Genomic DNA, 56317 nt, shown 5'->3' on the forward strand with positions numbered 1-56317 from the left:
TGGAGGACCGCGACCCTCTCCCCCCCCGCCGGAGGGTGGGGGAGCGCCCCCCCCCCCCCCCCCTCCCCCCTCCCCCCCCCCCCCCCCCCCCCCCCCCCCCCCGCGCTTCCCTCCCGGCAGCCCATCCCACTCGGCCGAAGCGGTGTCTATTCCACCAAACAAACGATTGGTAGCTTTACGAACCGATCAGCGTGCACTTCGGCCACAGCGGAGGCGGACCATGGACATCGGCAATCCCATCGACTTCACGGGACGGGCAGTGCTCGTCACCGGTGGCACGAAGGGCATCGGCGCCGCGATCGCCAAGGCCTTTCTCTCCGCCGGTGCGGAGGTACTGGTCTGCGGCCGAAGCGAACCGCCGGAACTGCCGGGAAGCGGCGCTCGGCAGGCGCACTTCCGCGCAACCGATGTCCGCGACCCTGCGGCCGCCGCCGCACTGGTCGACACGGCGGCGGAACGGTTCGGACGGCTGGATGTGCTCGTCAACAACGCGGGCGGCTCCCCCGACGCCGACGCAGCCACCATTTCGCCGCGGTTCATCGAGAAGGTCGTCGCACTCAATCTACTGGCCCCTTTCTATGTGGCGCAGGCCGCCAACCGGATCATGCAGGGACAGAGCGAGGGCGGCTCGGTCATCAACATCGGCAGCGTCTCCGCACACACCCCGCAGCCGGGCACGGCCGCCTATACGGCGGCGAAGGCCGGGCTGCTGGGACTGACCCGGGCGCTGGCTCTCGAGTGGGCGCCCAAGGTGCGCGTCAACCACATCACGACCGGACTGATCCGCACCGAGAGCGCGGCACCGGTGTACGGGGAGGACGGCGGCGCCGCCGTCGCCGGGGTGATTCCGATGCGACGGATGGCCGTACCGGACGATGTGGCGCGCGCCTGCCTGTATCTGGCGGGTGATCTGGCCGAGTACGTCAGCGGGGCCGATCTGGCGGTGCACGGCGGGGGCGAGGTGCCGGCCAGGTTCCTCGCCTCGAAGAGCGGACAGGGCGGCTGAAGCCCCGGGAATTTCGGTGAGCGACAGATCGTCGGCGGCGAGCACCGGCGCCTGCAAGGCGGACGTGCACACGGACGGCCATTCTCGTCCCCTTGACGATATCGATCAACACCCTTATCGTCCTCATGACGAGAATGAGGGGGATCCCGACATGGCCGACATCACCAGGCGCTTCGGCTGGCGCCATCTGCGCTCCGCGCCCACTGCCCACATCCGCCACCACAAGCGCGGCCGACTCACCCACGACGGGCCGGGGCTGAGTTTCTGGTACCGGTCGCTGACCGCCGCACTCTCGGAAGTGCCGGTCAATGACCGGGAGTTGGCTATGGCCTTCCACGCCCGCACGTCCGACTTCCAGGACGTCACCGTGCAGGCCACCGTGACGTACCGGATCAGCGACCCGGCCGAGGCCGCCGCCCGCCTGGACTTCTCCGTCGACCCCGACACCGGGGTCTGGCGCGGCGCGCCGCTGGAGCAGATCGCCACGCTGCTCACGGAGACCGCCCAGCAGCACACCCTGGACGTGCTGGCCAGAACAGCGCTGGCCGAGGCCCTGGTCGACGGAGTCGCATCGGTACGCGACCGCGTCGCAGCAGGGCTTGCCGCCGAACCCCGGCTGCCTGCCACCGGGATCGACGTGGTCGCAGTGCGGGTGGTCGCCATCCGTCCCGAGGCCGAGGTGGAGCGCGCCCTGCGCACCCCCGCCCGCGAGCAGATCCAGCAGGAGGCGGACCGGGCCACCTACGAGCGCCGGGCCGTGGCCGTGGAACGGGAACGGGCCATCGCCGAGAACGAGCTCGCCAGCCAGATCGAACTGGCCCGCCGTGAGGAGCAGTTGGTCGAGCAGCGCGGCACCAACACCCGCCGCGAGGCCGAGGAGAACGCCGCGGCCGACGGGGTACGCGCCGAGGCCGAAGCGGCACGCAAGGTGCGGCTCGCCCGGGCCGAGGCCGAAGCGGCCCGCGAGGTCGGCGCCGCACGCGCGGAGTCCCAGGCGGCCTGGCTGCGGGTGCACGGCGAGGTGGACGCCGCAACCCTGCACGCCCTGGCAGCGACCAGGCTCGCCGAGAACCTGCCGCGCATCGACAGCCTCACCCTCTCCCCCGACGTCCTCACCGGCCTGCTCAGCAAGCTCGGCAGGAACGACCCGGAACCCCGGGCATGAGCCTCGCCCCGCGCGCTGTGCTGGTCCACCGCACCACCGAGTACGACGAGTTGCTGGCCCGGCACGGCACGCATGGCCAGGCCGCCTTCTTCCTGTCCAGCCGTGGCCGGACCATCGACGAGGTGGCTCTGCGGCACCGGCAGACCCGGCAGGCGCTCGCCGATGTGGCGGCAGCCGTACCGCTCCAATGGCGTCAGTCACGGGTGGAGCGCGCCGATCTCGACCGCTTCCTGTTCGCACCCGAGGACGTGGTGGTCGTAGTCGGACAGGACGGACTCGTCGCCAACGCCGCCAAGTACCTGTCCGGCCAGTCCGTCGTGGGCATCGACACCGACCCCGGACGCAATCCGGGCGTGCTCGTACGCCACCGGCCCTCCGATGCGGCCGCCCTGCTCCGGGCGGCCGCATCCCCGGGCGGCGCGGCGGACGAACTCACCATGGTCGAGGCGGTCGCCGACGACACCCAGCGCCTCCTGGCCCTCAATGAAATCTACTTCGGCCCGCCCGGCCACCAGACCGCCCGCTACCGGCTCGGCGCCGACGTGCCCGATGCCCCCACCGAACCGCAGGCCTCCTCCGGCGTCCTGGTCGGCACGGGCACCGGCACCACGGGCTGGATCCGCTCACTGTGGCAGGAACGCCACAGCGCCCTGCGACTCCCCGCACCCGCCGACCCGCGGCTGCTCTGGTTCGTCCGCGAGGCCTGGCCGTCGCCGGCGACCGGCACCTCACTGGTCGCGGGCGAACTGGGGCGCGGACAGGGGCTGAGGCTCACCGTGGAGTCCGACCGGGTGGTGGTCTTCGGTGACGGGATGGAGACGGACGCGCTGGAGCTGACATGGGGTCAGACGGTACGGCTGGGCATCTCGGCGACATCGCTGCGACTGACCGTCTGACGGCCCGGACCACGCAACTCACGAGGGGCGTCGACCGCCTGGACCCGCATCCGTTCCAACAGCGGGAAATCGTGCGACAGCATCAGCCAGGCGCTGTCGTCGGCGGTCGACTCGTTGCTGAGATCGACCGTCACGGGCAGCGACTTGCCGAAACTGAAGTAGCCGGGGCGCAGCGCCGGGTTGTCGAGCGTCGTGTTGATGTGGGTGAACGTCGGATTGACCGCGGATACAGCGTCCAGATCTCCCGCCACGCCCTGGTACGGCACCCGTACCTCCGGGGTGTCCGCCCCCACGGGGGTCAACTCGATCCAGCCGCCGTACAGGGTGCCCTGCGGCACGCCGTGCGGTTCACGCAGCCGGACGGTGAGGCTCCTGCTGCCGTGGGCGGGCACGGTGATCCGGCCGTGAGCGCTGAAGTCGGCGCGGGCGCCCGCGTCGTCGGCGAGCGCGCCCCCGGCAGTGGCGCTCGGCCCGTTGCTCGCGCAGCACCGCCATGAACTGGAGTGCGCGGAGCCGGCTGCGGCGAAGCTCGCCGCGGAATACCGCCCCGAGGCGGACACCCCCGCGGTGCATGACCTGTTGGAGGTCGTGACCGGCGCGCTCCACGACGTGGTCGCGGAGATCAACCGTGTGTCGATGGCTCCCGTGGTGACCCTGGAATCGGGGAGCCCGCAGGTGACCGAGCCTCATCTGATCAGCACCTGGCGGTGGACCGGGCTCGACGCTCTGCCGGGTCCGTTGTTCGCTCCCTCGGCACAGGTACTGGCGGCCTGGCGCCCGGATCTCTCGGTCGAGCACCCTCCCGTGCACCGGCTGACCGTCTCGGCCACCGGAGACGGCTCGTAGCCCTGGCCCCTCCGCCCTGTGCCCGGGGTTCGCAGGCGGAGTCGGCTTCAGCCGAGCCGGTGGCCGCCGCGCCGGGCGACGGCGAGGATGGCCATGTCGTCCTGGTGACCGTCGCCGCTCCAGCGTGCGACATCCGCGGTCACCGCGTGGACCAGGTCGCCGGGATCAATGAAGCGGGCGCCGGTGAGCACGGCGGACGCACACGGATCGTAGAAGGTGCCCGTCCGGTTGCGTGCCTCGGTGACGCCGTCCGTGATCAAGAGCAGCAGCGCTCCGGGCGGCAGCGGGAAGACATCGGTGAGTGCCTCGCCGTCGGGTGCCGGGACTGCCCCCAGCCCCATGCCCAGGGGCAGCTGCGGACGGGTCGCGTCGAGCCGTACGATCGCGCCGTCGTGGATCAGGTACGGGCCCGGATGGCCACGGTTGACCAGGCGGAGCAGCTCGCCGTCGCCGGGGACCTCTGCCAGCACGGCCGTGGTGAAGTCCTCGCCCGACGTCTCGTTTCCACAGCGGCCCGACTCCCTGCTCAGCGCGTCGTCCAGACGCTGAGCCAACTCGGCCAGCGTGGGGGCGTTCTCGGCCTCCTGACGGAACGCACCGATCGCCACCGAGACGTATGCGACCGCCTGGAGTCCCTTGCCCTTCACATCCCCGATGATCATACGCACGCCGTACGGGGTCTCCTGCACCGCGAAGAGGTCGCCGCCGACTCGGGCCTCGGCCTGTGCGGGGGTGTATCCGGCGGCGACGGCGAGCGGCCCGGCCCGCGACGGCGGATCCGGCAGAACCGCCAGTTGCACCGCCTCAGCGATGACCCGCGCCCTCGCGAGATCCCGCCCCTGACGCCGCAACAGCAGGTTGACCGCGAGGGCCAGAATTCCGATGAGGCCGATCACGGCGAGATCGACGAAACTCTCCGAAGCGGAACGTCCTTGGACGTAATCCAGCCCCAACGAGACCGCGCAGGCCAGGCTCGCGACGAGGACGCCGGCCCGGAACGACAGCATCGCTCCGGCGATCAGCGGCGCCGCGGCCAGGAGCGGGAGTCCCATGTACGGCTGAGGCGCGAGGATGTTCAGCAGTACGCCCGAGACCAGGGCCGGAACGACGAGCAGCCAACCCGCCCACGCCGCCGTGCGCCCGCTCTCCTTCACCTGTGCTCCCTGTCGCTCCCCCTCCAGGCCCCAAACTTGAACGTACCACCCAAAATATCCATATATGTGCCATCGCCGGGCCCCCTGATTCCGGCCTCCGCCCCCGCCCAGGCCTAAACCGGCCGGCGGCGCCGGGTGAGGGTCACCGAGGTAGGGGAATTCGGGGAGCAGGTCGGTGTGGGGGCCGATGTGGTCACTGCTGACCTTGCCATTGGTGAGCATGGCAAGGCGGGCAGAGGTGACGTCGTCGGTGAGAGTGCGGCCGTTGGGGTAGGCGGCGGGCTTGGTGCGGTCGAAGCGCAGGACGTCCGGCAGGACTGTGCGCAGAGCCTGCTCGGCGGTCTGCGGGTCGTAGCCGCCGAAGTGCTGGAGGGCCGCGGTCCACGGTTCCACTGGAATTCCTTGACGATGCCGTCCAGGTCCGCGAAGAACGGGTCACTGTGCAGGCCCGCGGAGAACATGTAGGGGCCGGCTTCGATCACGACCGGCTCTGAGCCGGAGCCGACCCGCACGTCCATGATGATCGGCTCGCCCGCGGCCTCGTGGGCGCGTGCCTGCGCTCCGGTCGCCCGGTGGCGGTCTGTTTCCCGTCTTGCGGCGAGGAGAACACGATGCTGAACGCCACGTCGGCCTGGTGGTCGCCGTCGGTGTCGATATTGATCCGGTACACCGCGTCCGGGTGGAAAGCCGCACCGGCGGCGGTCGCGACCGGATGGGCGTTCATGATCAGTACGGTGCGGTCCCCGGGGACGCCGAACGCGAAGAGGTCTGCCAGGTCGAGCCGGGCATCGTCCATGGGGGACCGCAGATCGGGCCCACTGAGGTGATGAGACATGGCCCCAGCGTCCACCCGGCGCATGTGCATCACTCTGCAACGGGTCCGGAGGCAGCCCCGGGGTCATCCGCCTGGAGGCAGTGCGCCGCCCTCGGCCACCATGTACGCTGCGGCGACCTCACCTTCGGCTACGGGTCAGGCGAACGCTCTCACCTCTGGGCGGCTTTCACCCCACAGTTGTGACCATGCTGAATCGAGTAGCCGTACTGTCCGACATCCATGGAGTCCTGCCGGCCTTGGAGGCCGTGCTCGCCGAGCCGGACGTGAGCACCGCCGAGCGCATCGTGCTCACCGGCGACATCACCGCCGGCCCGCAACCGACTCAGGTTCTCGACCTGCTGACCGGTCTCGGCGACCGCGCCGTATGGATCAGCGGCAACGCCGACCGCGAACTTCTTGAGTACCGCCGCGGGCAACGCGACTCGATTCCCGATCCGATCGCCCCCTGGGCCGCCGAGCAGCTGCGCGAGGATCACCTCGACCTGCTCGGCTCGCTGCCACGATCACTCTCCCTGGCCGTGCGCGGCCTGGGAGAAGTGCTGTTCTGCCATGCCACCCCGCGTGACGACGAGGAGGTCGTCCTCGTCGACTCCCGCCTCGACCGCTGGAAGGAAGTTTTCAGCGGACTCGATGCCGACGTCCGCACCGTCGTCTGCGGCCACACCCATATGCCGTTCGTGCGCCTGGCCCACGGCCGGCTCGTGATCAATCCGGGCAGCGTCGGCATGCCCTACGGGAGGGCCGGAGCCCACTGGGCCGTCCTCGGCCCGGGCGTCGAACTGCGAACCACGGACTTCGACATCGCGGCCGCCGCAACTCGGATCGGCCGGGACTCCGCCTACCCCGAAATCACCGAGTGGGCCGACTACTTCCTGCACGCCCGCGCGACGGACGAAGACGCCCTTGACGCCTTCGCCCCACGCGACGGCCGCCGCCACGCGCCGTGACACTCACTCTCCTCGGGTGAGTGTGACGGACTCGAGCGCCGCCCGGACTGTGCCGGGACAACCTGAACCGCTGTGCGCCGCCGTGACGTTCTGGGTCTGTATCGTCACTTGTTCGAAAGTCCGGAGGCACGGTCCGCCCTCCGGGCCGGCAGGCCGGCGCGTCGGCCTGATCCGCTGGTGCACATGAGGAGCTGCGATGAGCCCTGAATCCCTACTCCGACAGGCGATCGCCGAGGGCATGAGGGGTATCCCTGCCGGGGAGATCGTCCTGCGGGACGAGGGCACGCAGACGAACTGGAACGTCGAGGTCGCTGCCTTCCGGCTGGCGCCGTATCCCGTGACCCGCGAGCTGTACCGCGCCGTTCGGGGCGAGGCGCCCGCGAGTACGGCGGGGCCGCGGACACCGGTGACCGAGGTCTCCTGGAAGGAGGCCGTTCAGTTCTGCAACCTGCTCTCGCAGGCGACGGGACTCGAACCCTGCTACTCGACCGGCGACGACCCCGACGCGCAGGACGTGGTCTGCGACTGGGAGGCCGACGGCTACCGGCTCCCGACGGAGGCGGAGTGGGAGTACGCGTGCAGGGCCGGGACCTCCGGTGCACGCTACGGAGAGCTGGACGAGATCGCCTGGTACCGCGGGAACTCCGGCGGCGAGGTGCACGATGTCGCGACCAAGGCGCCGAACGCGTGGGGCCTCCACGACATGATCGGCAACGTGTGGGAGTGGTGCTGGGATGTCTACGATCCCCGGGTCTACGGCCCCTACCGCGTGTTCCGTGGCGGAGGCGGATACGATCACCCCCGAGGGTGCCGGGCGTCGTGCCGCCGCAAGAGTCACCCGACCTTTCGTATCGACGACCTCGGGTTCCGGCTCGCCCGATCACTCTGAGCGGGGGGACGCACAAGGCGTCCGGTCGATGCCGTTTGTTCTGGGGCGCCCCATCAGCCGGCACGTAGTTCAGGAACGGCTGCCGGCGGTCGCGTCATCGAATGTGAAAGTGACCGGCAGGTGTTCGGGGCCGCGCAATCCTCCCGGCCGCCACCGCAGTTCGTCCGGGGGAACGGCAAGGGCGAGACCGGGGAGACGGCGCAGGGCGGTGCCGATGGCGATCTGGCCCTCGAGCCGGGCCAGCGGCGCACCCAGGCAGTAGTGGATGCCGTGTCCGAACGCGAGGTGGGCGTTGTCCTGCCGGGCGATGTCCAGGCGGTCGGGTTCGGAAAAGTGCTCCGGGTCGCGGTCGGCGATGGCGGAGGCGACCAGCACGGTCGCGCCGCGAGGGATGTTCACCCCGGCGATGGTGATGTCCTCGCGCGCGAACCTGGCGATGCCGGGGTTGACGGGTCCGTCATAGCGCAGGAATTCCTCGATCGCGCCCGGCAGCAGCGCCGGGTCGTCCCGCAGCATCCGAAGCTGGTCGGGGTGGGCGAGCAGTGCGGCGATGCCGCTGCCGATCAGGTTCACCGTGGTGATGTATCCGGCCGCCAGCAGCAGGAAGGCCATGGCGATCAGCTCGTCCTCGTCAAGCCGCTGTTCCTCGTCCCTGGCAACGATCAGCGCGCTGAGCAGATCGTCCCCGGGCCTGGCGCGTTTGGCCTCCAGGAGCTTGGTCAGGTACGAGCGCATCTGCCGCCACGCCCCGTCCACCTGGGCCGGGTCCGGCGGCTCGATCCCCCGGAGGATCATGTCGTCGGTCCACTGCTGGAAGTCGTGCCGGTCGGTCACGGGTACCCCGAGCAGTTCGCTGATCACAGTGACCGGAAGCGGCAGCGCGTAGGCCTCGATGAGGTCGGCGCGACCGGCCGGCGCGATCTCGTCGAGCAGTCGGTCGGCGATCCCCTGGACGCGGGGCCGCAGCTCCGCCACCCTGTGCGCCGTGAACGCCTTGGAGACCAGGCGGCGCAGGCGGGTGTGGTCGGGCGGATCGGAGCGGAGCATGTTGCGCAGCACGGACTCCCGGTCGGTGGCGGGCAGCCGCTCGATGAGCCGGGGATCCGACGCATCGCGGACGTCACTGCTCAGCTGCGGGTGGGACAGGGCCGCGAGGCCGTCTTCGTACCGCGTGACCAGCCAGGCTTCCAGGCCTCCTGCGATGACGGCGCGTCGTACCGGGCCGTCGTCGCGAAGCTGTCGGTAGAGCGGAAAGGGATCCGCCACGAAGGCCGGGTCGGCGTAGGGCAGAAGGACCGGCTGCTGGCTCATCATGCCTCCCGTAGGGCATCGCACCTCTTCACAAACATTTGAACCGCTTTGGGCGATATGTCCCAGCGTAATGGGCCCAAGGAGCCACCCAGGGGAAGGGCGGCGCGAGCCGAGGCCGGCGAGTCGGGGGCGCTCAGCCCTGCGTGCCCGTACGGGAGCGGGACGCAGCCTCGCCGTCCGTCGCGTCCGGTGGCGGGGCCGCGGCGAGACCGGCCACCATGCGCGCGAAGGCGCCGGCCGCCCGTTCGTCGAGTTCCTCCAGGGGAATCCCGGTGTCCCGGGCGTAGGCCTCGCGGAAGATGGCGTAGCCCATCTGCGCCGCGGCCGTCATCACATGGGCGGCCACCGCGTCCGCCTCGCCCGGCAGGAAACCCTCCTCCTGGTCCCGCTCCAGGCTGCGGCCGGTCTGTGCGAACCGGGCCAGGGGACTGAAGTCCTCGTCCGCGTCCAGCGCCAACAGAGCTTCCGGCTTGACCAGTTCGGGCTCTTCCAGGCGGTGCCGGAACATGGCCGTCCTGCGCTGGGCGGACGGCAGCTCCCAGTGACCGTCCCGGTCGGCGGTCTGACCCGGCGGGGCGCTGCCGGTCGAAAGATCGCCGCCTGGGTCGCGACGTACACCGCGGACGATCTCACCAGGCTGCTCAGCGACGCCGGGATCCCCGCCTCCGCGCTGATGAACATCGCCGACATCGCGGCCGACCCGCACTACTGGGAGCGGGGCACGCTCGTCACCGTCGACGACCCCGATCTCGGCGAACTCCCCATGGTCGCGCCGCTACCGCGCCTCTCCGGGACCCCGGGCAGCATCCGCTCCATCGGTCCCGCGCTCGGCGCGCACAACGCCGAGGTCTACCAGGACCTGCGCGGCCACGTACCGCAGTGGAGCTGGGGCTGGCGGCTGGTCTTCGGCCTCGGCCCTTTCGGGGTGGTCTTCGCCGCCGCGACCGCCGCCCGCATCGGCGAGGTCTCCGGCGTCCGCGCCTGCGACATCGACACCGAGAACTGGATCTGGACCGTCCGCCGGCAGACCACCCCCGCACCCGGCGGACTCACCGACAAGAACACCAAAGGTAAACGCGCCCGCCAAGTCCCCCTCATCGAGGAAATCCGCCCGATGATCGCCGAACGCATCCTCGCCGTCGGCCCCAACCCTGACGCGCGGCTCTACACCGGCCCCCGCGGCGGGCGCATCTCCACCGCCGTCCTACGGGACGCAACCCACTGGGACGAGGTGGTCACCTCACTCGGCCACGAACACCTGCGCCGCCACGACCTCCGCCACACAGGACTCACCTGGTTCGCCGACGTCGGCGTCCCCGCCCACGTCCTCCGCAAAATCGCCGGACACGGCTCCCTCCTCACCACCCAGCGCTACCTCCACCCCGACATGACCCAGATCACCAACGCCGGCCACGCCCTCACCGCACACCTCAACCCCATCCGCACACCCCTCACCCTCGCCGTCCAGCCGGCAGCAGGACGGCGCCGCTAGACCCCGTGGTCCCCAACTGGTCCCCAAGAAACACGGAAAGGCGGTACCGGATTTCTCCGATACCGCCTGCGACCTGTGAAAACACAAGTCGGGACGACAGGATTTGAACCTGCGACCCCTTGACCCCCAGTCAAGTGCGCTACCAAGCTGCGCCACGTCCCGATGCGATTCCCCCCGGTGTTCCCGGGCGGCTGCGCAGGACAAACATTACCTCACTCCGAGGACCGGATCGACGCCCGTGCCTGGTGGGCGCGGTTTGCCAGGGATTCGGCGCCGCACGCCGTGGCCAGTTTGTGGGCTCTGGCGAGTTCGCGCGGGGAGCGGATCGCGATGCCGTAGTCGACGAGGGCCAGGGCGTGTTCGTACGCGGACGGGGACGCTTCCAGGTGGCGGACCGACTCGGCCAGCAGATGGGTGGCGTCCTCGGCGCGGGCGAAGAGGGCGACACAGCGCAGGGCCTCACCGATCGCGGTGTCCGTGCCGAAGCGTTCGGCGTGCACCCGGGCCGAGGTGGCGAGTTGGGCGGCCCGGCTCGGGTCCTCCTCGGCCAGTGCACGGGCGAGATCGCCGGCCCAGGGCGCCCATACGCCGTTGAACCTGCCGCGGGGTTCGAGGGCCTGACCGGCCGCTTCGAGTTCGGTGACCGCTTCCTTCGTACGGCCTTCGGCCAGCAGCAGCCGTCCGCGTACGCACGGCGCGTCGGGCAGCACCATCGCGCTGGGGTAGGGCGAGCCGAAGTCGTAACGGTCGGCGATCTCGCGCGCCTCGGTGACACGGCCGCGGGCGACCAGTGTGTCGATCAGCAGACAGGCCGCGTCCCAGTGGACGGGAAGTCCACTGCCGACACGGTCGGCGAGGCGCAGTCCTTCGCGGAGGAAGCCCTCCGCCTCGGCCAGCCGGCCGCGACGGCGGTGGACCAGCCCGAGCAGGGTGTGTGCGAACGCGAGATGTGCACCGCTCCAGCCTGAGATCTCGAAGGCGCGGACGGCCTCGCCGAAGAGTTCCTCGGCCCGGTCGAGCTGGTCCGTGAAGGCGTAGGTGATGCCGACGAGGGTCGGGAGCTCGAAGCCCCACTCGGCGTCGGTCCAGCCGAGTCCGCGGGCGGGGTGGCCGTCGACCAGGGCGCGTTCGCAGAGGTCGACGATGAGCTGGGAGTTCTCGCCGCGCATCATGGCGTCGAAGGCGCGGATGGTGAGCAGGGCGCGCTCGGCGTTGTCGCGGCCGGACAGATGGTCGGCGTTCTGGGCGAGCCTGGCGGAACGGGCGGGTCCGTCGTCCTCGGCGGCCTGCATGCCCTCCCAGAGGAAGTGGGCGGCCTGGAGCCGCATCAGGCCGGGGCCGGGGGCGGTGTGTGCGGCCTCGGCGGCGAGGGCGCGTGCCGCTTCCTTCAGCTGGTTGTTGTGGGAGTGCGCGGCCGCGAGCCGGAAGGTGGCGTCGACCCGCTGGTCTTCGGAGAGTCCGGGCATCTCAAGGGCGGCCCGCAGATGCTGGACGGTGGTGGCCGGGGAACTGAGCAGCGTGGCGCAGCCCAGTTCGTACAGCAGAGTGGCCTTGACCCGTTGGCGCGGTGGTTCTTGCAGGGCGCGTTCGAGGCAGCGGCGGGCGGCCTCCGGGGCACCGACCGCGAGGTGCTGTTGGGCTGCTTCGCGGAGCTGCTCGACCAGCTCCTGGTCGTCGTCGGGGTGTACTTCGAGGAGGTGCCGGGAGGCCGCGGCGGCGCCGAGTCCCGCACGGGTGATCGCCCACGCGGCCTGGCCGTGCATGGCGGTGCGGGTGGCCGGCGGGATGGAGCGGTACACCGCGGTGGCGATGAGCGGGTGGACGAACTCCAGCGGGTCGAAGCCGGTGACGATACGGGCTTCGCGCAGCCGCGCCGTGCAGTCGGCGGCCTCGGCGGGGCTCATCCCGGCGAGGGTGGCGGCGAGATCCTGCGAGATGTCCGTGCCGAGCACGGCGGCGGCCCAGGCGAACCGGTTGGCGTTGGTACCGAGCCGTTCGAGCCGGGCGACGAGTCCGCTGCCGCGGGCCGTTGCGCCGAGTTCGCGCAGCAGCCCGGCCGACTCCTCCAGCGGCGTCAGTTCGCGGTCCTGGACCTTGGCGACGAGTTCGACCGCCTCGTAGGGGTTGCCGCCGGTGACGGCCCACACCTCGCGGCAGAACGGGTCGTCGGCGTGTTCACCGAGGCCTGCGCGGACCAGTTCCGCGGTGGCGTCCGGGGTGAGGGCGCGCAGCGCGACCCGGACCTGGGAGGAGTGGGCGCCGCCCGATCCGCTCTCCTTCTGCCGTGCTGCCAGTTCTTCCGGCCGGTGGGCCTGGACGACCAGGACAGGCAGTTCGCCGAGGCGTGCGGTGAACGAGGCGAGCCAGGCGAGGGATTCGCCGTCCGCCCAGTGTGCGTCGTCGATGATGAGCACCAGCGGACGGTGGCTCAGCCGGGATGCGAGCCGGGAGACGACCCAGTCGAGGCCGTCCCGCACACCCTGCGGATCGGGCTGGGGACCGCTCGGTTCGGCGAGTCCGAGTGCGGGCGCGGCGATCTCGTACCAGGCTCCGAACAAGGCCCGTACCTCGTCGGCCGGGAACTGGTCGAGTGCGGGCTGCAGCAGCTGGCGTACGACGTGGAACGGCACGGACGTGACCGTTTCGCCGCCGCGTGCGGACCAGACCGTGCAGCGGTCGGCGGCCATCGCCTGGATCTCGGCGAGCAGTGCTGTCTTGCCGATGCCTGCCTCGCCGCTGAAGATCAGCAGCCGGCCTGCCGCCGGGGCGCCGCAGAGGGCGTCCACGGCTTGTGCGGCAGCGGCGAGCTCTGGTTCGCGCTCGTACAGCGGCCGGGACTGCTTCATCCCTACCCTCCCCAAAGTGGTGCGGATGACTGTCGACACTAGTCGTGCGCGGGGGTCCACGGACAGTGGTTCGGACAGTTCGCCGCAGGTGCGGGGCACAATCGAGGGGTGGACGAGACTCGCAGGGACCGCGACGCCGAGGGCCGCGCGCGCAATGCGCGCCCCCGTGACGGGCTGGGACGCCCCCTGCCGTACGGGGCACCGGGAGTGGATCGGCAGCCCGAGGGTGTGACCCGTACCCCCGAGGAGACCCTGCGTGAGGCGCAACGGCTGCTGGACGCGGGGATGCCGTTCCATGCGCACGAGGTGTTCGAGGATGCGTGGAAGTCGGGCCCGGTGGCGGAACGGGAGTTGTGGCGCGGTCTTGCGCAGCTGGCCGTGGGGCTGACGCACGCGGCGCGGGGCAATACGACGGGCGGGGCCCGGCTGTTGCGACGGGGCGCGGCGGCACTCACGGGGTTCGGGACCACCCGCCCTCACGGGATCGGGGTCGACGGGCTGATCGGCTGGGCCGAGGAGCTGGCGGGGCGGGTCGAGGCGAAGAAGGCCTGCGGCGCGGACGCGGCGCGTGAGCGGCCCGTCGACGCGGCCGACGAGGCGCCGTGTCTGCGGGCCGGGGGCCGGTAGCCCGGACGCCGGGGGCGGTGGGGCATGGGGCAGACTCGGTGCGGTGAGAAAGATCTATGTCATCGGTATCGGCGCGGGCGACCCCGACCATCTGACCCTCCAGGCCGTCAAGGCGCTGAACCGGGCGGATGCGTTCTTCATCCTCGACAAGGGTGAGGAGAAGTCCGATCTGACCGGGCTGCGACGGGACATCCTCGATGTGCATGTGAAGGACGCCTCGTACCGGCTCGTCGAGGCACGGGATCCGGAACGGGACCGCAGGACGTCGGACTACTCACCCGCGGTGGACGACTGGCGCAGGCGCCGTGCGGATCTGTACGAGCGGTTCATCGCGGAGGATCTCGGTGCGGACGAATGCGGGGCGTTCCTGGTGTGGGGCGATCCCGCGCTGTACGACTCCACGCTCGGCATCCTCGAAGAGATCCTCGACCGGGGTTCGGTCGCCTTCGACCACGAGGTGGTCCCCGGCATCAGCAGTGTCTCCGCGCTGCTGGCCAAGCACCGGACGGGGCTGAACCGGGTGGCGAGGCCGGTGCAGATCACGACCGGCCGGCGGCTGGCCGAGGGCTGGCCCGAGGGGGTCGACGACGTGGTGGTGATGCTCGACGCACGGCAGGCGTTCACCCGCCATCTCGACCACGACCTCTACATCTACTGGGGCGCGTACGTGGGGACCGAGGACGAGATCCTGGTCTCCGGGCGCCTCGCCGAGGTGTCTGACCGGATCGAGGAGCTGCGGGCCGAGGCGCGCGCCCGCAAGGGCTGGATCATGGATACGTATCTGCTGCGTCGCGGCTGAATCAGTCTTCCTGGCACAGCAGTTGGAGTGCCGACGCCACATCGTGCACGACGGGTACGCCTTCGGGCGGTGGCGGGCGGCGAACCACGACCACGGGCAGGCCGAGGTTCCTGGCCGCGGTGAGTTTCGCCGCGGTGGCGGGGCCGCCGCTGTCCTTGGTGACGAGGACGTCGATGGCGCGGTCGCGCAGCAGCGCCGTGTCACCTTCGACGGTGTACGGGCCACGGTCGAGGAGTACGTCGGTGTCGCGGGGCAGCGGTGGCTCGGGGGGCTCCACGGACCGTACGAGGAAGTGGAGCGTTTCCGCGCCCGGGGCGGTGGCGAAGGCAGCCAGGCCCAGGCGGCCGGTGGTGAGGAAGATCCGGCGGCCCAGGGCGGGCAGTTGCGCGGCGGCGTGCGCGAGGTCGTCGGCCGGGTGCCAGCGGTCACCGGGGCCCGCCGTCCAGCCGGGGCGGCGCAGCGCGAACAGTGCGGTGCCGGTGGCATTCGCGGCCGCGGCGGCGTTGGCGCTGATGTTGCCGGCGAATGGGTGGGTGGCGTCGACGACGGTGTCCACACTGTGGGCACGCAGCCAGTCGGCGAGGCCCTGGGGGCCGCCGAAGCCTCCGATGCGTACATCGCCGGCGGGCATCCGGGGCCGGGCGACCCGGCCGGCCAGCGACGTGGTGATGCGCACCGTCGCGTCGCCGCCGGGCACGGTCAGCTCAGCGGCGAGCTGCCGGGCTTCGGTCGTACCGCCGAGGATCAGGATGTGGCCGGGCATGCACCGAACCTACGTCACTTTCGCCGCCCGCCGCCCGGAGCGGCGAACAGGGCGGCCCGCAGCCATTACGATCCGGCGTCATGAGCACTTCTGACCAGGACCAGGCCGTGGACACCCCGATAGCCGGTCCCGAGACCATTTCGGAACCCGATTCCGAGGCCGCTTCGGAGATCGTTCCCCAGACCGATTCCGAGGCCATTACCGAGACCGCTGCCGAGACCGGGAACCAAAGGCTGACACCTCGCCAGGCGAGACGGCTGCGGATCGTTCTCTCATCGGTCGGCATGGCGGCGATGGCGGTCGTTCTCGCGCTGCGGATTGCCAGCCGGTCGTCCGTGCTGGTGGTCGGGGTGTACGGGCTGGCGCTGATCCTGTGCGGGATCGTCATCGAGCTCAGCAGGAACGGCCGGACCCGGCTCGGCAGTTGGCTGCTGGCCGTCGGTCTGCTGGCGGCCATCGGTTCGGACTGGCTGCTGATTCCCTGACGTACGGTCAGCACGCCGTGATCCGCACGGTCGCCCCGTGCGGATCGACCCGGTCGAGCCGGTCGGCACGCCTTCTCGCGCAGCAGGGCGATGCTTCCGCGGTCGATCCGGTGGCGGTCCTGTCGTCGAGTTCCTCGACTGTGGGGCCGAGCAGCACATTGCCGAAGACGGTCGGTGCGACCAGGACGCCCTTGCCGGCGGCGGTGGGTACGGGAAGCAGGATGTGGCTGACGAGATCGCGGGCGGGCTTGTCGAAAACGATGAACTGGCCGCGGCGCGGGGCGACGGTGAAGGCGTCGTGGCCGAGTTCCCGGTCGAGTTCGTCGGCGTACAGTCCGGCGGCGTTGATCAGATGGCGGATGCGCAGGGTCCCGCGGCTGGTGGTGAGGGTGTGGACGTCGTCGCCGCTGTCGACGTGTTGTACCCGGCAGTTGAGGTGCAGATGGACTCCGGCCCGCACGACCTGGAAGGCGCAGGCGAGGAACAGTCGGCCGTCAGGTCTCCGGTCGTGGTGATCGTGCAGTTCGTCGCGTGACTCTCGTACGTATCAGGCATGTTCCAGCAGGGTGTGCACGGCCGCACGGAATCCGGCGAGCCGTTCGGCCGCCTCGTCGGCGCCGATCCGGGGCTCATACACGGCGGCGGGCTTCCATTCGGGTACGGCCTGCCGGAGCGGGAGCCGGGGGTCGAGGCCGAGGCGCGCGACAGCTCCGACGCCCAGGGCGGTGACATCGGGAAGCGCGGACACCTCGACGGGTCGTTGCAGCAGATCGGCCTGGGTCTGCATGAGCAGTGCGGAGCGGGTCAGGCCGCCGTCGACGCGCAACGAGGTCAACGGGGAGCCCAGATCGGTCGCGACCGCTTCGGTGAGTTCGACGACCTGCGCGGCGATGCCCTCGCACAGGGCGCGCACCAGGTGACCTGCGGTGGTGTCGAGGCCGAGGCCGGTCACCGATCCGCGCACATCGCCGCGCCACCACGGGGCGGCGAGTCCGGCGAGAGCCGGTACGAACGTGACGCCGGCGGAGTCGGGGACGGTGGCACCGACCGGGTCGAGGTCGGCCGCGCCGGAGATCACCCCCAGGTCGGTGAGCCAGTTGACGGCGGACGCTGCGGTGTAGACCTGTCCGTCGAGGCAGTAGCTCGTACGGCCGCCGAGCCGCCAGGCGACACAGCTGACCAGTCCGGTGGAGCCGCGGCGCGGGGCGGGCCCGGTCTGGGCGAGCAGGAACGCGCCGGTTCCGTAGGTGCACTTGGCGTTGCCCGGGTCCAGGGCGTTCTGGGCGAGCAGGGCGGCCTGCTGGTCGACGAGGAGTCCGGTCAGCGGGAGTTCACCACCGAACGCGGCAGTGGTACCGACGGTCCCGTCGGAGTCGACGACGGCCGGGAGGCGTTCGTCGCCGAGGCCGAAGATGTCCAGGGCCGCGGGCGACCAGCCGACCCGGTCGAGGTCGAGCAGTTGGGTGCGTCCTGCGGTCGCCGCGTCCGTGACGAACGCCCCGGTCAGCTGATGGACGAGCCAGGAGTCGCTGGTGGTGACGACGCCTTCGCGGGTCAGCTCACGGCGGATCCAGGCCATCTTGGGTGCGGCGAAGTACGGATCGAGCGGCAATCCGGTGATTTGCTTCAACTCATCTTCGTACGGAGCGAGTTCGGCACACAGCTTGGCGGACCGCCGGTCCTGCCAGACGATCGCTTCGGTGAGCGGCCGCCCCGTGTCCGGATCCCAGGCGAGCACCGTCTCGCCCTGGTTGGCGAGGCCGACGGCCGCCACCGGCTCACCCGCTTCGTGCAGTGCCCGTCGCCCGGCGTCGACGACCGAGTCCAGCAGTTCGGCGGGGTCGACCTCGACCACTCCCCCGGCGCCGTGACGCGGCCGCACCGGCGCCGAACCGGAACCGATCACGCCACGCTCGGGGCAGACCACCAGAGCCTTGGTCCCCGATGTGCCCTGGTCCACGGCGAGTACCGGGCCTGTCATCGACACTCCAGCCGTGCGGAAGCTCTGCGACTTGAACGGAATCGTGATCATTGATCTCCGACGCCCAGAGTGGTGCAGACCACCGCGTACGTCAAGGGCTGCACGGACTGACGCCCGGAACGACCGGATGCCGGTCAACGTCCATACGAATCGGATGACTTGAGTAAGATCCGCGAATCGTTCCGGAGTTCGGGGTAACTGGCCTTACACTCACCGCCGAGCAACAACCGGACGCTTTAGAGCAGTTCGTTTTTCAACAGCTGCTTAGCCCCCCACGTCCTTGAGGATTGATGAGACCGACACCCCGCCCCGAACACCAACATCTCGGCTCCCGGGCCTTCCGCTTCTGCACGGGTTCCATGCCACCGCCGGGTTGCGTGACGTGCTGAGGAGATCCCCCATCCGTCGCATGCCGTCCCGTCGAACGGGGGCAGGACGAATCCATGGCCAACAGTGATTTCCGGCCGGTTTATCACCCGGCCGGCCATGACAACGAATTGCGTGTCGCGTTACAGGACTTGCGCACCGGACGCTGGCTGTCCATGCGGAATCTACTGGAGAGTACGCCCGACTGGACCCTGTGGACCCAGCGCACCCAGGTACTTGGGGCGATCGCCGCCGGTTCTGATGCGGTGCAGGCCTGGCTGGCCGAGGAGCCCCGAAGCGTCGCCGCTGCCGTGATGCACGCACGGGTCGTCGTGGAACGGGCCGTGCGGGCCCACCGCGAAGGCCATCCCCGCGCGCAGGAGCTGTGGCAGGAAGCATGGGGAGCCTGCCGCACTGCCGCGCACACCTCGCCCGCGGACCCGGTGCCATGGGTGTGCCTGCTGGCCCTGTCCCAGCTCGACGAGCGGCAGCAGCTGGAGGAGCACCGGCTGCATCCGCCGGGACCGATGCTCTTCCCCGGCCCGTGGGGGCTGCTGGCCGAGGCCGACAAGCGCGATCCGTACAACCGCGAGGCCTACCACCGGATGCTCCAGTTCGTGTACGCGCGAAAGGCCGGCGGATCTCTCTCGGAAGCGGTCAACTTCGTGCAGTGGGCGGCCTCTTCAGCCCCCGACGGCTCCGCGCTGCATGTGCTGCCGCTGTATGTGCGGGTCGAGCGCTATCGCCGTGAGCAGGGTCACGAGAAGGCCCTGGATCTCCACTGGGTCACCGAGGATGCCGAGCGGGACGCGGCTCGGGCCCTGGAGCTCTGGTTCCGTCGCACGGCCCCGATCTCCCACTCCCTGCTCGACCTGAACCATCTGGCCCACGCCCTGTGGGGAGCGCTCCAATTCGCCGACGCCGCACCGGTGTTCCAGGAGCTCGGCCCCTATTTCACCTCGGTTCCCTGGGTGTACCGCACCCGTGATCCCAAGGCCCCGGGAGGCGCCGAGGAGGTCTTCCTGCGCGCCCGGAGCCGCTGTCTCGCCGTGTCCCGCGACCCCGGACGGGGGCCGCACGGCTGAGCCGTGGCGCCGTGACGCCGCGGCCTCCCTCTCCGTTTCGAACCGGTCCCTTTCCGTCCCTTCCCCATCCCGCTCATGGAGGTTTTTCCCATGTCCATATCCACCCCGACCCAGTCGGGTGCGGAGACCACCCCACCCATGGACGAGGAGCAGCGACTGCGTGAACTCGGCTATCAGCCGGTGCTCGCCCGCCGCATGGGCGGCTTCGGCAACTTCGCCATCAGCTTCTCCGTCATCTCGATCCTGTCCGGCTGCATGACCCTGTACGGCTTCGGCATGTCGACCGGTGGCCCGGCGGTGATGCTCTGGGGCTGGGCCGGTGTCGGCCTGTTCGTGCTCTGCGTCGGCATGGCGCTCGCCGAGGTGACCAGCGCCTACCCGACCTCGGGGGCGCTGTACTACATGGCCGACCGGCTCGGCGGGCGCAAGTGGGGCTGGTACACCGGCTGGCTGAATCTGCTCGGGCTGCTCGGTGCGATCGCGGGTATCGACTACGGCGCCGCGCTGTTCACCGGTGCGCTGATGAATCTGCAGTGGGGATTCACCCCCACACCGGGCAAGACAATGATCATTTTTGTCTGCATTCTGCTGCTGCACGCCGTGCTGAATCTCTTCGGTGTCCGCCTCGTCAGCGTGCTCAACTCCATCAGTGTGTGGTGGCATCTCGCCGGTGTCGCGGTGATCGTCGCCGTGCTGGCCATCGTGCCCTCGCACCACCAGTCGCCGTCGTTCGTCTTCACCGAGTTCGTCAATGACACGGGCTGGCACAACCCGTTGTACGTGGCGGCGATCGGCCTGCTCCTCGCGCAATACACCTTCTGCGGCTACGACGCCTCCGCCCACCTGTCGGAGGAGACGTCGAACGCCTCGGTGACGGCCGCCAAGGGCATCGTCCGCGCGATCTGGGTCTCCTGGGTCGCCGGTTTCGTACTGCTCGCCGGGCTGACCTTCGCGATCCAGGACTACGCGGGCACCCGGGACAGCGCAACCGGGGTGCCTCCGGCGCAGATCCTCATCGATGCGCTGGGCACCTCCGGGGCCACGGCCATGCTCCTGATCGTGATCGCGGCGCAGCTGTTCTGCGGCAACGCCGAGGTCGCGGCCGCCAGCCGGATGGTGTTCGCGTTCAGCCGTGACAACGCACTGCCGGGCTCGGCGCTGTGGCACAAGGTGAGCTCGCGCACCCAGACACCCGTCAACGCGGTGTGGCTGTCGGTCGTCATCGCCGGAGTGCTCGCGCTGCCGTCGCTGTACTCCGCCACCGCCTACGGTGCGGTGACCGCGATCAACGTCATCGGCATCACGCCCGCCTATGCGATCCCGATCTTCCTGAAGCTGCGCTCCGGCGACCGGTTCGAACGCGGTCCCTGGCACCTGGGCCGCTGGAGCAAGCCGATCGGCTGGATCGCCGTGGTGTGGGTCGCCATCGTGACCGTGCTGTTCCTGCTCCCGCAGTCGTCCCCGGTGACGGTCGACTCGATGAACTACGCGTCGATCGCGCTGGTCGCGGTGCTGGTGCTGGCCACCGTGTGGTGGTTCGTCGCGCGCCGTTCGTACAGCACGCCTTCGGCGTACGGGAACGCTCGTGAGCAGGCGGAGATCGAGGAAGGCATCGTCTGACCCCGCCCCGTCCACGCCTTGTTCTCAGCCCTCCCCGGTCACAGCGAGCAGCTGTCGGGGAGGGCTGAGGCGCGTGTGCGGTGGCGGTGGCGGTGGCGGTACGGAACGCTGTGTACGGTCAGCGCAGGAGCAGTTGGAGTCCGCCGAGGACGGTCGTGCCGATCACCAGCCCGCGGCGAGTACGGCCAGTTGCCAGAGAGCGAGGGTGTCCATGCCAGGAGCAGATGGTTAGCCCACGTGATTCCGGGCCTGCGTCGAGCCCGCCTCCAAGCGGCCACCTTTTCACCAAATCATCGGATGAGTTGGCATGACGACAGAGCGAATCACCTTCAAATGCTCAATATTTACTGACCAGTTGCGTGCCCGAAACCTTGACCGCGATAGGCGACATTGCAAGCATCGGATGTCTTGGTAGGCAGTCCCATCGCCTCCGACCACACCGGCCCCCAGCGAGAGAGCGACGGCCATGGCATTCGGACCGCAGAGCCGCACCCGGCCTCCACACACACCATCCGTCTGGGCGAGATGGCGACTCTTCTGTGTCGCCGTGGCCCTCGCGGTGACGACGGGCCTCATCGGCGCACCCGCTGCCACCGCCGAGGTCGAACATCCGCGGCAGCAGTGGATGCGGGACTCCACGGCCGGCCTGTTCCTGCACTGGGGCATGTTCACCGCGCCCCGCCATGTCGACTGCAAGGCGTGGGAGCGCGACGTCACCGACGGCGGCTGGACGCCCGACTACTGGGTCGACGAGGCACGCAAGCTCGGCGCCTCGTACATCGTCCTGGCGACCTTCCACAGCAGGCTCGGTTACGCACGCCCCTGGCCCTCGAAGATCCCGGGAAGCTGCTCCACGGAGCGGGACTTCCTCGGTGAGCTGGTGAGGGCGGGCAAGGCGAAGGACATCCGGATCATGCTGTACATGACCGACGACCCGCAGTGGCACAACGAGGTACCGGGTGTGCAGACGCTCGACTCGGACGCCTACTCCGCGTACAAGGGCGAGAAGGTCGACCTGACGACGCGGGAGGGTTTCGGCCGGTTCAGCTACGACCAGTTCTTCGAGGTGATGGACAACTACCCGGACCTGGCCGGGTTCTGGATCGACAACGACAACGAGTACTGGGAGAAGCACCAGCTCTACGAGCAGATTCGGGTGAAGCGGCCGTCCTGGTTGTTGACCAACAACAACGAGGACACGCCGATCATGGACACGGTCAGCAATGAGCAGAAGACCGGGATGACGCCGTCGTACGACTATCCGTCGGCCGCGTTCACACCGATGCCGCGCATCTCCGAGGGCGACTACAAGCTGCCGACCAGCGGCGACTGGTGGTACGACGGCCAGGACCATCCGGTGGACTTCCGGCTCAGCACCGGCCGCTACATCACCAACGCGGGATCGTCCATGAAGTCGCTGATGGCCGAGACGGCGATGGTGAACGGCACCTTCCCGCCGAGCCAGCAGAAGTACAACGACTTCATGGCCCGATGGACCGCGCCGATCCGGTCGTCGCTGCTGGGCACCGAGGGCGGCGGCTATATGTACGGCGGCATGCAGCCCGGCTTCTGGAACGACGGCGCGCATGGCGTCATCACCGTCGGTCCCGGTGCCGAAACCCAGTACGTGCACGTGGTGACCCGGCCCAGGACCGACATGGTCCGGCTGCGCGACAACGGCTACCGGGCCATGGAGGTGACCGATGTACGGACCGGCAGGGCCATGGACTTCAGCCAGTCCGGCGGCTACCTGACGATCCTCGGCATCCACGACTGGGACCCGTACGACACCGTGTTCAAGGTCGACACGTCCGGTCGGCAGGAGTCCTACTATCCGCAGAAGTCCCTGCGGGCCACCGCCTCGTCCTCGCTCGCCGGACACCCTGCCGGAGACCTCGTCGACGGGGAATTCCAGAACTACTGGGACAGTGACGCACGGCTTCCCGTGTCCGTGACGATCGATCTCGGGGGCCGCCGGAAGGCGACGTCTCTTGCGGTGAATCAGAGTGAGTGGTCACCGACCCACGCACGCTCGACGTTCGGCAGGCCGGAGGACTCCGCGCGTATCAAGGACTTCAGGGTCTTTGTGAGCGACGACGGCGAGCACTGGAGGAGCGTCCGTTCCGGCGCTCTGCCGAGCGCCCGTGGCGTGCAGTTCATCGACATCGGAGACCAGAGGACCCGCTATCTCAAGCTGGATGTGCTGAACACCTGGGCCGGTCCGCAGGCTCCGGACTTCCTCGGCAGGCTCAGGATCGATGAGATCAAGGTGGCATACGGATCACCTGTGTCGGGCTCGGCCCGGATGCCGCTGGAGGCCGAGTCGCGGCGCAACGACCGGCACGGTGGCGTACGGGCGTCCGCGTGCGGGGCCTGCTCGGGCTCGGCCCGGCTCGTCGGGTTCGGCGGCGGAGCCCGTAACTCCGTCACGTTCCCCGGTGTCACGGTCGCCGAATCCGGTGACTACCGGCTCCAGCTCGACCACACGGCAGGGTCGGCAGCCTCCCTTTCGGTACGGATCAACGGTGGGGCGGCGATCGGGGTACCGGTGGCCGCGGGCAATCCGGATGTACCGGGATCCACGGCGCTCTCCGTACCCCTGCGCGCCGGAGCCAACACGGTCGAGGTGTTCAGCAAGGCACCCAAGGGGCCCGGCCTCGACCGGATCACGGTAGGACCTCTGCCGCCGGCGTCGTACGTGCCCAGGACGACGATGACGGTCGAGCCGCACGGGCTGCAATGGGCCGGCCCCGGGCAGCAGTCCGTCGAGGTGACGGCGAAGCTGAGGCTCGACGCCGACGACGCGCTCGACGGTGTCGAGCTCGCCCCGAAGGTGCCCACGGGCTGGTCGGTCGAGGGCGGCCCGGCAGCAGCGACGTCGATGCGGCTGGGTCAGACACTGGAGGCGAGCTGGACACTCACCTCGCCGCCCGGAGCGGATGTCACCTCTACCACGGTGCCGGTCACCGCGCGCTTCCTGACGCTCGGCACGCCGCACGAGGTGTCACAGAGCGTCGGCGTCCGGCCGCGCCCGGCGGACCGGGTGTTCATGCGCGAGGCCGAGGACTCCAGGAATGCGCTCGGCAGTGCGGGACTCACCGGCTGTTCGCCCTGCTCCGGAGGTGAGAAGGTGCGCAACATCGGCAAAAGCGCCACCGCCGACGTCACGTTCGAGGATGTCACCGTGGACAGCGCGGGACCGTACACACTCTTCCTCGACTACACGGTGAACGGGGACCGTTCGTTCCTCGTGAGTGTCAACGGCGGTGCGCCGGTCGAGGCGGCGGTGAGCGGAATCGGGAACAGCACTCCCGAGACGACGTCCGTTCCGGTGACACTCGATACGGGCGGCAACACTGTCAGGATCTACAACGACGAGGCGTCCGCACCCGACCTCGACCGGGTGTCGCTGGGACGTCCGTAGCCGTCGTCGGCGTGGCAGTGGCGTCAGGGGCCGTTCTCCAGCGGCCCCTGACGTATGCCGGCCCCGTCCTGCATGCCGGGCGTCCGGTTCGGGAGCCAGAGGCAGGCGGCGGCCATGAGCGCCACCGTCGCCCCGCCTGTGAGCACCGGAATGCTGCCCAGCCAGGAGACGAGCGCGCCACCGCCGAATGCGCCGATCGGCACCGTACCGATGAGTGCGGCCTGGAGAACCCCGGCGACCCGGCCCTGGAGCTCGGGCGGGGCGATCAGTTGCTGGGTGGTGGTCATGGAGATGGCCCAGACCGTGGCCGAAAGACCGAAGAGGAACTGGTACGAGAGCAGCGCCGGGAAGCCGAATAAGTCCGGGATGCGGATCGCCCTGCACATCGCACCCCAGTCGGCCGGCTACCGTTTCGCGGCCGCTTCGTCGGTCGCGCTCGGCGCCGTCACCGGGCACACCCCGCTCACGCCCGGCGCCTCGCGTCGGGTGATCAACGGGTCGCTGCGCTACTTCCTGGACCGGGGTGCGACCGGTACGGACGGACTGCTGAGCCTGGGCCGGCACGGCCCTCACGAGGCGACGCTGCAGAACTACTCGGCCCCCGCCTCGCCGTACTGGGCATCCAAGGCCTTCGTCTCGCTGCTCGCCCCGGACGGTCATCCGCTGTGGACCGCGGCCGAGGAGCCCGCGCCGAGCGAGGGCCCCGACCGGGTGCTCGCACTGCCGGCGCCCGGGCTGCTCGTGCAGTCCACCCGGGCGGACGGGATCGTACGGCTGCACAACCACGGCAGCGACCATGTGCGCCCGCACGAAGGCGAGTCGGGTGTGCAGGACGATCCGCTGTACAGCCGTCAGTCGTACGCCACGGTGACCGGCCCCGCGTCGAAGGCGAACATGGCGGACAACCATCTGGCCGTGGTCGTCGCCGGGGTGCGCAGCGGTCTCCGTGCCATCCGCCCGCTGGGCGCCGGTGGGGGCGACGGCTGGGGCTGGGCCGCCTCCTGGCGCCGCCCGGTGTTCACGTCCGGTGCGCCGATGGTGCCGGGTATGCGGGTGGAGAGCGTCACTGTGGTCCGCGGCCGGTACGAGCTGCGGGTGCACCGCGTGCTCGGCGCGCCGGCAGGGGCCCGGGTGGAGCAGACGGGCTGGGCGACCGGCCGCGACGACGCGGTGACCTCCGCGCTGCACGGTCTGCACGGCCGGGAGACACGGGACGGGATGCGGGCCCCGCAGGGCGGGGCGTACACGCGCTGGGCGGTGGTGCCTCGGCTGTCCGCGGCTGCTGAGGGCACGGCAGTGCTGGTGGCGCTCGCCTCGCTGACCGCGGAGCCCGCCGTGGCGCCGCTCGATGCGGTGGTGAGCGGGGTGAATGTGGAGGGGGACACGGTGGTGGAGGTCTGCTGGGCGGAGGATGCGGCGACGACACGTATCGGCTTTGAGCCGCTGACGGTCACGCACGGGTGAGCACCCGACGGGTTGCGCGGCCACGGGGCCGCGCAACCCCGCCCGTCCCTACATGTCTGTCCTGATCACCACGGCCAGTGTGCGCGGACCGTGCACACCCTCCACCCGCTCCAGTTCGATGTCGGACGTGGCCGAAGGACCGCTGATCAGCGTCGTCGGCCGCTCCGGCACCAGTCGGGCCACCGCCTCAGGCACCCCGGCCTCGACCGTCGACAGATCGACGACGCACACATGCAGATCGGGGACGAGGGACAGCGCCCGCCGCCCCTGGTCGGGTGAGCCGTCCAGAAAGATGGTGCCCGTCTCCGCGCAACTGACGGCCGAGGCGGTCACGACCCCGTCCAACGCGTCGAGCCGGGGAGCCGGAATGTCGGCGGAGTCCTGCTGGACCTCACCGTCGTACGCGTCGAGCCACGCCGCGTCGAGTCCGGCCGGCACACCGATCCGCTGGGCGCCGCGCTCCCGCAGCACCTCGGCGACGACCTGCGCCGTGCGGTCTGCGGTACAAGTGCGCACGTGCGCCTTGTAGTCGACGAGCCGGTCGGTGAAGAGGGCCAGGCGCTCGTCGTCGGGGAGGCTGCGGCCGGTGCGGTAGGCGCGGCAGACGGTGGTGTCCGGCGTCGGGGCGAGGGCCAGGGCGTCCCTGATCCTGCCCAGCACCGTTTCGCGAGCGGTCGTCACTTCTCCTCCTCCTTCTTCTGGTTCTTCTGGTTCTTCTGGTTCTTCTCGTGCTCGTCGGCGGCGGCCCGCATCGTCGCGGCGCCTTCGGCCGATGCCAGCCAGGAGCGGAAGGACTGCTTCGGCGGGGCGGCGGTGTCGCGGCTGTCGCTCCAGCCGTTGAACGGCGGCGGCAGATGCGAGATCTTCCCGTCTGGCCCGGCGACGATGCGGCCGATCGCCGCACCCTTCTGCGCGGCGGTGAACAGCCTCGGCCTCTTCATCACTCCGGCCGCCGCCTTCATGGCCAGCTTCTCCACCGTCGTACCGGACTGCTCGGTGTGCTGGTGGCGCAGCTCGACCAGCAGCGACGGAATGTCGATCTTGACCGGGCAGGCGTCGAAGCAGGCACCGCAGAGGCTGGAGGCATACGGCAAAGAGCTGTTGGGGTCGTCCTTGGCCGCGTGCATCCCGGCGAGCTGCGGGGTGAGGACCGCGCCGATCGGTCCGGGGTACGTCGATCCGTACGCATGACCGCCGGCCCGTTCGTACACCGGGCAGACATTGAGACAGGCCGAGCAGCGGATGCAGTTGAGCGCCTCGCGCCCGATCCGGTCGGCGAGCGCGGCGGTGCGACCGTTGTCGAGCAGGACCAGATGGAAGTCCTGCGGTCCGTCGCCGGGTGTCACACCGGTCCACATCGAGGTGTACGGGTTCATCCGCTCTCCGGTGGAGGAGCGCGGCAGCAACTGCAGGAAGACTTCGAGGTCCTGATAGCGCGGCAGCACCTTCTCGATGCCCATGACGGTGATCAGGGTGTCGGGCAGGGTCAGGCACATGCGGCCGTTGCCCTCGGACTCGACGACAGAGAGGGTGCCGGTCTCGGCGATACCGAAGTTGGCGCCGGAGATCGCCACCTTGGTCGTCATGAACTTCTCGCGCAGATAGGCGCGGGCCGCGGCGGCGAGATGCGCGGGTACGTTGTCGAGGCCCGGGTCGACGCCCGGGATCTCCTTGAGGAAGATCTGCCGGATCTCGTCGCGGTTGCGGTGGATCGCGGGTACCAGGATGTGCGACGGCTTGTCGTGCGCGAGCTGGACGATCAGTTCGGCCAGGTCCGTCTCGTACGGGGTGATGCCGACCGATTCGAGGTGCTCGTTGAGGCCGATCTCCTGGGTGGCCATCGACTTGACCTTGATGACGTCGCCGCTGCCCGTCGCCTTGACCAGCCGGGTGACGATCTCGTTGGCCTCGACTCCGTCGCGCGCCCAGTGGACGGTGCCGCCGCGCTCAGTGACCTTGCGCTCCAGTTGTTCCAGGAGTTCGGGGAGCCGGTTCATGGTGTCCGTCTTGATGGCCGAACCGGCGTCGCGCAGCTCTTCCCAGTCGGGCAGTTCGCCGGTGACATTCAGGCGTTTGGCGCGGATCGTGTGGGTGGCCCTGCCGAGATTGCGGCGCAGTTGTTCATTGCGCAGTTCGTCGTGGGCGGCCTTGGGGAACGTCCGGTCGCCGCGCAGATTTCCCGTTCCGTACGGGGAACGGGGCGGGGTCGCGGGCATGCCGAGGAAGGTGCTGCTCATCGGACGGCCTCCGTCGGGACGTACGGCGAGGTGCGGGTGGAGGAGAGGATCTGTGCGAGGTGCAGGGTGCGGGTGCCCGAGGCGATACGGGAGAGTCCGCCACCGATGTGCATCAGACAGGACGAGTCGCCCGCGGTGCAGACATCGGCTCCGGTGGTGGCGATGTTGCGCATCTTGTCCTGGAGCATCGCCGTCGACGTCTCGGCGTTCTTGACGGCGAATGTGCCGCCGAATCCGCAGCAGGAGTCGGAATCGGGGAGCTCGACGAGGTCGATGGAGTCGACGGCGCGGAGCAGCTTCAGCGGCTTCTCGCCGACCCGGAGCATGCGCAGGGAGTGGCAGGTGGGGTGGTACGTCACGCGGTGCGGGAAGTACGCCCCGACCTGGGTCACATCCAGGACGTCGACGAGGAATTCCGACAGCTCGTATGTCTTGGCCTTGACGGTGGCGACACCCGCGCGCAGCGCCGCGTCCCCGTACCGCTCGGCGACGATCTCGTGCTGGTGCCGGACCGAGCCCGCGCACGATCCGGACGGCATGACGACGGCGTCGATCGACGCGTCACCGAACTGCTCGGCGAAATTCCGCACCAGGGGCACGGGTTCACGCTGGTATCCGGTGTTGACGTGCATCTGACCGCAGCAGGTCTGCCCCGGCGGGAACACCACGTCATGGCCCAGGCGGGCGAGCAGGACCGCAGTCGATTTCACCGCCTCGGGGAAGAGCGTGTCTCCCAGACAGGTGGCGAAGAGTCCGATGCGCATGGGGTCTCTCCGATCGATTCTCCATTTTTTACGGTCCGACCATACTAGCCTCGGTCCGGAACCTAAAGGGGACGGCGCGCCGCTCGGAGCAGCGGAAATGTGGTCATGCTCCTGACAATTCTTTTCTCGAAGACCGGCGCACTGGTCGGCGATCACCGTTCCTACAGCCGCTCGGAGCTCTCGTCGACCAGCGTGCCATGGAGGCTGCGGATGTGCTGCTCGACCAGGTCGGCGGCCTTCGCACCCTTGCCCGCGCGCACCAGCCGCAGGAGTTCGGTGTGCTCCGCGTTGAGTGCGGCGGCCGTGGCCGGCCAGTCCTTGGCCTCCTCCAGGGCCCGCAGGATCAGCGGGCGCACCGACTCGCGTACGGCGGAGGTGAGCGTGGAGGTCAGCTCATTGCCGGAGCTGCGGGCGATGTGCACATGGAACCGGGTGTCCAGGTCGTTGAACTCGGGAACCTCGACATCCGGCACCCCCATCCGTACGACCAGGGCCTCTGCCTCATCGAGGTCCTCCCTCGAGGCATGCCGCGCGGCCGCCTCGAAGCTCGACCTCTCCAGCACGACGCGCGCCTCCAGGACGTCATGGAGGCTGTAGCTGCCCAGGGCGAAGTGGAGACGCAGCAGCCGGCCGAGGGCGTCGTCCGGGTTGCGTACGATCCGCGCCCCGGCGTCCGGCCCCCGGCCCGGCTGGGCGACCAGCACCCCGATGGTCTCCAGCACCCTCAGCGCCTCACGCAGCGCGGACCGGCTGACCCCGAGAGCGGGCGCGAGCTCACGCTCGGGCGGCAGCCGGTCACCGGCCCTGAGCTCACCGGCGAACACCCGCTGCTCGATGCTCTGGAGCACGAGTTCATGCGTACGGGACTGCCGTACGGGTTGCCACTCGACGGGCATCCGTCACCCCCTGCCTCGGCCGGAATCGTCCGGTTGCCGTCGTATCTGCTGCCCGACCTCCAACTATGTCACACATCACGTATGGTCGGACCAAAAGCCGGTCATGCGGGACCCGCCGCTCCCCCCACGTTCCGCAGAATCCGGTAGACCTCGTCGGCGGACGGCTTCTCCTCGGACGTCTCGAGGAAGAGCACCCTGCCCGCATAGGGAGCGACCGGCTGGATCTCACGGTCGGCCATCAGCAGCCAGGACAGGATCTCCAGGTTGCCACCCCAGCTCGCGCCCTGGACGGCCCGGCCGTCGGCGTTGTGCCAGATCCAGCCGTCACAGGGCCGCATCTCGGGTTCGGAGTCGAAGGTACGCGGCTCCTCCGAGCGTACGTGCCGACGCATCCGGACTCCGTCGAATTTTCCGCCGCGGTCGGTTTGTCGACCGGCATCAGCATTGCTGACCGGCCGAGGAGCGAAGCCGAGAGCCCGCTCCTGGCCCGGCGACGGATGCCAACGGCTCCCCTCTCCTCTTGTCCGGACCAGCCCGGGTACTGGTCACTCAGGCCGCACCCGTCCCGCGGGGCGACCCGCCGTTCAGTCGGCGAAGGACCCGTGGCGGCCCGCGCCGCCCCCGAAGCGGTCGGCACCGGCCTGTGTCTCCCCCGCAGTCAGCGGCACCAGGCCGTGCCGGTACTCCGAGGCCAGGGCGTCCGGCTCGCTCAGACCGTGCTGCTCGCGCACCGAGAGCCGGTCGTGGCGCAGACACAGCTGCGGGAACGCGGCGATCTCCCGGGCGAGTTGCTCCGACGCACGGCGGGCTTCACCCGGCGGGACGATCCGGTTGGCGAGCCCGATGGCGTACGCCTCGGAGGCCAGGACCGGCCGCCCGGTGAGGATCATGTCCATGGCCCGGCTCTCACCGATCAGACGCGGCAGCCGCACGGTCCCGCCGTCCACCAGCGGCACCCCCCAGCGGCGACAGAACACCCCGAACACCGCATCGTCCTCGGCCACCCGCAGATCGCACCAGACAGCCAGCTCCAGCCCTCCGGCCACCGCATGCCCCGCGACCGCCGCGATGACTGGCTTGCTCAGGCGCATCCGGGTCGGGCCCATCGGCCCGTCGCCCTCGGCTACGACCTTGTTGCCGCGTTCCGTACCGATGCCCTTCAGGTCTGCACCGGCACAGAACGTGCCGCCCTCGCCCCACAGCACGGCGACGGCCGCATCCGGGTCGGCCTCGAACTGACGGAAGGCATCGGCAAGTCGGTCCGCCGTCGGACCGTCAACGGCGTTACGGACCTCGGGCCGGCTGAGGATCACCGTGAACACGGGGCCGTCGCGCTCAATCCGTACCGCAGGATTTTCACTCATCGTTCGCCCTCCCACAGGGGGTCGCACAGTGCCCGGCGGAGGATCTTGCCGACCGGGGAGTACGGAATGGTTTCCACGAAGTGCACGGCCTTCGGAACCTTGTACCCGGCCAGCCGGGCACGTAAAAGTTCGCGAAGTGCGGCTTCGGAGACCTCGGCCCCCGTTCGCAGGGTGACGAAGGCGGTGACGGCCTCGACCCAGGTGGGGTCGGGGGCGCCGACGACGGCGCACTGGGCGACGGCGGGGTGGCTCGCGAGCGCGTCCTCGACCTCTCGCGGGTAGACGTTGCAGCCACCTGTGATGATCATGTCGCTGCTGCGGTCGACGAGGTGGAGGTAGCCACGGTCGTCGAAGCGTGCGAGGTCGCGGGTGCGGACCCAGCCGTCGGGGTCGAGGCTCTGCGCGGTCAGCCCGGGCTCGTTGTAGTAACCGGTCATGGCGAAGGGGGCCTTGACCCGCACCTCGCCGATCTCACCGGCCGCGACCGGGGCGCCGCCCTCGTCGGTGAGGGCGAGCTGCGCATCGACGGCCGGGTGCCCGGCCGGGCCGGGGTGTCACGGGACGCGCTGCTGCACCACTTCGCGTCCAAGGCCGACCTGTTGGCGGCGGCGACCCACCATGTCGCCGAGCTGCGCGTCGCACACATCCGCGCCGAGACGGACGGGGGCGCCGCGCATCCGGAGCACGGGCTCGCGCTGCTGCGTACCGCGATGTCGGGACCGCACTTTCTCGCGGGCCTGGAGCTGTGGCTCGCGGCCCGCACCGATCCCGGCCTCAAGGTGGCCCTGCTGCCCGCGGAACGGGAGGTGGGCGCCGCTCAGCGCGCCGTGATCTCAGACATCTTCGGGCCAAAGGTCGCTGCGCGCGACGATTTCGCCATGCTCTGCGAATCGCTGCTGGTCCTGCACCGAGGGCTGGCGCTCACCAGCGTGCTGCGCGAGGACCCGGCGTTCGGGGACGAGATGCTGTGGCTGTGGGCGGAGCGCTTCCTCACCTGATTCACGTGATTCACCACGTTCGCCCGACTCACCCGGTTCATCTGATCCAATGGATTCATCTGATTCTCACGCAACCGTTCTACGGTGGGCCGCGTGACCCAGATGAGCCCGCCCGGCTGGCATCCAGACCCCGGGTATACAGGAATTGGCCCCATTCAGGAACGCTGGTGGGACGGCAACCAGTGGACCGACCATCTCCGCGTGCCGCCCGCCACGATCCGGCGCCGCCGGATGCGTATCGGCATCACCGCAGGTGTGGTGGTGCTCGCCGCCATCGGGGGCGGCCTCTTCCTGCTGTCGGACGATTCCGGCGATTCCAAGGAGCACGCGGCCACTGCCCCGTCCACCGCACCTTCCGGTGCGCCCGGCCGCGGGCCGGGCGCACCCGGAGGCGGCGGTGAGAGCCAGGCACCCGAGCAGCAGGTACCGCAGACCGAGGACGGCTACGCCACGGACCTGGTCAGCGGAATCAGCCTCCCGGTGCCCGACGGCTGGACGGGCAAGTCGGGGATCGCGGGCGCGGGAGTGACCACGGGCGAGTACCCCTGTCCCGGCGACACGTCCGAGGAGTGCGTGCGCGGCGGGGTGTTCTCCATGCCGGCGAAGGCTCTGAAGCTCGACACCACAACGGCGAAGGCCACGGCGACGAAGGACATCTCCGCCAACGCGACGAAGTCCTACGGCGAGAAGATCTACGGAGGCATCACCTCGCATCAGGAGCTCAAGTCGGGGCCGGTCACCGTGGCCGGTGAGCAGGGCTATCTGGTGCGCTGGAAAGTGGTGACGAAGAGCGGCGACGACGGGTACGTCCAGTCGCTGGCGTTCCCGTCCCCCCGCTCCACGGACACACTGATCGTCGTCCGTTCCGGCTTCGACATCAACACCAAGGCGCCGGAGCTCTCCGTCATGGACGACATCACCAAGGGCATCAAGGCCGCATCGGGAACGGGCTCCGGTCCCGGCACCACCGCGTAGGAGCGTGGCGGGACGATCCGTCGGCGGGGCGGGCGTCGTACACCGGTGAGTACGAAAGGACGACCGGACTGAGTACGTCGTCCGATTCCTCACCGGTCCATCGCTGATCGAATGACACCCATGGCTCCTGACGCACCGCCCCGCCCCCGCATGCAGCACGTCGCCACAGCCGGTACGGCCCTGGCCGTGACCTTGGCCCCGCTGGTGATCGGCGTGCTGCTGGCCAAGACCATGGCGACGGATCCGATGACGCCGGTCAACGCGATGGTCACCAGGGGTGGGCAGCCCGTACCCATCTCGCCCGCGCAGTGGCGCAGATGCGGCAGGCATGCGCTTCGCAGGTGGAAGGGCCCGCTGAACGCCTGCAAGAGCCCGGGCGCTCTTGTGCAGCGGTGCCCCGGGGTACGTCGCCCACGGCGGCCGGGGGTGCTTCTGCGCGAGCACTGACATACCGCGGGCCTGTCCTCCGGGCAGGCCCGCGGTATGTCAGGCCCGTCGGCAGTGCAGGAACAACTGGGGCTCGGCCACCGCTGCTTCGCAGGCGGGGGTGAACAGGCTGCTGTGCTCCCACAGGACCGTGAATCCGGCCCGGGCGACCAGCTCGGTGAATTCGTCGGCGCCGAAACTGGTCGCCTGCACCTTCTGTCCCATGAAGACGACGCTGACGTCCTCGACGTCCAGCGGCACCGTCGCGACGACCAGGTGGCCTCCGGGGGCCAGCAGTCGCCCCAGCTTCCCCAGGAGTCGGGACTGGTCGCCGCGGGACATCTGCAGCAACGAGAAGTACACGCAGACCGCATCGAAACTCCCCTCGTCCAGGGGAAGTTCGCGAATATCGGCACACTCGAAGGACGCACCGGGCACTTGCCGGGCCGCCAGGTCCACCATGACGGGCGACACGTCGACACCCAGCACATCATGACCGGCGTCGACCAGGGTCTGCGCGGTCGGCCGGCCTGTTCCGCAGCCCACGTCCAGGACCCGGCTGTGCGGTGCGATGTGCTCCAACAGCCGGTTCAGCGAGGTGTGATGGGTGGCCGAGTCGGCGAACGCCCGCTCGTACTCGGCACCCAGAGCGTCGAACACCTGCGCGGCCGGGTGGCCGTGGTCCTCGTCCATCGATGTGGGTCCTCCCGTTGCCCTGGCAGCTTCCTCGGGATCGTTTCATCTTTCGCAGCGGCCTTCAACGCCCAATCGGGGCACGTCATATGGGGGATCAGGACGCCCAGTGGGCGAACGAGGGGAACGGATCGTCCGTCGTTCGCCGCCAGACCTGCCCGATCTCCTCCGGGTTGCACACCGGGACCGAGTCCGAGATCTCCCCGCCGCCGATGGCCAGGGAGGAGGAGCCGACCCGGTCCGATGCGTGGGTCGTCGGATACGGCGTCAGGCAGAAAAATCCGGTGAACTGCCGGCACCGGGTTCACTACACTCGCCACCAATCGCACGCTGCAACAACATCGCAGCGCGCACCGTGACGAGTGAGGGGAGACCGGCCGTGCGTTACCGCACCGCTGTTGTTGTCCCCCAGTCGCGGTACGAGGTGATCCTGGTGTCCTCGTGTGCCCGGTGCCTGCTGCGCGGCCGGCACCGGATGTCCGTGACGAACAACTGACCCCTTTCTTGGCGGCGTTGAGCAGCCCGAGCGGCTGTGCACCGATGCGGTGCGCCGCATCAGGGGTTTCTGCGGGGCCTGACCACAGGCCGGTTCGTCCGGGAATCGCGCCGACCCGATCCGGATCACCCCGAAAGGCCATGGGCCGTGCGTACCGACCTGCACCGTCATCTCACCAGTCCACTGACCGGCGTTCGTAATCTGGGCATCCTCGCCCACGTCGATGCCGGCAAGACCACCGTCACCGAACGGATCCTGTACCTCACCGGCACCACCCATAAGCGGGGCGAGGTCCATGACGGGACGACAGTCACCGACTTCGATTCCCAGGAACGCGACCGCGGGATCACCATCTTTGCCGCTGCGGTGAGTTGCGCCTGGGACGGCCACCGGATCAATCTGATCGACACCCCTGGCCATGTCGACTTCTCCGACGAAGTGGAGCGCTCGTTGCGGGTGCTCGACGGCGCGGTCGCGGTGTTCGATGCTGTCGCCGGGGTCGAACCGCAGAGCGAGTCGGTGTGGCGGCAGGCGGATCGGCACGGGGTGCCGCGAATCGCGTTCGTCAACAAGCTGGACCGTGCCGGTGCCGACCTCGACGCGGCGGTCGCGTCGATAAGGGCGCGGCTGCACACGGTCCCGCTGGTGGTACAGCTGCCGATCGGAAAGGAGGACGGGTTCACCGGGGTGGTGGATCTGCTGCGTATGCGGTCGCTGGTCTGGGCCGACGGCCGCGCCACGTTCGAGGAGGGCCGGGTGCCGGACGCCCTGCGGGAAGAGGCTCACCGGCGCCGTCGGCTGCTCGAGGAGACGGTGGCGGAACTCCATCCGGTCGCGTTGGAGGAGTTCTGTGCGGAGTCGACGGTCTCCGCACAGACTCTGGCCGCCGCGCTGCGCGACCTGACCCGTACCGGTGAGGGCGTTGTGGTGTTGTGCGGTTCGGCCTACCGCAACCGAGGGATCGAGCCGCTGCTGGAGGCCGTCGTGGCCTACCTGCCCTCGCCGCTGGATGTGCCGGCGGTACGCGGCACCCTGGACGGCGCGGTGCAGGAGCGGTCCGCCGACCCGGCGGCACCGTTCGCCGCGCTGGTGTTCAAGGTGAACTCGACCGCCACGGGGCGGCTGACTTATCTGCGCGTGTATTCGGGAACGATCCGGAAGGGGGACGCGGTGCTGGACGTGGGCGCGCGACGCAACGAGCGAATCGGCCGGATCCTGCGGGTGCAGGCCGGACAGCACTCGGACGTGGACCAGGCGGTGGCCGGGGACATCGTCGCGGTGATCGGACTGAAAGCCGCCCGTGCCGGGGCGACCCTGTGCACACCCGCGGCGCCATTGGTTCTCGAACCGCCCTCCGTTGCCGATCCGGTCGTCTCCGTGGCGGTCGAGGCCCGCAGACGCATCGACACCGAACGCTTGGTGTCGGCGCTGGCGCGATTGGTCGAGGAGGATCCTTCGCTGGCGGTCCGGACCGACTCCGAGACCGGTCAGACGGTGCTGTCCGGAATGGGGGAACTGCATCTGGAGGTCGCGGTGGAGAAGATCCGTCGTGCTCACGGGCTGGACATCGGCGTCGGCCGGCCGCAGGTGGCCTACCGGGAGACGGTCGTCCGAGGGGTGTCCGGACTGGTGTACCGGCACGTCAAGCAGGACGGAGGTGCCGGCCAGTTCGCTCATGTCGTCCTCGATGTGGAGCCGCTGGAAGCCGCCGGTGACAACGGCGGTGGCGATGCAGTGGACTTCGTGTTCCGGTCGACCGTCGTCGGTGGCCGGGTGCCGCAGGAGTACGTCCGGGCAGTGGAGGCCGGCTGCCGGGATGCCCTGGCGGAGGGCCCCCTCGGCGGACACCCGGTGACCGGGCTGCGGGTCACGCTGGCCGACGGGGCCACCCACTCCAAGGACTCCTCGGAGATGGCGTTCCGGACGGCCGGCCGGCTCGCGCTCCGTGAGTCGCTGCGCAACAGCGTGATGGTGCTGCTGGAACCGGTGGTGGAGGTCACGGTCACCGTGCCGGACGACGCCGTGGGCGGGGTGCTCGGCGACCTCGCGGCACGGCGCGGACGGGTCTCGGGCTCGACCGCGCGGGCCGGCACGTCGGTGATCACCGCGACCGTGCCGCTGGCCGAATTGTTCGGCTATGCGACCCGGCTGCGCAGTCGGACCCAGGGCCGGGGAACGTTCACCAGCCGTGCCACCGGTTACGCCCCGGCGCCGGGCGCGGTGCCTCGCGGGACACCGGACCGGTAGAACCGGGGAAGGCCCTGGTTTATGACCAGCCCACGAAGTCTCCTTTGTGGTTGACCAGGGTCTCTGCGTGAAGGACATGTCCTCCACGCCGCTCCAGCCCGCGTGAGGAACTCTCCGGGCGGTCTTGCACAGCTCGCGCGATCAGGTCGTGGATCAAGAATTCTCCGGGCGCGCGATTCTCTCTCAGGCGAGCGAGGTTGTCAGGGCCGAACCAGCCGTAGGCAGAATGCTTGGACCATTCCAGGGCGGGGTGGTCCAAGTCGCCGTCGACCTCGACGAGATAGTCGGCCTCGTGACGGAGCCCAGCCCCGCGCGTCCACCGCAGCGCTCCGGTGGCGACGTCGAGGGCGTACGAGCGGAAACGCCTTCACCTTCAGCAGCCCCGCGGTCGTCAACAACACTCTGGTGGTGGGTGATCAGGACGGCGTCGTGCACGGCATCGCATTGCCGTGACCGCGCCTGGCTCACCCTCTTGGAACCTGTGCGAAGTCACGACGTCGCCGACCGGGAAGTTCAACTGCGCTTGGCGTTCACATGGCCCGGCCGACGCCGGCCTGCTGCACCCTCGTAAAGGCTTCATGCGTAAGAAGACCTGAAAGGAACTCAACGATGAACGACACTCGCGTGTCACGGCTCGGTACCGCCTCGGTCGGGCTGGGGAGCGGCGCGGCAGCGGTCCTCCTTGCCGTATCGGCAGTCGGGCTGTTCACACCTCCGGCCGCGGCAACAGACGTGCGGACGGCGGACACACCCAACGTCACCGTGAAGCGCGGCAAGCCCGCACGGACCCTGCCCTTCGTCGCGGATCGGGCGGGGGAGGCTGTGGTATCGCTGAACTCCCGGGCGCCCGGGGTCTCCTGGGGGATCAAGGGCAGCGAGTCCGCGGTCGTATCGGCATACGTCGACGGGCGCTACGCGACCGACATCGTGATCCCCTCGGATCAGCCGATCACCCGCAGCTTCACCCTGGGCCACCTCAAGAAGGGGCCGCACAAGCTGCGGTTCCGCTTCGCCGACGACCGCTCTCCGCAGGGAGCGAACAGCGCGCAGCTCGACGACGTCTCGGTCCGGATGTACGGGGAGGAGAGCGATGAGGCACTCGTGCTGAAGAACGCCCCCGTACTCTATGGCCGGAACCTGCCGGATCTGGGTGATCGGTTCCAGAGCAGCACGACCGACACCCCGGTCTTCGCCTATCACGAGATCTCCCCGGCGCAGACCGCCGGCCACAAGGTGATCCAGTACACGGTGATCTGGAGCAACGAGGACGGCGGCACCAACTCGCCTGCGTTGATGGCACGCTGGGGCCGGACCACCGACATCGAGTGGGCCTACCGCGTCGAAGTCGACGCCGAGGGCAAGCCGGTCCCCGGCACGGGCGTCTACCAGGCACCCAACCACCAAACGCTGAATTTCGCCGGCGCGTACGAGAACAGCCGCCCGCTGCTCGAGACCTGCACCTCCAACAACAACCTGTGCGACAAGGTCGACGACCCCATGCGGTTCTCCCTCGCACCGATCGAGTCGCTGCCCGCGGGTCGGACGCGGGAGCACATCATGGACACGAATCCGTGGCTCTACCCCATCATGGGGCAGGAGATGACACGTGAGGGCCAGATCGAATCCCCCTCGGACCCGGATACCCCGGACCTCGGCGATCAGCGCACCTACCTGTACCTCGCGGTGTCCCACACGACCTCGCCGTCGGACCAGGCCGGTAACGTGGGCCTGTCCATCGGGGTGCGGCTGAAGGGGAGCGACAAGTTGTACACGTCCAACCACGACGTCGCCTCGTGGTCCATCACCCGCAATGGCGCGGCGGCGACCACGGTCGAGCTGCCTGTGGGGGCGAAGCCGTCGGACGTCGCGGAGGTCGTCGGGCTGCGTACGCCCGTCCAGGAGACCGGCGCGTCCGTGACGGTCACACGGATCACACGGGCGTTCTTCCTCCAACAGGACTATTTGCCCGGCACCTCCTTCATCGACTGGACGGGCGAGAGGACGCTTACACAGTCGGCCCCGCAGGCGGCTCTGTGGACGGCGGGCAACTGACCTGAAGGGCGGCGCGACGGGCATGCGCCGATCAGGGCGTGACACGGGCACGCGCCGCGCGCCTGCCCGTACGCACGCACTCGGACCGGGTCGCGCAGCACGGCGGTGAGCAGCGCGGCCTGCCGGTGGACGGCGGGCCGCTCTTCCTCGCAGGTCCTGCGCTTCGGGGCCCAGGGGCAGGCGCGGACGGGCGGCGGGCGCGGCGGCCCGCCGTCATCAGGCGGCGGAAGCGAAAAGGCCCTGCGTTCGGACGCATGCGGGTGCCGTGCGCGTGTTCCCGGGCACAGTCGGCAACCGGTCCGTGCAGCCGCCATCAGGTCCGACCGGTCGGGAGCACCGCGAACCGGCCAGGATCGGGCGATCGGCAATCAATGTGAAGGGACGCCGCCGACGGCGACTCGGAGCGATGGGAGCACTGGGCGCGGAAGAGGGCTCCCGGAACGATTCCGCCCATGCGTGAGGGGCGCTCCGAAGAGCGCCCCTCACCTGCGGAACCTTCCGACATCTCTGTCGGGACGACAGGATTTGAACCTGCGACACCTTGACCCCCAGGAGTGCGAGCCAGGGGAATTTTCCGGATAGATCACATATTTTACGGACGCAGATCGTGCATGGCGAGGCACACTGTGCGGCATCGGGCATACCCTGCGGTCCCCAACTGGTCCCCAAGCCCGGCCCCGGTCACCCCTGGAGGTCGGTACTGGTCGAGCGACCAGTACCCGGCGCGGACGCCGGCGGACTTCACGTCTTCGAGATGAAGTCCTTCACCGGCCGCATGACGAAGGGGCGCCGGAACAAGGTCGGGGAATCGCCAGCAAGGGCAGCTCAACTGAACCCCGCCCCCGCCTGATCCCGGCCCGGAAACAGGCCGCGATCGAGCCCGCCGCGCGCTGACCTCACACAGGCCGGCAACAGGAGCATCCGGACGGGTCCCCACCACCAGCCCCATGCCCCATGCGTCCGGGCCTCCATCGACGGCGCCCGTGGCGATGCCGAAGGCAGCGCGAGCGACGCCGACAGCGGACAGTCGCCGACGAGAGCGCTCAGACTGGCCAACCACGGCGCTCAGCCACACTCCCGGCCCCACCCGGGAGGCGCTCAGCCCACGACCCGCTGCAGCATGACTCAAACCAGTTCGGGCTGCGGTTCGCGTCGCGGTTCCGGCAGATACGCCGACGCGGCCTTCCGGTCCCACAGCTTGGTGGTCCGTACGTAGCCGTAGACCACTGAGGTCATCGCCAGAATGAGCAGCGGCCCGAACACCCACGGATGTCCGGCCATCTCCACCGACAGATAGCGATACGACGCCAAGAGCCCAGCGAAGACCGCGGCGCCGTAGACGACCAGCTGGATTCCCGACCGGTCCCAGCCGCGGTCGAGCGAGCGCAGCGCCGTCTCGATCGTGAGCGTGAACACCACACCGGCGACGATGTCCGCGCCGTAGTGGTAGCCGAAGCCCAGCGTTGCGCCGAGCGTGGCGATCAGCCAGAACGCGCCTGCGAATCGCAGAGCCCGCGGGCCCTTGCGGGAATGAATGAAGATCGCGGTAGCCCACGCCGTGTGCAGACTGGGCATGCAATTGCGCGGGGTGATCTCGTCGAAGAGCATCGGGTGCGGGGTACCGACCGGCGGCGTGTCCGGCCACAGGTTGGCCACCGCCCAGTGCCCCCCGTCCGCGCCGTAGGCGAAGATCGGTCCGACCACCGGGAAGATCATGTAGATGCCCGGCCCGAGCAGGCCGATGACCAGAAACGTACGCACCAGATGATGGCCCGGGAAGCGACGCTCGACCGCCACGTTGCGCAGCTGGTACAGCGCGACGACGACCGCGGCCACCGCGAGCTGAATGTAGACCCAGTCGAGAACGTGGGCGCCGACCGAGCCGGTAGCCGCGACAATCCGGCCTACCAGCCACGACGGGTTGCCCAACGCATGATCGGCGGTTGCCACGTACTGGTCGAGCACCGCCGGGCGGGTCTTCGACGTGATCAGCAGCCAGGTGTAGCCGGTCTTGCGACCGGCCACCAGCAGCAGGGCCAGTCCGACGCCTTTCAGCAGCAGGACACGGTCCCGGCCGGTGCGGCGCGTGACAGCGATGACGGCACAGGCCAAAGTCACCCACAACGCGCCGTTGCCGAACATCATCTCGGCGTCGACCGCCCACCGCACGAGCCAGAAGACGACGTCGATGCCGATCGCGGCGCCGGCCGCGATGAACCGCTGCCGCCAGGTGAGCACCACCATCATCAACGCCATACTGACGTACAACACCGTCCCCGATTTGGGGGCGAATATCACCTCTCGCGCCTGGTCGGTGATCGGCCCCGGCTCGCCGTACCGACGCGCGGCGACCTCCAGTGCAATGAGGAATCCGAGGGCCGCCACACTCACAGCGACCCACAGCATGACGCGTGGTTGACGCCATGCAGCGAACCTAGTTCTGCCGTCTATTCGCGAAACCACTCGCGTTACCGTAGATATCAATTTTCAGCTACTTTGTCATATTTCTATGTGATCGTTGTGAGCTCGAACATGCTAACGGAACGGGTGGGTTTCGCTGATCACAGGTACGCCGAATACAGCGATCAGCTCCCCTTTTCCCGCAGCCACGGCGGACATGAAACGCCGCGCGGCCCGCACGGCCCCGGATTGGGGCGGCGCGGGCGGCTCGGTGGACGGGAGGGCGGGTGTCGGGGCGAGCTCGACGGCGACAGTGGCGGTCGAGGACAGCGCGAGCGACGCCGACAGCGGACAGTCGCCAACGAGAGTGCTCAGACTGGCCACCTACAGCGCTCAGCCACACCAGGGGGCCACTGACTCTGTCGGATGCTGCCCACCCACCGCGAACCAGCCCCAACCCGGGCATGCGATCACACTGCGACCACCACGCCCCCGGACGCACGAAAGGCCGCCTTCCGATTCCTGAGTGGGCGTTTAGGGATGGATTGTGGTGCTAAGTCGCTCCTGCGACCAACGATCTTCGGGCTGATTCACACCTTACGTGCGCCTTCACGGCCTTCCGGACGCCGCCCCGTGTGCCCGTTCAATCCACTTCTCGGCACTGGATTCCGTCTGGTTTAGTAATGGAGCGGAAGATTCCCGCCAGTGCGGAGTTTCCGGCATTTCAGGCTGTGCACGTTGGCGATGAATACGGCAAAGCGGGTTGAAATACCCATCGCGAATCAATATCAAACGCCCAATCAGAACTCGGCAACATTTGAGCGTCCTGGACGAAGCGGCCGCTCTCCGTATCTGCCGACAAACGCTCTCCGTTGTCACCTGCATAGCCAACCACCAGTGGCGCTGATATTCGGCGGCGCCCGGGGCAGGTGTCCGCGACACTGGGCCGGTGATCGTCATACACCCCGTGCTGGAGACCGGCTCGCTCCCCGGCTTCGAGTTCTGGCCGGTCGCCGAGCAACCGCCGCACCACCTCACCCCACTGAACGGCACGCTGAGCGATGAGCAGGTCGGCACGGCAATAGCCACCATGGCCGGCTACAACTCCAGCCGGGTCGAAGACCACCTGACCGACCCGGCCGACGCCTTCCTGAGCTCACTGCTGCACGAGGAGGGGTTCGTCGCCCCTGGAGGGCTCCGCGTCCAGGACACGGGCACCGGCACGACGCTGACGCCCGGTTGCTGCTGCGGACTGGAGGACTGGCGCGGATGGCTGGAGAACGCCGACGGAAGCGAGCTGTGGCTCGGCCACGACCCGACACCGTGGGCCGAACAACTCGGCGACACCGTCCGGCTCCACCCGAACGGCGAGCACCCGGGCCCCGTGATCGAGGTCGCCCGGACCGAGCTCCCCCGGCTGCTCGCCGGGGTCCAGCAGGACCTCGCGGACTTCCTCCTCCTGGTCGCAGCATGGGCCGAGCAGCACGCGCCCCAGTCGGCGCAGGCACTGGTCAGTGCGGTCGACCGGTCGCTCGCAATCACCGCACCACTGCGAAAGCTGAGCTGATGGCGAGCTTCCTGACGCACCGCCGGCTCGTGCTTGACTGCACGCTTCCGGTGCGGCGCCGCCACGCGGCACTACGGGCCTGCCTCACTCTGTACGCCCCGTACGGCTTCCGCGCCACGTACCACCACCTGACGGTCAGCGCCGCGATACCACGCGACCTCGACGCCGATCCCGAGTCTCTGGAACGTGCGGTGAACGAGCTCCACGAGGCCCGCCTGCCCCGGCTGGCCGAGGACGCCCGGTACGCCGAGCGGCGGCGACGCGAGAAGCATGCCGGTCAGCGGGGCCCTCGACGCCCGGGCACGTGGTGGCACCGCCACGGGCAGCAGAACTACATCCAGCTCGATCCGCTCGGCCATCCTGCCCTGGCCCTGCCCGAGTTCGTCCGCCGCCAAATCAGCCTGGCGAATGGCGAAGCACTGCCCGGCTGCGCGGACTGCGGCAGCGGCCTGCCCGCGGTGTCCCGTTCAACCGGCCACGGGTTCATCGACCTGTGCCGCAGCTGCGGAACGGTACAGCGCTCCTGCGCCTGCGGCCAGCCGCACTGCCTCCACCCTCGCGAACAGGACCTGTGGCCGTGCCTGTGGCGCAGGGAGCACATGACCCACGACGGCCTGCCCAACCCGCACTGGCCCGGTACCGTCGAGGACCGAATCGCCAGCCTGCAGCTGAGGAACCCGTCACAGCCACGGAACGGGCGGCTCGGATGAGCGAACTCGCCTTCTTCGCCCAGGTCGCCCACCGGACCGGTGTCAGCCACCAGACCCAGTCCAGGGAGCCTCGTGACCGTCACCAGCATGCCCCAGCCGACGCTGCACGAACAGCGAGTCCCGGGCCCGGCGGAGGAGGTGATCCTGGGAGTGGACACCCACAAAGACGTCCATGTCGCCGCTGTCATCACTACCTCGGGCGCCTCGCTCGCCCACCAGGAGTTCCCGGCAACCGCCGCTGGATATCGCCAACTACTGGCCTGGGGACGGTCGTTCGGCGTCCTGCATCGGGCCGGCGTCGAGTGCACCGGATCCTACGGAACCGCGCTGACACGGTCCCTGCGCCGGGAAGGCGTCGGCGTCGTGGAAGCAACCAGCCCGTGCCACCCGGCGCAAGCGCGGGAAGACAGATGCGGTCGACGCGGACGCGGCTGCCCGTGCGGTGTTGTCAGGACGCGCCACCACCGTGCCGTGCACCGCATCTGCAGGCGGCGCACAACCATTCCCGGATCTGCCGGGGGCTTGGAGACGTCCTTGGCCACACTCCGAGCAGACCTGGCTGGTCGGCTCGAACCGGCCGACGCGCTGCTGGCCATCCCATGCGGCGAGGCACCGGAGCCTGGGATGTGGCGGCTTGAGATTCTCCTCACTTGAGCGTTCCCGCCATGAAGGCGGAACTACCGGTGTACCGTCAGCGTCAGCTGTCATGGTTCCGAAGTACTGGTCGCCCGTGAGCGTTACCACGGGCGTTTCTGCTGTTCAGAGTCTCTGAGGACCAAGGCGATCACCTCCGGTTCCCGCACGATGTGGGAGCCGACTTCCAGTCCCCTTGGAGGGCAAAATGGCCAGCGGAACCGTCAAGTGGTTCAACTCGGAAAAGGGCTTCGGCTTCATCGAGCAGGACGGCGGCGGCCCCGATGTCTTCGCCCACTACTCCAACATCGCCAGCTCGGGCTTTCGTGAGCTCCAGGAAGGCCAGAAGGTGAACTTCGACGTCACCCAGGGCCAGAAGGGCCCCCAGGCGGAGAACATCACCCCCGCCTGAGCAGCTTGCACCTACACGGAACCCGCCCCGCGACAACCGCTGGGCGGGTTCCGTGCGTTCTGGAGCTGGCCGCCGTCCGGTACTGAATGCCGACAGCGGCCTGGAGGTGCATCCTGCTGGAGCGGGTGATCCGACGCCCCTGCTCGCGCGAGCACTTGCTGATCCAGCAGTTGACGGGCCGCCCGCTGCCGCAGACGACCGCTGGCTTCCCGGGGCTTGTGACACTGCTCGTCCCAAACAGCTGTCCCCGAAGAGGAAGTGGGCGGCACCCGGCAGATTATTCTACTCCGCGCGTGGGCCGGGAACTACCGCAGGTCTTCTTTCCGCTGCTCAGATCTGTCTCATGAGACCTGTGGTTCAGTCTCGATTCGTCGTGGCGATACGAGACAGGTGAGCTGACGGGAGTTCTCTCAGGTCCCTGGGAGGAGCAAGTGTGGACCTTGCCTTTGTGCACTCCGGTCTGCTGCCTCCGCGCACTCGGGCCACGTGCGGCCCGCGACCAGCTCCGCAAGCTTGAGCGAGGCTCCTCGACGTACCAGGCGGTCGTCGCCGTAGGTGGAGTCGGGGAGTCGCTGGGTGAAGCCTGCGAGATGCTGTTCGAACCATCGACGAGGAAGGAACGGGGGGACTTCCTCGACGCGGTAGTGGTAGGGGCGTGATGCTCTTCGGAGCCGACTGCGTACCCGGAATCCAGGCTCTTGCCGTGACGTGGCTCGGGCGGAGTTCGTGGAGATCCCGCTGTCTCTCAGCATGCGGCCGGTGTAACCCGGTGCGCGCTGGACGGATTCGAAGGCGAGAGGCTCGACGCGTTCGATCAGCGTTGCAGGATCCGGTCACCCAAGAGGCGGCATCAGGATTGCCGGATGGGCAACCCCTGTGCACTGACGAAGTTTCTTCGGCCATCGGGCATACGGGCCGGTACGAGATGCGCGAGATCGTGAACGTACGACGGCAGCGTGCTCCGCAACCGCACCTCCTGCGAACACCGCCCCCATGCCCCGCTTGACGACGGACACGAAGGCCCCTCGCGGGCGCGTCCTCAGCGCGCCGGGTCCGCAGCCTCGCCCGCCGAAACCGTCCACGAGGCACGGGAGTTGACCTGTGACGCTGTCGCCTGGGCCAGCTCCTTGTAGCCGGTCGCCACCGCTGTGGCCTCGTCGACGGGCAGCGCCCCACCGCGCTCCGCCGCCCGGGCGATGATTGCTTCCGGTCCCAACTCGCGGTTGGCCAGGACGATCGCGTTAACCGCTGCCCGACGCATCGTGTCGAAGCGGCGGAGCGCGGTCGCGGGGTCGCGCTCGCGGGCCAGGCACCAGGCCAGCACCCGGGCGTCGACGATGGACTGTGATCCGCCGTTCATGCCCATCGGGAACATCGGGTGTGCGGCGTCACCGAGCAGCGTGACCCGGCCGAAGCTCCAGCGCGGCAGGGGATCGCGGTCGAGCCTGGGGTACTCGAAGATCGCCGACGAGCGCTCGACCAGCTTCGCCAGATCGACCCACGGCAGGCTCCAGTCCGCCACGCCCGCGAGGGCCTCCGCCGTCGTGATGCGGCGGTTCGAGCGGTCCAGCGGTTCGGCACGCGTTCCACGACGTACTTCGAGCACCCAGTTCATCAGGGCTTCGCCGCCCTTGGCCACCGGGTCCTCGATCGGGTAGGCGACGAACTTCGCACCAGGAGTGCCGCCCGCCACCACGATCGACCGGCCATCGAGGATGTGCGGGTACGGTGCGACCCCGCGCCACATGTGGACACCGTTCCCGTGCGAGGGGCCTTCGGACGGGTACAACTGGGCGCGGACCGCGGAGTCAATGCCGTCGGAGCCGATCAACACGTCGGCGTCCTCGGCCACCGGCATTGCGCTGGTCCGGTCCAGCAAGTGGGCCCGGACGCCGTCCGGTGTCTGTTCGGAGCGCTGGAACGACAGGCCGGTGCGGACGCTGTCCGTCCCGAGGCGTTTGCGAACCGCCGTCAGCAGCATCAGGTGCAGACGGCCGCGGTGTACGGAGTACTGCGGCCAGCGGTATCCGGCCGCGAGACCGAGCGCCTCCTCCCACACCGGTTCGCCCGCCCGGTCGCGGTAGCTCAGCCGGTGCGGGGGCAGCGCGATGGCGGCCAGTTCATCGGCCAGGCCGAGTTCCGCGAGTTCCCGTACGGCGTGCGGCAGCAGGTTGATCCCCACACCGACCGCCTCGATGGTCCGTGCCGCCTCCCTCACCTGCGGACGGAAGCCTGCGGCGTGCAGGCTCAGGGCACAGGTCAGCCCCGCGATGCCCCCTCCCACGATGATGACTCGTATCGGCCATCCCCCGTTCTCTTGTCGTTGGAAAGCACAACGCAGGGCCCGGCAGCCGAGTTCCGCGAGACGGCGGAGACGGGGCGACGCACGCCTGTCACACACCCCGGACCCGAATCGAGTCAGGCCGGAACGTCGCCCGTACAGTCCAACTCCGCTCGGAGTGCGACCACTTGCATGTTCAGCGCGAACTCGAAGCGCTCCTCGTAGGTGCCGGCGGCGACGTGCGAAGCGGCCTCGCTCAGTGCCGGGTACTCGGGGTCGTCGAACTCCGTCATGCGCTCGGGCGCCTCGGCGGAATGCGCCTGCTGTTCCTGCGTGATGCCCAGGACCAGATAGAAAATGGTCCAGTTCGCCCAGGCCGCCGTGCGAGGCGAGAATCCCGCGTCGAGCAGGGTCTGGATCATCGTGTCGGCGAACCGGTAGGTGTTCGCCTCCGTCGTGGCGAGCCCCGCGAGCAAACGGGCCGCATCGCGATGCGCGAGGATCGCCCCCCGGCACCACCGCGCCAGGGCCCGGACGCGGTCCTCCCACGGACGGGGCAGGGCGGCGACGTCCAGGCCCGCGAGTACGGCGTCCGACATCAGCACGAGCAGACGGTGCTTGTTGTCCACGTGCCAGCGGACGGTGTTGTGCTGTACCCCCAGCCGGTCAGCGACGGCGCGCATGGTCACCATGTCCAGGCCCTGGTGGTCGAGCACTTCCAGTGCCGCGTCGACGACTGCTGCTCGGCTGATGGCCATGGGCGCTACTTCCCTCGTGATGTCGTGATGTCTCTTGTCCGGCGGACAATATACGGCGTCACGTCTTGTCCACTGGATAAGGCTCCGCTATTGTCCACTGGACAAGAGAGAGGAGTCCGCAGTGTTCATGGATCCTGAGTTCCTCCCCGTCTACGAGGCGTTGCCCGAAGCGGACGTGTTCGCCGACGTACCGGCGGCACGCGCGGCCGCGAGCGCGGCCAGTGGCGACGGCAAGCCGGACAACGCGGTCAACGTCGAGGACCGTGTCGTCCCCACGAACGGGCACCCGTTGAGCCTGAGGCTCTACACCCCGGTCTCAAGGAGTGCGGGCCCCTTGCCGGTCGCGGTGTGGATGCACGGCGGCGGGTTCGTGCTGGGCGGCCCCAACGCGGAGGACGCCACGTGCCGACGGCTGTCCGCGGACCTGGGCATCGCCGTCGTCGCCCCCGACTACCGGCTCGCCCCGGAAAACCCGCACCCCGCCGCGTTCGACGACTGCTACGCCGCGCTCAGCTGGGCGCTGGACCAGGCGGACGCCCTGGGGTTCGACGCATCACGCCTGGCCGTGGGCGGGCACTCCGCCGGTGCCACCCTGGCGGCGGCCGTGGCCCTCGCCGCCCGTGACCGCGAGGGTCCGCGCATCAAGTACCTCTACCTGGGCTACCCCGTCCTCGACGACCGCCTGGCGACCGCATCGGCGCGCGCGGTCACGGACCCCAAGCTCTTCAACCGCCGGGAAGCCGAGGCTGGTTGGGGGATGCACCTGCAAGGGAGCGACCCTGGTGTCGGCTATGCCGTTCCGGCCCGCGCCGAGAACCTGCGGGGTCTGCCACCCGCGTGCATCATGGTCGCCGAGACCGATCCGGCACGGGACGAAGCGCTGGAGTTCGCATCCCGGCTGGGCGCGGCGGGAAACTCCGTCGAGGTTCACCTCGTGCCCGGAGTGCCGCACATGTTCGATGCCCTGGCCCCGGCGATGCGCGTGACCCGGCGGGCTGTCTCCGTCTGGACGGCGGCGTTCGCCGACGGCATCGGAGTCGCCTGCGAGCGCGGACATGGCTGACGTGGTCCGAGCGGACACGGCTGACGGGATCAAAGCCGTGCACGAGATGCGGATGAGGGTGCGCCAGGTGCGCTGGGAGGCCGCCGGTGTGGTCTCCGTCGAGTTCTCGTACCCCGCCAGGGCGGCAGCTGCCACCCTGGCGGCCGGGCGCCCATGTCGAACTCGCGCTGCCGACGGGGATCGTACGGCAGTACTCGCTGTGCGGGTCCCCGCAGGACCGGTCCACCTACCGCATCGGGGTGCTGCGCGAGCGGGCAGGGCGGGGCGGATCGGAGTACGTGCACGCCTTTCTCCGACCGGGACAGCCCGTGCGGCTGCGCGGGCCGCTGGACAACTTCGGATTCAGGCGAGAGAAGGGCTACCTGTTCATCGCAGGCGGCATCGGCATCACCCCGATCCTGGCGATGGCGGAACAGGCCACCGCATGGGGTCTGCCGTGGCAGCTCCTCTACGGCGGCCGCACCGCCGATTCGATGGCCTTCCTCGACGAGCTGCGCGCCCATCGGGACAGGGTGCGGCTCTACCCGAAGGACCGGGCCGGTCGGATTCCGCTCGACAGGTGGCTTGAGCGGCCACGCCCGGGCACCGCCATTTACGCGTGCGGCCCGGAGTCACTGCTGACCGCTATCGAGGAGAGGGCCGCGCGCTGGGCCCCCGGCTCAGTGCGGCTGGAGCGGTTCAGGCCGCGCCCGAAGCCGGCCCGGCCCGACACCGAAATCGAGGTCGTGTGCGAGCGATCGAACCGTACGGTCACCGTCCCCGCAGGCAGGAGCATTCTCAGCACGCTTGAGGACGAGGGCCTGCCAGTGACCGGCTCCTGTCGCGAGGGCGTCTGCGGCACCTGCGAGACGCGGGTCGTCGACGGCGAACCCGACCACCGCGACGACATCCTCACCGCCGAGGACCGCGCCGCGGGCGACCGCATGTACATCTGCGTGTCCCGGTCGCGCGGCGAACGCCTCGTCCTCGACGGGTAGGACACCCGTGCCCAGGACCGCACGCCACCTCCCGGAGGGCAGGCATGAGCCGCCACGAGGACACCCGTACAACTCCTCCCATTCGTACGGCTGCTGACGACTACCACCCCATCGCCATGAACCGGGTGCGGGAGATCATCGGACACCCGCCGCCGTTCATCGCGGCCAAGAAGGAGTCCCACCTAGGCGAATTCACCACCAGGTTCATCGCGCACAGCACGTTCTTCTGTCTCGCCACGGCGGACGACGCCGGACACCTCGACATCAGCCCCAAGGGCGATCCGCCAGGAGCCGTGCGGGTGCTGGACCCGTGGACCCTGGCCCTCCCGGACCGGCCGGGCAACAAGCTCGCCGACACCTTCGAGAACCTCACCCGCAACCCCGCGGTGGGGCTGGTGTTCCTCGTTCCCGGACTCCGGGAAGTCGTACGCGTGAACGGTGACGCGTTCATCAGCGACGCCCCGGAGCTGCTGAACATGCTGAGCGCCGACGGAAAACCCGCCGTGCTGGCGACCGTCGTGCGCGTGCGGGAGGTCTTCTCGCAGTGTGGAAAGGCGGTGATCCGCTCACAGCTGTGGGAGGGCGATCCACGCCACCTGGCCGAAGCCGTCCTGATGGGCGGCGACTTCTACACGATGCACGTGGCGGAGAACGCCGCCAAGATGGCCGACAGCCTCGGCGACCAGCTCAGCGAACTCACCACGCTCGCCGAGAACCAGTACCGGCACCACCTGTACTGAACCGTTCCCGGTTCGATAGGGACTCGATCATTTGAGAGGATCGAGTCATGGCACGCCCTTCCCCCTACCCCCTTGAGCTGCGCAAACGAGCGGTCCGCATGGTCGCTGAGGTGCGGCCGGAGTACGACACCGAGTGGGCCGCGATGAAAGCTGTCGCGGCCAAGCTGGGTATCGGGACGACCGAGACGCTGCGCAAGTGGGTCCGGCAGGACCAGATCGATGCGGGGAGCCGGCCGGGGACGACGACGGAGGAGTCCACACAGATCAAGGCGATGAAGAAGGAGATCGCTGAACTCAAGCGGGCGAACGAGATCCTGAAGGCCGCGGCGAGTTTCTTCGCGGCCGAGCTCGACCGGCCACACACGCGCTCGTAGCGTTCATCGACGAGCACCGGGACCGCTTCGGCGGCGTCGAGCCGGCCGCCGGGGCGGCGCTCTCGGCCCACTTCAGCGTGCTGCGCGCACCGCGCTCGCTGCCGAGCCCGATCGTCGTGACCCGCTGACCCCGGTCAAGGACGCCGGTCCCCAGCTGGTCCCCAAGAATGATCAAGGGCCGGTTTCGGATGCCTCCGAAACCGGCCCTGACCTGCGACTGTCTCCAGTCGGGACGACAGGATTTGAACCTGCGACCCCTTGACCCCCAGGAGTGAGAGTCGGGGGTATTTTCTGGATATAACCGGCTTAATTAAGGCGCAAGTTGTGTGCAGCAGTGTCTATCGTGCGCCTTCGCGCACATCGTGTGGTCCCCAACTGGTCCCCAGACTCGCTGCGCTGGCGACCAGGCTCCTGCCTGATCCGTCCGGTCACCTCACGTGTGTGTGTGTGTGCGGCTGGCAGCTGACGGCTCGTCAGCATCCCCTCGCCCAAGAGCAGAAGGCGAGGTCTAACGCTTGGCATCGGTGAAGCGTGCCCGTCGCTCTTATGTGTGGCAGGGCTCGTGTCCATTGTTTCCATCGGGCAACCACCTCGTCGTGAAGGGCCGACGGACGGCCCGCACGCCATCTGGTGCAGGCACCACTGTCGGCGCCGACAAGGGCGGCAGCATATGGTCCATGTCGACCGCGGGCGGGCCCACGCAGGGCTGCATGAGCCTGTCCAAAACACACACGAGGGAACTCCTCCTCGCCTTCGGCCCCGCTCTGCGCCCCGTGATCGTCATGGGAGACGCCGCGTCCCTGCGACGCTGACCAGAGGATCCGTCTCGCCAGAGTCACGGACCGCCCTCACATGCCGCGCACGGCGGGGGCCGGTGATGGCCGTGCAGGCGGTACACCATCTCGTCCGGAGACGTGACCATGCGGGCCTCGCGCCACGCGGTGTCGTAGGAGAGCGCCCCCTTCCCACGCCGCCAAAGGCGAAACGCCCGCACGCTGGTGAACGGCGCCAGCAGCGCCCGCCAGAGCAGAGTGCTCACCGGGAGGCCCCCCGCTCAGACTCCCCGGACGCCACGAGGGGGCTCGGCCGACCGGACTCGGCGGGGAGCGACGCCGATCCGCCGGTGAAAGCCTGCAGGGAATCGAGCAGGGCGAGCATCGCCCGCTGCTGCCGGTCGGCGTCGCTGAAGCCGCGGCCGACTTCCTCCCACTGTTCGAGCAAGGGCTGCCACCAGCTCCCACACGCTCTGATGGACCGCGCGAGGCGTTGGAGTTCGGCAACGTGCTCGTCCGCCAGCGTGCCGGGGCGCTGTTCGAGCCGGTCCAGGACCACCAGGTCGGGATGGTCGTACAGCTGGGCCTTGAGGAACCGCAGGCGCCGGACCCGGTCCTCGTCGGCCCGGCTCTGGGCGACGGCCTGACGGCCTTCCGCGGACAACCGCAGCGTGACACGCGCGTGCAGGATCCGATAAGACCCACCAGTGGTCCCACGCAGATCACGCAGGGCAGCGTTGACGGCGTCCTGCGCGGCATGCGGATCGGCCGCCTCGCAGCGTCCGGCGGCTTCGGCCGCCACCGCGTGGACCCGGAAGCGCACCAGGTCCTCGAGATTGGAGCCCGTACGCCACGCCGGCCGCCAGACGATGACGAAGACCGCGTCGAAGGGGACTCCGGCCGTGGCGCTCGGCAGGAGGCGCTGGTGGGGACAGTCACTGATGCGCTCCGCGCGCTGCCAGGGCCATCTCACGCGGACCCCGTTTCGAGCGCGAACACCGAGCGGAGCCGCGGGTCGACGAGGTGCCGGTGGAAGTCCTCCGCCACGTCGACCCCCTCGACGGTCACGGGTGCGTCGGCCAGGGCCCGCATGAACGCCCAGTACGCCTGGAACATGCCGTTGCCCCGCAAGATGTGGACGAGCCGGTCGCGCAACCGCTCGTACCCGACGGCCTCGGTGGCGTACGAGCCGATCCACTTCGTCAGTTGGGGGATGACCTCCTGCGCGATGGCGGCGTCGCCGAGGAGATCCCGCAACGCGCGGTCGACGTCAATGCCGGCCGCTTCCTCGGACATGAGCCACGGCACCTTCGTGTGCTCCTTCTCCATCAGAGCGAGGAAGGCGAGGCTGCCGGACCTGACGGAGACCTTGGACGCCTGCCAAGCGGCGACTTCGGCAACGAGCATCGCGGTGCGGGCCGGCCGCGAGACCAGCTCCTTGAAGGCCGAGAGGACACCGAGCCGAGTCGCGGGATCGTCGCTCTTCCGGGCGACCCGGCGCAGCCGGACCAAGGCCATCTTGGCTGCGGACGGGCCCGAGGTCTCGTCCAGGAGCACGCTGCGACAGGTGTTGACCACCGTGCGGGTGTACTCCTGCTGTCCGGCCCACCGATAGAGCGTGGCCCAGGCGGCGCGACCGACGTGCTCGTCTCCCACGGCGCGCAGCAGCACGGCGCCGAGCAGCTCGGGATTTTCGGCACAGGCGATGCTTCCCAGCGTGTCCAGATGGTCGGCGGTGCCGTACCGCAGGACGAGACCGGCCAGGGCGTCGACCATCGGCTGGGCCAACACGGAGCCGTCGCCGGGCTGAGTGAGCCAGATGAGCAAGGGCCCGCGCATCACCTCGTAGTTGTCCCACACATAGGTCAGGACGGCCCGCCCGTAGGCAGGCTGGTCGAAAACCACCGAGTCGTGCGTGTTCACGCGTGCGCCCACGTCATGGATACGGCGGCGCAGGCCGCGCCCGGCGAAGACGGACTGGACCAGCGCTTCGGTGGCGGGCTTGTCGCCGTTCGGCACCGCGAGCAGGGTCCGCAGGCTGCCCGCCGTGGCCGCCACCTCCGTCATGGGCGCGGACTGGCAGACGGCCAGAGCCAGCAGCAGACAGCGGTCCTCCAGGGTGAGTGAGGGGGTTCGCCCGTCGTACGTGGTGGTCGTCTCCCCGAACAGGCCGTCCAGCTTCTGCCTCCAGTCCGACAGCGCGGCCGTCAGACGCTCCGCGAAGCCGGCGGGCCGCTCCTGTCCACCCGTGCGCACGGCGGCGACCGACAGGTGGGGCTGCCCGCCGTGAAACTCCTCCCACACCGCCATGGCGGTGAGCGCGGCCCGAACCGCCTCGACAGCGTTGAGCCCGCGCAGGGAGACGACCGCCTCGTCGAGGGACTGGAAGTGGGACACCAGTTGAGGATGTCCGTGGTACTCCAGGTGCTCCTCGACCACGAGCTCCGCCTCCGGCGGCTCGTCGATGTGCACGACCCTGACGTCACCGCGCGGGCTGAGGTAGTGGTCGGGCCAGAGCTCCTTCGCCACGGTCATCACCAGGAACGAACGCGCCGGCGCGAGGTCCTCGGCATGCCGGGTAAGGGAGTCGAGGAAGTCGGCCGAGAGTCGATCCGTACACGTGTCCTTCAGGTCGACCTGGTAGGCGTGCCAGTGGTCCACCGGAAGTCGGCCCCGGCTGGGCGCGCTCCAGTCGGCGTCCAGCTTCACCAGCGTGGTGTCCGCTTCGGTGTGGCGCGCCAGCAGCTGGAGAGCGAAGGTCGTGGAGCCGAACGAGCGCGGTGCCACGACCAGCAGGATGCGCGGTCGCAGAAGGTGCGTCTCCCCGTCGACGACCTGGTCCCAGGCTTCCTTCCAGCGCCCCGCGAGGATGAAGGGCTGCTCGGTGATCTGCTGCCGATCCCGCTCCACCCCCTCGAGCACGTCCCGTTTGCGCAACTCCTGCAGCACGTTCAGCTCATCGACGTGCGCGGCGGCCACGCCGACCTGCTGGATGTGGAAGTCGCCGGGCCGGGGGGTGGGAACGGAAGCGGGGGAGGTGAGATCCGGAGACGTGCCATCGGATTCCGGATTCTTGGGTTCGTCAGGTTCGGGCGAGGTGAAGGCGTTCTCTGCCATGAATTCGTTCCTCTTCTGGAAGGGGAAGGAGGTAGGACGGCGCGTGCCCGTCAGCGCTGACGCTGGTCGAGGTTGAGCGTGTCGAGCTCGCCGATGACCGTCGGGCGGTCCATGGCGCCGAGGAAATTCATGACAGGACCGCGGTGGCCCGCCTCCGGAGAGGAGCTGTTCGCGGCTCCGTGCGCCGGCGCAGGGGCCGGAGCGGACGACGGCCGGGGACCCGCCGCGTCCGTGATGGAGGGGCCCAGCAGTACGGGTGACACCCCGGGGACGAGAAGCCGGCAGGGCTCCTCGAACTCCGGCTTACCGTCCACGCGGGCCGTGGCCCGCAGAAAGTGGCGCTCGTCGAGATCGAGTGTGCGGCCGTCCCTCACCGTCCGACGAAAAGCGATCTCCGAGACCACGGCGGCCAAGTAGGCGCCATGGGCCTCGGCCGCGTCCAGTGCTTCCCGCACCGTCTCGCTGTCGACCAGCCGGCACGCCTCGACGACGGCCCGACTGCGGCGGTCGGGCAGTGACACCGGCCCGACATGGACGCTGGCCCGCAGACGGATCTCCGGTCCGCTGCGCAGGCGCGCGTTCTTGTCGTACCGGGACAGGGCCGCGTTGAGGTGTCCGAGCAGCGGATCGACCAACCGCGTGGTGTCCCGAGCTGGCAGGACGAAGATGCCGCCGTCGCCGGTGTCACCGAACGCACCGTCGACCCGCCGCGGCATGTCCAGCCCACTCTGGTCGAACACAGTGTCGAGGATGCTGTCCAGGTCGAAGCGCGTCGGCGCCATCCGCGCTTCGGGGATCCGGCTGTAACCCTTCATGTCGACGACCAGCAGCGCGTGCTCCGGTGGCACGTCGACCGGGTCCGGCTGCGCAGGAGACCTCATGGGAACACCAGCCCTTCCGCCACGACCTTCGCGGCTGGCGCACCATGCTGGCCGGGTCGGAGGCAGCTCGGTGCCCACTACTGGGCACCGAGCCGGTGCGCTCCGTCACCCTCGGCCGAGGGGATGGGTCTTGATCCGGGCGATGTCCCTGATCAGCAGGCCGCCCCCGGGCTCCGTCTCCAGCCATCCGTGATCACGCCACGCCTTGATTGCCGTTCCGACGGCGTTCCGCGACGCCCCGATCAGCTGGGAGAGCTCCACCTGCGTCAGGCGCACATGGACGTGGTCGGCCCTGCAGGAAGCCGACTGGACCAGCCGCCCCAGAGCCGATGCGAGTCGCGCCGGCACCGGAGCGGTCGCGAGTTCGAGCCGCACCGCCTCCGCCTCACGCACACGAGCGATGGCATGGCGCAGTATCGAAGCCGTCAGACCGTGCTCGTCGACGAAACCGAGGAACTCGGGGGCGGGGATGACCCGGACCT

49 protein-coding genes, 1 tRNA gene and 4 pseudogenes (1 of these 54 running past the window's edge) are annotated in these 56317 nt (G+C 69.4%); 27 read left to right on the forward strand and 27 right to left on the reverse strand.

Annotated elements, in window-relative coordinates:
- The first annotated feature begins 220 nt into the window (after positions 1-220).
- The 3 genes from ACZ7IB_RS33375 to ACZ7IB_RS33385 all read left to right on the forward strand — a co-directional run bounded on the left by ACZ7IB_RS33375 (position 221) and on the right by ACZ7IB_RS33385 (position 3067).
- Entirely contained in the window at positions 221-1006 is a 786-nt protein-coding gene (locus ACZ7IB_RS33375; RefSeq protein WP_470917705.1) for an SDR family oxidoreductase, read from the forward strand.
- A 151-nt stretch (positions 1007-1157) separates the two neighbouring features.
- On the forward strand, positions 1158-2171 hold the full coding sequence (locus tag ACZ7IB_RS33380) for an SPFH domain-containing protein (protein ID WP_470917707.1): 1014 nt from the start codon (positions 1158-1160) through the stop codon (positions 2169-2171).
- Positions 2168-3067: a hypothetical protein gene (locus tag ACZ7IB_RS33385; RefSeq protein WP_470917708.1), complete on the forward strand. Its 900-nt coding sequence runs from the start codon at positions 2168-2170 to the stop codon at positions 3065-3067. The genes ACZ7IB_RS33380 and ACZ7IB_RS33385 overlap by 4 nt, the downstream gene beginning before the upstream one ends.
- On the opposite strand, the gene ACZ7IB_RS33390 is transcribed toward ACZ7IB_RS33385, so the two are convergent.
- Complete coding sequence (locus tag ACZ7IB_RS33390) at positions 3016-3627, reverse strand: hypothetical protein (protein WP_470917710.1); 612 nt, start codon at positions 3625-3627, stop codon at positions 3016-3018. The two genes, ACZ7IB_RS33385 and ACZ7IB_RS33390, sit on opposite strands and share 52 nt — an antisense overlap.
- Before the next feature lie 7 nt (positions 3628-3634).
- Here ACZ7IB_RS33390 and ACZ7IB_RS33395 point away from each other — a divergent pair, with 7 nt between their 5' ends.
- The gene (locus ACZ7IB_RS33395; protein WP_470917712.1) at positions 3635-3913 is read left to right on the forward strand and encodes an NUDIX hydrolase; all 279 of its coding nucleotides are present in this window, start codon (positions 3635-3637) and stop codon (positions 3911-3913) included.
- Between the two features lie 47 nt (positions 3914-3960).
- On the opposite strand, the gene ACZ7IB_RS33400 is transcribed toward ACZ7IB_RS33395, so the two are convergent.
- On the reverse strand, positions 3961-5460 hold the full coding sequence (locus ACZ7IB_RS33400; RefSeq protein ID WP_470917713.1) for a PP2C family protein-serine/threonine phosphatase: 1500 nt from the start codon (positions 5458-5460) through the stop codon (positions 3961-3963).
- Positions 5461-5545: 85 nt separating this feature from the next.
- Entirely contained in the window at positions 5546-5902 is a 357-nt protein-coding gene (locus ACZ7IB_RS33405; protein ID WP_470917715.1) for a DUF4331 family protein, read from the reverse strand.
- 185 nt (positions 5903-6087) lie between these two features.
- Between ACZ7IB_RS33405 and ACZ7IB_RS33410 the strand changes: the two genes are divergently transcribed.
- Positions 6088-6849, forward strand: coding sequence for a metallophosphoesterase family protein (locus tag ACZ7IB_RS33410; RefSeq protein WP_470917716.1), 762 nt, complete (start codon positions 6088-6090; stop codon positions 6847-6849).
- 196 nt (positions 6850-7045) lie between these two features.
- Positions 7046-7738: a formylglycine-generating enzyme family protein gene (locus tag ACZ7IB_RS33415; protein ID WP_470917717.1), complete on the forward strand. Its 693-nt coding sequence runs from the start codon at positions 7046-7048 to the stop codon at positions 7736-7738.
- 69 nt (positions 7739-7807) lie between these two features.
- Here the strand turns inward: ACZ7IB_RS33415 and ACZ7IB_RS33420 are convergent, their stop codons facing one another.
- Positions 7808-9049, reverse strand: coding sequence for a cytochrome P450 family protein (locus tag ACZ7IB_RS33420; protein WP_470917719.1), 1242 nt, complete (start codon positions 9047-9049; stop codon positions 7808-7810).
- A gap of 133 nt (positions 9050-9182) precedes the next feature.
- A complete protein-coding gene (locus ACZ7IB_RS33425; protein ID WP_470917721.1) occupies positions 9183-9557 on the reverse strand; it encodes a hypothetical protein in 375 nt (124 codons plus the stop codon).
- A 33-nt stretch (positions 9558-9590) separates the two neighbouring features.
- Between ACZ7IB_RS33425 and ACZ7IB_RS33430 the strand changes: the two genes are divergently transcribed.
- Complete coding sequence (locus ACZ7IB_RS33430) at positions 9591-10541, forward strand: tyrosine-type recombinase/integrase (RefSeq protein ID WP_470917723.1); 951 nt, start codon at positions 9591-9593, stop codon at positions 10539-10541.
- A gap of 88 nt (positions 10542-10629) precedes the next feature.
- Here the strand turns inward: ACZ7IB_RS33430 and ACZ7IB_RS33435 are convergent.
- Positions 10630-10703, reverse strand: a tRNA-Pro gene (locus ACZ7IB_RS33435).
- Positions 10704-10753: 50 nt separating this feature from the next.
- Positions 10754-13387: an ATP-binding protein gene (locus ACZ7IB_RS33440; RefSeq protein ID WP_470917725.1), complete on the reverse strand. Its 2634-nt coding sequence runs from the start codon at positions 13385-13387 to the stop codon at positions 10754-10756.
- Between the two features lie 108 nt (positions 13388-13495).
- On the opposite strand from ACZ7IB_RS33440, the gene ACZ7IB_RS33445 reads away from it, so the two are divergent.
- A complete protein-coding gene (locus ACZ7IB_RS33445) occupies positions 13496-14014 on the forward strand; it encodes a DUF309 domain-containing protein (RefSeq protein WP_470917726.1) in 519 nt (172 codons plus the stop codon).
- 43 nt (positions 14015-14057) lie between these two features.
- Positions 14058-14813, forward strand: a complete 756-nt coding sequence (gene cobF, locus ACZ7IB_RS33450; protein ID WP_470917728.1) for a precorrin-6A synthase (deacetylating) — start codon at positions 14058-14060, stop codon at positions 14811-14813.
- A 1-nt stretch (position 14814) separates the two neighbouring features.
- On the opposite strand, the gene ACZ7IB_RS33455 is transcribed toward cobF, so the two are convergent.
- The gene (locus tag ACZ7IB_RS33455; RefSeq protein ID WP_470917730.1) at positions 14815-15576 is read right to left on the reverse strand and encodes a cobalt-precorrin-6A reductase; all 762 of its coding nucleotides are present in this window, start codon (positions 15574-15576) and stop codon (positions 14815-14817) included.
- Between the two features lie 80 nt (positions 15577-15656).
- Between ACZ7IB_RS33455 and ACZ7IB_RS33460 the strand changes: the two genes are divergently transcribed.
- Positions 15657-16061: a hypothetical protein gene (locus ACZ7IB_RS33460; protein ID WP_470917732.1), complete on the forward strand. Its 405-nt coding sequence runs from the start codon at positions 15657-15659 to the stop codon at positions 16059-16061.
- Positions 16062-16123: 62 nt separating this feature from the next.
- Here the strand turns inward: ACZ7IB_RS33460 and ACZ7IB_RS33465 are convergent.
- Positions 16124-16542 (reverse strand): annotated as a pseudogene (locus tag ACZ7IB_RS33465) (FAD-dependent oxidoreductase); the annotation flags it as partial.
- 66 nt (positions 16543-16608) lie between these two features.
- Positions 16609-18042 carry an FGGY family carbohydrate kinase gene (locus tag ACZ7IB_RS33470; RefSeq protein ID WP_470917733.1) on the reverse strand — a complete coding sequence of 478 codons (1434 nt, stop codon included), beginning with the start codon at positions 18040-18042 and terminating at the stop codon, positions 16609-16611.
- A 443-nt stretch (positions 18043-18485) separates the two neighbouring features.
- On the opposite strand from ACZ7IB_RS33470, the gene ACZ7IB_RS33475 reads away from it, so the two are divergent.
- From ACZ7IB_RS33475 to ACZ7IB_RS33485, 3 genes are all read left to right on the forward strand, one after another.
- Positions 18486-19493: a hypothetical protein gene (locus tag ACZ7IB_RS33475; RefSeq protein ID WP_470917734.1), complete on the forward strand. Its 1008-nt coding sequence runs from the start codon at positions 18486-18488 to the stop codon at positions 19491-19493.
- A 90-nt stretch (positions 19494-19583) separates the two neighbouring features.
- A complete protein-coding gene (locus ACZ7IB_RS33480; RefSeq protein ID WP_470917735.1) occupies positions 19584-21113 on the forward strand; it encodes an amino acid permease in 1530 nt (509 codons plus the stop codon).
- A 466-nt stretch (positions 21114-21579) separates the two neighbouring features.
- A complete protein-coding gene (locus tag ACZ7IB_RS33485; protein WP_470917736.1) occupies positions 21580-24537 on the forward strand; it encodes an alpha-L-fucosidase in 2958 nt (985 codons plus the stop codon).
- A 23-nt stretch (positions 24538-24560) separates the two neighbouring features.
- On the opposite strand, the gene ACZ7IB_RS33490 is transcribed toward ACZ7IB_RS33485, so the two are convergent.
- Positions 24561-24824, reverse strand: coding sequence for a hypothetical protein (locus ACZ7IB_RS33490; RefSeq protein ID WP_470917738.1), 264 nt, complete (start codon positions 24822-24824; stop codon positions 24561-24563).
- Between the two features lie 106 nt (positions 24825-24930).
- Here ACZ7IB_RS33490 and ACZ7IB_RS33495 point away from each other — a divergent pair.
- A pseudogene (locus tag ACZ7IB_RS33495) lies at positions 24931-26001 on the forward strand (DUF2264 domain-containing protein); the annotation flags it as partial.
- A 48-nt stretch (positions 26002-26049) separates the two neighbouring features.
- Here ACZ7IB_RS33495 and ACZ7IB_RS33500 read toward each other — a convergent pair.
- From ACZ7IB_RS33500 to ACZ7IB_RS33530, 7 genes and pseudogenes are all read right to left on the reverse strand, one after another.
- Entirely contained in the window at positions 26050-26682 is a 633-nt protein-coding gene (locus tag ACZ7IB_RS33500; protein WP_470917739.1) for a LutC/YkgG family protein, read from the reverse strand.
- On the reverse strand, positions 26679-28238 hold the full coding sequence (locus tag ACZ7IB_RS33505) for a lactate utilization protein B (protein ID WP_470917740.1): 1560 nt from the start codon (positions 28236-28238) through the stop codon (positions 26679-26681). Before ACZ7IB_RS33505 ends, ACZ7IB_RS33500 begins: the two co-directional genes overlap by 4 nt.
- The gene (locus tag ACZ7IB_RS33510) at positions 28235-29002 is read right to left on the reverse strand and encodes a (Fe-S)-binding protein (RefSeq protein WP_470917741.1); all 768 of its coding nucleotides are present in this window, start codon (positions 29000-29002) and stop codon (positions 28235-28237) included. The genes ACZ7IB_RS33505 and ACZ7IB_RS33510 overlap by 4 nt, the downstream gene beginning before the upstream one ends.
- A gap of 161 nt (positions 29003-29163) precedes the next feature.
- Entirely contained in the window at positions 29164-29898 is a 735-nt protein-coding gene (locus ACZ7IB_RS33515) for a FadR/GntR family transcriptional regulator (protein WP_470917743.1), read from the reverse strand.
- Between the two features lie 122 nt (positions 29899-30020).
- Positions 30021-30266, reverse strand: a pseudogene (locus ACZ7IB_RS33520) (LD-carboxypeptidase); the annotation flags it as partial.
- Between the two features lie 216 nt (positions 30267-30482).
- Positions 30483-31262, reverse strand: a complete 780-nt coding sequence (locus ACZ7IB_RS33525; RefSeq protein ID WP_470917745.1) for a crotonase/enoyl-CoA hydratase family protein — start codon at positions 31260-31262, stop codon at positions 30483-30485.
- On the reverse strand, positions 31259-31723 hold the full coding sequence (locus tag ACZ7IB_RS33530; protein ID WP_470917746.1) for a class I adenylate-forming enzyme family protein: 465 nt from the start codon (positions 31721-31723) through the stop codon (positions 31259-31261). The genes ACZ7IB_RS33525 and ACZ7IB_RS33530 overlap by 4 nt, the downstream gene beginning before the upstream one ends.
- A 72-nt stretch (positions 31724-31795) precedes the next feature.
- On the opposite strand from ACZ7IB_RS33530, the gene ACZ7IB_RS33535 reads away from it, so the two are divergent.
- From ACZ7IB_RS33535 to ACZ7IB_RS33545, 3 genes are all read left to right on the forward strand, one after another.
- Positions 31796-32260: a TetR family transcriptional regulator gene (locus ACZ7IB_RS33535; protein WP_470917748.1), complete on the forward strand. Its 465-nt coding sequence runs from the start codon at positions 31796-31798 to the stop codon at positions 32258-32260.
- Between the two features lie 102 nt (positions 32261-32362).
- Positions 32363-33235: a DUF2510 domain-containing protein gene (locus ACZ7IB_RS33540; RefSeq protein WP_470917809.1), complete on the forward strand. Its 873-nt coding sequence runs from the start codon at positions 32363-32365 to the stop codon at positions 33233-33235.
- A 120-nt stretch (positions 33236-33355) separates the two neighbouring features.
- Positions 33356-33682 (forward strand): hypothetical protein, encoded by a 327-nt coding sequence (locus ACZ7IB_RS33545; protein ID WP_470917750.1) that lies wholly within the window; start codon positions 33356-33358, stop codon positions 33680-33682.
- Positions 33683-33721: 39 nt separating this feature from the next.
- Here ACZ7IB_RS33545 and ACZ7IB_RS33550 read toward each other — a convergent pair whose 3' ends face one another.
- Complete coding sequence (locus tag ACZ7IB_RS33550; protein WP_470917751.1) at positions 33722-34354, reverse strand: class I SAM-dependent methyltransferase; 633 nt, start codon at positions 34352-34354, stop codon at positions 33722-33724.
- Between the two features lie 643 nt (positions 34355-34997).
- Here ACZ7IB_RS33550 and fusA point away from each other — a divergent pair.
- Together fusA and ACZ7IB_RS33560 are read left to right on the forward strand one after the other, a co-directional pair.
- Positions 34998-37097: an elongation factor G gene (fusA, locus tag ACZ7IB_RS33555; protein WP_470917752.1), complete on the forward strand. Its 2100-nt coding sequence runs from the start codon at positions 34998-35000 to the stop codon at positions 37095-37097.
- Between the two features lie 609 nt (positions 37098-37706).
- Positions 37707-39149, forward strand: coding sequence for a hypothetical protein (locus tag ACZ7IB_RS33560; protein WP_470917754.1), 1443 nt, complete (start codon positions 37707-37709; stop codon positions 39147-39149).
- Positions 39150-40274: 1125 nt separating this feature from the next.
- Here ACZ7IB_RS33560 and ACZ7IB_RS33565 read toward each other — a convergent pair.
- The gene (locus ACZ7IB_RS33565; protein WP_470917810.1) at positions 40275-41555 is read right to left on the reverse strand and encodes a phosphatase PAP2 family protein; all 1281 of its coding nucleotides are present in this window, start codon (positions 41553-41555) and stop codon (positions 40275-40277) included.
- Between the two features lie 943 nt (positions 41556-42498).
- Between ACZ7IB_RS33565 and ACZ7IB_RS33570 the strand changes: the two genes are divergently transcribed.
- The 4 genes from ACZ7IB_RS33570 to ACZ7IB_RS33585 all read left to right on the forward strand — a co-directional run bounded on the left by ACZ7IB_RS33570 (position 42499) and on the right by ACZ7IB_RS33585 (position 44871).
- Positions 42499-43116: a hypothetical protein gene (locus tag ACZ7IB_RS33570; RefSeq protein ID WP_470917755.1), complete on the forward strand. Its 618-nt coding sequence runs from the start codon at positions 42499-42501 to the stop codon at positions 43114-43116.
- Positions 43116-43826, forward strand: a complete 711-nt coding sequence (locus ACZ7IB_RS33575; protein WP_470917756.1) for a hypothetical protein — start codon at positions 43116-43118, stop codon at positions 43824-43826. Before ACZ7IB_RS33570 ends, ACZ7IB_RS33575 begins: the two co-directional genes overlap by 1 nt.
- Before the next feature lie 87 nt (positions 43827-43913).
- Positions 43914-44480, forward strand: coding sequence for an IS110 family transposase (locus tag ACZ7IB_RS33580; RefSeq protein ID WP_470917811.1), 567 nt, complete (start codon positions 43914-43916; stop codon positions 44478-44480).
- A gap of 187 nt (positions 44481-44667) precedes the next feature.
- Entirely contained in the window at positions 44668-44871 is a 204-nt protein-coding gene (locus ACZ7IB_RS33585) for a cold-shock protein (protein ID WP_010982331.1), read from the forward strand.
- 1039 nt (positions 44872-45910) lie between these two features.
- Here the strand turns inward: ACZ7IB_RS33585 and ACZ7IB_RS33590 are convergent.
- Both ACZ7IB_RS33590 and ACZ7IB_RS33595 read right to left on the reverse strand, forming a co-directional pair.
- Entirely contained in the window at positions 45911-47170 is a 1260-nt protein-coding gene (locus tag ACZ7IB_RS33590; RefSeq protein ID WP_470917812.1) for an FAD-dependent monooxygenase, read from the reverse strand.
- Positions 47171-47289: 119 nt separating this feature from the next.
- Positions 47290-47910, reverse strand: a complete 621-nt coding sequence (locus tag ACZ7IB_RS33595; protein WP_470917757.1) for a TetR/AcrR family transcriptional regulator C-terminal domain-containing protein — start codon at positions 47908-47910, stop codon at positions 47290-47292.
- 127 nt (positions 47911-48037) lie between these two features.
- Here ACZ7IB_RS33595 and ACZ7IB_RS33600 point away from each other — a divergent pair, with 127 nt between their 5' ends.
- The 4 genes and pseudogenes from ACZ7IB_RS33600 to ACZ7IB_RS33615 all read left to right on the forward strand — a co-directional run.
- Positions 48038-48973, forward strand: a complete 936-nt coding sequence (locus ACZ7IB_RS33600; protein WP_470917758.1) for an alpha/beta hydrolase — start codon at positions 48038-48040, stop codon at positions 48971-48973.
- A gap of 86 nt (positions 48974-49059) precedes the next feature.
- Positions 49060-49950 (forward strand): PDR/VanB family oxidoreductase, encoded by an 891-nt coding sequence (locus ACZ7IB_RS33605; RefSeq protein ID WP_470917759.1) that lies wholly within the window; start codon positions 49060-49062, stop codon positions 49948-49950.
- 44 nt (positions 49951-49994) lie between these two features.
- Positions 49995-50690: an MSMEG_1061 family FMN-dependent PPOX-type flavoprotein gene (locus ACZ7IB_RS33610; RefSeq protein ID WP_470917760.1), complete on the forward strand. Its 696-nt coding sequence runs from the start codon at positions 49995-49997 to the stop codon at positions 50688-50690.
- Positions 50691-50737: 47 nt separating this feature from the next.
- Positions 50738-51135: pseudogene (locus ACZ7IB_RS33615) on the forward strand (transposase); the annotation flags it as partial.
- 764 nt (positions 51136-51899) lie between these two features.
- Here the strand turns inward: ACZ7IB_RS33615 and ACZ7IB_RS33620 are convergent.
- The 5 genes from ACZ7IB_RS33620 to ACZ7IB_RS33640 form a co-directional block, all read right to left on the reverse strand.
- A complete protein-coding gene (locus ACZ7IB_RS33620) occupies positions 51900-52103 on the reverse strand; it encodes a hypothetical protein (RefSeq protein ID WP_398634565.1) in 204 nt (67 codons plus the stop codon).
- Positions 52100-52810, reverse strand: a complete 711-nt coding sequence (locus ACZ7IB_RS33625; RefSeq protein WP_470917761.1) for a hypothetical protein — start codon at positions 52808-52810, stop codon at positions 52100-52102. Before ACZ7IB_RS33625 ends, ACZ7IB_RS33620 begins: the two co-directional genes overlap by 4 nt.
- Positions 52807-54954: a hypothetical protein gene (locus ACZ7IB_RS33630; RefSeq protein ID WP_470917762.1), complete on the reverse strand. Its 2148-nt coding sequence runs from the start codon at positions 54952-54954 to the stop codon at positions 52807-52809. The genes ACZ7IB_RS33625 and ACZ7IB_RS33630 overlap by 4 nt, the downstream gene beginning before the upstream one ends.
- Positions 54955-55004: 50 nt before the next feature.
- Positions 55005-55835 (reverse strand): hypothetical protein, encoded by an 831-nt coding sequence (locus ACZ7IB_RS33635; RefSeq protein WP_470917763.1) that lies wholly within the window; start codon positions 55833-55835, stop codon positions 55005-55007.
- Positions 55836-55940: 105 nt separating this feature from the next.
- Positions 55941-56317 carry the 3' portion of a Crp/Fnr family transcriptional regulator gene (locus tag ACZ7IB_RS33640; RefSeq protein ID WP_470917765.1) on the reverse strand. The gene runs 283 nt beyond the window's last position, so 377 of the gene's 660 nt are visible here — the last part of the coding sequence; its start codon lies beyond the right edge, outside the window — the gene reads right to left on this strand; its stop codon occupies positions 55941-55943.

It is taken from the genome of Streptomyces sp. NPDC037301 (assembly GCF_055602785.1).

What these genes read in the sequence shown, in the direction of transcription:
- ACZ7IB_RS33375 (WP_470917705.1), top strand. Translation starts at nt 221, where the DNA reads ATGGACATCGGCAATCCCATCGACTTCACGGGACGGGCAGTGCTCGTC.
- ACZ7IB_RS33380 (WP_470917707.1), top strand. Translation starts at nt 1,158, where the DNA reads ATGGCCGACATCACCAGGCGCTTCGGCTGGCGCCATCTGCGCTCCGCG.
- ACZ7IB_RS33385 (WP_470917708.1), top strand. Translation starts at nt 2,168, where the DNA reads ATGAGCCTCGCCCCGCGCGCTGTGCTGGTCCACCGCACCACCGAGTAC.
- ACZ7IB_RS33405 (WP_470917715.1), bottom strand. Translation starts at nt 5,902, where the DNA reads ATGTCTCATCACCTCAGTGGGCCCGATCTGCGGTCCCCCATGGACGAT.
- ACZ7IB_RS33410 (WP_470917716.1), top strand. Translation starts at nt 6,088, where the DNA reads ATGCTGAATCGAGTAGCCGTACTGTCCGACATCCATGGAGTCCTGCCG.
- ACZ7IB_RS33415 (WP_470917717.1), top strand. Translation starts at nt 7,046, where the DNA reads ATGAGCCCTGAATCCCTACTCCGACAGGCGATCGCCGAGGGCATGAGG.
- ACZ7IB_RS33420 (WP_470917719.1), bottom strand. Translation starts at nt 9,049, where the DNA reads ATGAGCCAGCAGCCGGTCCTTCTGCCCTACGCCGACCCGGCCTTCGTG.
- ACZ7IB_RS33425 (WP_470917721.1), bottom strand. Translation starts at nt 9,557, where the DNA reads ATGTTCCGGCACCGCCTGGAAGAGCCCGAACTGGTCAAGCCGGAAGCT.
- ACZ7IB_RS33440 (WP_470917725.1), bottom strand. Translation starts at nt 13,387, where the DNA reads ATGAAGCAGTCCCGGCCGCTGTACGAGCGCGAACCAGAGCTCGCCGCT.
- ACZ7IB_RS33455 (WP_470917730.1), bottom strand. Translation starts at nt 15,576, where the DNA reads ATGCCCGGCCACATCCTGATCCTCGGCGGTACGACCGAAGCCCGGCAG.
- ACZ7IB_RS33460 (WP_470917732.1), top strand. Translation starts at nt 15,657, where the DNA reads ATGAGCACTTCTGACCAGGACCAGGCCGTGGACACCCCGATAGCCGGT.
- ACZ7IB_RS33470 (WP_470917733.1), bottom strand. Translation starts at nt 18,042, where the DNA reads ATGACAGGCCCGGTACTCGCCGTGGACCAGGGCACATCGGGGACCAAG.
- ACZ7IB_RS33475 (WP_470917734.1), top strand. Translation starts at nt 18,486, where the DNA reads ATGGCCAACAGTGATTTCCGGCCGGTTTATCACCCGGCCGGCCATGAC.
- ACZ7IB_RS33480 (WP_470917735.1), top strand. Translation starts at nt 19,584, where the DNA reads ATGTCCATATCCACCCCGACCCAGTCGGGTGCGGAGACCACCCCACCC.
- ACZ7IB_RS33485 (WP_470917736.1), top strand. Translation starts at nt 21,580, where the DNA reads ATGGCATTCGGACCGCAGAGCCGCACCCGGCCTCCACACACACCATCC.
- ACZ7IB_RS33490 (WP_470917738.1), bottom strand. Translation starts at nt 24,824, where the DNA reads ATGACCACCACCCAGCAACTGATCGCCCCGCCCGAGCTCCAGGGCCGG.
- ACZ7IB_RS33505 (WP_470917740.1), bottom strand. Translation starts at nt 28,238, where the DNA reads ATGAGCAGCACCTTCCTCGGCATGCCCGCGACCCCGCCCCGTTCCCCG.
- ACZ7IB_RS33510 (WP_470917741.1), bottom strand. Translation starts at nt 29,002, where the DNA reads ATGCGCATCGGACTCTTCGCCACCTGTCTGGGAGACACGCTCTTCCCC.
- ACZ7IB_RS33515 (WP_470917743.1), bottom strand. Translation starts at nt 29,898, where the DNA reads ATGCCCGTCGAGTGGCAACCCGTACGGCAGTCCCGTACGCATGAACTC.
- ACZ7IB_RS33525 (WP_470917745.1), bottom strand. Translation starts at nt 31,262, where the DNA reads ATGAGTGAAAATCCTGCGGTACGGATTGAGCGCGACGGCCCCGTGTTC.
- ACZ7IB_RS33540 (WP_470917809.1), top strand. Translation starts at nt 32,363, where the DNA reads ATGAGCCCGCCCGGCTGGCATCCAGACCCCGGGTATACAGGAATTGGC.
- ACZ7IB_RS33545 (WP_470917750.1), top strand. Translation starts at nt 33,356, where the DNA reads ATGGCTCCTGACGCACCGCCCCGCCCCCGCATGCAGCACGTCGCCACA.
- ACZ7IB_RS33550 (WP_470917751.1), bottom strand. Translation starts at nt 34,354, where the DNA reads ATGGACGAGGACCACGGCCACCCGGCCGCGCAGGTGTTCGACGCTCTG.
- ACZ7IB_RS33560 (WP_470917754.1), top strand. Translation starts at nt 37,707, where the DNA reads ATGAACGACACTCGCGTGTCACGGCTCGGTACCGCCTCGGTCGGGCTG.
- ACZ7IB_RS33565 (WP_470917810.1), bottom strand. Translation starts at nt 41,555, where the DNA reads ATGCTGTGGGTCGCTGTGAGTGTGGCGGCCCTCGGATTCCTCATTGCA.
- ACZ7IB_RS33575 (WP_470917756.1), top strand. Translation starts at nt 43,116, where the DNA reads ATGGCGAGCTTCCTGACGCACCGCCGGCTCGTGCTTGACTGCACGCTT.
- ACZ7IB_RS33580 (WP_470917811.1), top strand. Translation starts at nt 43,914, where the DNA reads ATGCCCCAGCCGACGCTGCACGAACAGCGAGTCCCGGGCCCGGCGGAG.
- ACZ7IB_RS33585 (WP_010982331.1), top strand. Translation starts at nt 44,668, where the DNA reads ATGGCCAGCGGAACCGTCAAGTGGTTCAACTCGGAAAAGGGCTTCGGC.
- ACZ7IB_RS33595 (WP_470917757.1), bottom strand. Translation starts at nt 47,910, where the DNA reads ATGGCCATCAGCCGAGCAGCAGTCGTCGACGCGGCACTGGAAGTGCTC.
- ACZ7IB_RS33600 (WP_470917758.1), top strand. Translation starts at nt 48,038, where the DNA reads ATGGATCCTGAGTTCCTCCCCGTCTACGAGGCGTTGCCCGAAGCGGAC.
- ACZ7IB_RS33610 (WP_470917760.1), top strand. Translation starts at nt 49,995, where the DNA reads ATGAGCCGCCACGAGGACACCCGTACAACTCCTCCCATTCGTACGGCT.
- ACZ7IB_RS33630 (WP_470917762.1), bottom strand. Translation starts at nt 54,954, where the DNA reads ATGGCAGAGAACGCCTTCACCTCGCCCGAACCTGACGAACCCAAGAAT.
- ACZ7IB_RS33635 (WP_470917763.1), bottom strand. Translation starts at nt 55,835, where the DNA reads ATGAGGTCTCCTGCGCAGCCGGACCCGGTCGACGTGCCACCGGAGCAC.